This window comes from Vreelandella sulfidaeris Esulfide1 (genome assembly GCF_054072535.1).
On record NZ_CM133364.1, the window covers coordinates 1,490,632 to 1,548,052 of the forward strand.

Below are 57,421 nucleotides of genomic sequence, written 5' to 3' on the forward strand. Positions count from 1 at the left end.
GAAGCGCAGATTCGCCATCATAGATTTATACAGACTATAGATTTAAACAGACTATTGAGAGGCAGTATGGCGAACTATTCTACCAACGAATTCAAAGGCGGTTTGAAAGTAATGCTCGACGGCGATCCCTGCTCGATCGTTGAGAACGAGCTGGTCAAGCCTGGCAAGGGACAGGCATTTAACCGCGTTAAGCTGCGTAACTTGATGACTGGCCGTGTGGGTGAGCGTACCTTCAAATCCGGTGACTCGTTGGAAGGCGCCGATGTCATGGATTTGGAAATGGAATACCTCTATAACGATGGTGATATGTGGCATTTCATGAAGACGGATGGCTCCTTCGAGCAATACGCAGTGGAAAAGAAAGCCTTGGGTGATACCGAGAAATGGCTAAAGGAGCAGGTGCCTTATACCATTACGTTATGGAACGACAAGGCGATTTCCGTCACTCCGCCTAATTTCATTGAGCTGGAAGTCGTTGAAACTGACCCAGGTTTGAAAGGCGATACGGCACAAGGCGGCTCTAAGCCAGCAACGCTCTCATCCGGTGCTGTTGTGCGCGTACCGTTGTTTATCAATCAGGGCGAAGTATTGAAAATTGATACGCGCAGCGGCGAGTACGTCTCCCGCGCTTAATAGCTTTATAAGCTATTGTATAATTTAATAGCCACGCATTGTGCGTGGCTTTTATTTTGTCTAAGGAGTAGTGATGGCCATTGATTGGCAACCTTCAGCTTCTATTGAAACGCTGCGCGAACGGGCGCGATTAATGGCAAAAGTACGGGCATTTTTTGCCCAGCGTGACGTGCTGGAAGTGGAAACGCCGGTGCTGGGACAGGGGGGCAGTACGGATATCCACTTGGTGTCGCTCCACACGCTGGCGCGCACCGATAAAGGCCAGCGCAGGCTATGGCTGCAAACATCTCCCGAATATCATATGAAACGGTTGCTGGCTGCCGGTAGCGGCCCCATTTTTCAGCTCGCTCGAAGTTTTCGCGATGGTGAAATAGGGGGGCGCCATAATATCGAGTTCACCATGCTGGAGTGGTACCGGCCGCAATTTACGTTGAATAAACTGATTGAAGAGAGCACTACCCTGATTATGTCGCTGCTCCCCAGTTATCCTGGCCCTGTCGTGCAGCATCGCTATCGGGAGCTATTTCATACTCACCTAGAGATTGATCCTTTTACCTCTTCATTGGAAACGTTACGGGCGTTAGCTGCCGAGCGGACACAAATGCCTGCTCACGCCTTAGCCGGTGAAGGACGTAATACCTGTCTTGACCTGCTGATGGGCATGGTCATTGAACCTTTGCTTGGCCAGTATGAGTTAAGCGTCGTGATCGATTATCCCGCGAGCCAAGCGGCCCTGGCACAACGCCACCAAGATGGTGATGGTGAGTGGGTCGCTTCTCGCTTCGAGATATACCTGAAGGGTCTTGAACTGGCCAATGGCTACCAAGAATTAACCGATGCATCTGAACAGCGAGCTCGGTTTGCAGAAGATAATGCAGAACGTCGTCGCCTAGGCTTGCCCGAAGTCGATATTGATGAGCGCCTGCTGGCGGCACTTGAGCATGGCATGCCTGAAGGCGCTGGGGTTGCGCTGGGAATAGACCGCCTTATTCAACTGACGTTGGGGAAAGCACGCCTGCAAGACGTGCTCGCGTTTGCGACGCCGAATTGTTAGCTCGAACTGCTAACTCGAACTGCTAAATAGCGCCTAGCGACTCTCCCATGCTAACCATCTTTCCAGGGGGGATCTCGTTGAAATTAACCGGTTTGGTAAAACAGGTGACCACGGTTGACCCCAGCATAAAACGGCCCATTTCAGCGCCTTTTTCTAGCGTGATGGGTTGGCCGAACCGCATGCGCTGCGGGTTGCCCGCAAGCGGCGTTACCTGTCCTGACCAGACGGTTTCAATGGCCGCTACAATCATTGCGCCGACTAACACCATAGCCATTGGTCCGTATTCGGTATCAAAGATACACACCAAGCGCTCATTGCGGGCAAATAAACCCGGCACATAGTTAGCCGTTGCTTGGTTTACCGAGAAGAGCCGGCCCGGCACATAGATCATTTCCCTGAGCGTGCCGGTCACTGGCATATGTACGCGATGATAATCCCGCGGAGAGAGGTAAACGGTGGCGAAACTGCCACCTAGAAACTCTTCAGCAAGGGCTGTATCGCCGCCAAGTAATGTTTGTGCGGAGTAAGTGTGCCCTTTGGCCTGCACCAGTTGGCCGGCCTGTAAGCGTCCATATTGAGAGAGCGTGCCATCGGCGGGGCTTAATATGCCCTCGCCCAGGGGCCGTGCATCGGCTTTTAAAGCGCGAGTGAAAAAGTGATTGAACGTTGCATAGGCAGTAGGATCGGGCTCCAGTGCTTGGCTCATATCCACATTAAAATGTTTGATAAACGCTTTAATCAGGGTGTTTTTCACCCACGGGTTTTCGCACCGGCCAAATTTGCCGGTTAGGCGTGAAATGGCATGTTGCGGCAGAGGATGCTGAAGTAGCGAAAAAGCTTTTTGGGAAAAATTCACAGTAATGTCTTCATTTCTCAATCGGAGTGTCTTCGCGGTTGCCCCATTCGCCCCAGGAGCCCGCATAGCCACGTATATTAAAGCCAAGTGCTTTGCCAACCAGCCAGGTAAAGCTGCTGCGGTGATGGCTTTGGCAGTGTGTAGCAATTTCCATATCCGGCGTTAGGCCTAAGGCACTCAATTCGGTGATGAGTTCGGCATAATCGCGAATGCGCAGCGCTCGGTTGCGATCCATGGCGTGGAGCCAATCCATATTGACCGCACCAGGAATATGGCCCAAATGCTTGTTATTTCCGCGTACACCATCGTACTCATCTTTGGAGCGCGCATCCCATACCGCAAACTGCCTATCGTCGAGTTTCTCTTTGATTTCGTCGCAGGTAATTAGCGCTTTGGGATTGAGAATCTCAGCGTGATAGTCGCTTGGGGCAGGGGCGGTGGGTTCGCTGCTTTCTTCAAAACCCGCATCCCGCCACGCGTGAATGCCACCGTTTAAGTACGAGTAGCGCGTATGGCCGATCAGGTCTAAGGTCCACAGCAGGCGTGCCGCCCAGCCGCCACCTTCATCATCGTAAGCCACTACATGGGTGTCTCGGGTTAGACCCAGAGCACTAAACAGCCGCGACAATGCCTCAACGCTGGGAACATCGCTAGGTACTGGCCCTTCGCCGCGCATCAAATAGCGAAAGTCGAGAAAAATAGCGCCGGGCACATGCCCCTGGCGATAACTGTCACCGTTGGCAGGTACATCAATAATGAGTAGCTGTGGATTATCTAAATGCTCCTGCAGCTGTTCTGGTTCAATTATTAGCGGTAAAAGATTAGATTCGGACGATTGGCTTTCGGTGCTCATGGGTAACTCCTGTGTACGTTAGCCATCCAAGCTATCAAGAATGCGTCGATAGCTGGCAAAGCGCGCTGGATGAATCTTGCCTGCCTCGACCGCTGCGAGTAAAGCACAGCCTGGTTCATTACGGTGACGGCAGTCGCGAAAACGGCAATGACCAATATAGTCATGAAACTCAATAAAGCCGTCCGTCACTTCCTGCTCATTGAGATGAACCAGGCCAAATTCACGTATACCCGGCGAATCAATTAAGTCGCCATCGGCAACCTCAGCACGGCTCATGGTATAGAGACGTGCCGTGGTGGTGGTGTGGGTGCCTTTGCGAGAGTCTTCCGACAGCGCACCAATGCGCAGGTTTTCATCCGGTAACAGCAAATCAATCAGCGATGATTTGCCAACACCGCTTTGCCCGACAAACACTGAGGTTCGCCCTTCAAGTTGGCCGCGCAACTCATCCAGCCCTGACGTTGTCGCAATGGTGGTGCGTATCACGGGATAGCCCAAGGCACTGTAGCGCTCGAGTAGTTTACCCAGCTCGCCGCCATCTTCCGGGAGTAGATCGGTTTTGTTGAGCACCAACACCGGCGCAATGCCGGTGGCTTCGGCGGCGACCAAGTAGCGATCAATTAGATTGGCGTGGGGAGCGGGTTCCACTGCAAACACGATCAGTAGCTGGTCAATATTGGCCGCTACCGGTTTGAGTAGGCCGCGAGCGTCGGGGCGTTTAAGCACGCTATCGCGCTCTTCACGGGCCACCACTACGCCAGAGCCTTCTTGCCCTGCGCGCCATATCACTCTGTCGCCGGTGACTAGGCCGTCCAGATTGGCGCGTAAGTGACAGCGTACCGGTTCATTTTCGCTGTTGCGTACCTCTAAAGTACGCCCAAAGTGAGCAACGACGCGGCCCGGCTGTTCGGCACCGTATTCGCCCGCGGCGAGTTTCTCAGCATCCTGTACATCGCGCTTTTCAGCGCGCTGGGCACGTTCTGCCTGGACTTTCTCGACTCGCCACTGCTGCTGGCGACTTAATTTACGTTTGCTCATGGCCACCTGATGCTCGGTACAATAGGCGCTATTGTACCTATCAAAGATGCCATTGTACTTATCCTTGTACTTATCATTGTACTTATCAAAGATGCCATCGGTTATTCAAGCAGGCCTTTAGGGGCTGCTTGGCGGTGGCATTTAAGGCACACTTACATGACATTAATAGCCACTAAGGCGAAAGGATGATGGTAATGAGCAACAATATAACGGGGTCAGCAACGCCACGCAGTGATCTGCTAGTCTGGATCGATCTGGAAATGACGGGGCTGGATCCCAATAAAGAGCGCATCATTGAGGTGGCCACGCTCATTACCGATGCAGATTTGAATGTCGTGGCGGAAGGGCCTGTCATTGCGGTGAAACAACCCGATAGCCTGCTGGCACAGATGGACGATTGGAACCAGAAAACGCACGGCGAATCAGGCTTAGTGGCGCGGGTGAAAGCAAGCCAAGTGGAAACTGCCGAGGCCGAGCAGCAGACTCTGGCGTTTCTGCAGCAGTACGCGGTGGCGGGTTCGTCGCCGATGTGTGGTAACAGCATTCACCAGGATCGGCGCTTTCTAGAGCGCGAGATGCCTGCACTGCTCAATTTTTTCCACTACCGCAATCTCGATGTTTCCACCTTGAAAGAGGTAGCCAAACGCTGGAACCCAGGCGCTTTGGCGGGCTTTAATAAGCGAAATGTGCACTTGGCGATGGAGGATATTAAAGAGTCGATTGCCGAGTTGGCTCATTACCGCAATACGTTTTTGCGCGTTGATCAGCGCAGCGACGAAGAAGAGTAAAGCGATTAAGTCATATCAGTGGCAATGCGATCACCGCGCTTGAGCTGTTGTTCTTCAAGCGCCCAGGAGACGTGTTCACGCACCAATGTGCTTGGGTAGGCTCTGCGCGCCCATAGTGCGGCTTCCACGGCCTGGCTCCAGGGTGCGTTCCCGAGGCCAATAGCGATGTTGCGTAGCCAACGCTCATAGCCTATGCGCCGGATAGGGCTGCCTGCGGTTTTATCGAGAAACTCTGCCTCGCCCCAGGCAAACAGGCTTATGAGTGTGGTGCGGTCCAGATCATGGCGCGGTGCAAAATCATCTTCCTGGGTGATGCGGGTAAAGCGAGTGAAAGGGCAGACCAGTTGGCAATCGTCGCAGCCATAAATACGGTTACCCATGGCGCGACGGAGCTCAACCGGAATCGCGTCATGCAGTTCGATGGTGAGATACGAAATACATTTGCGCGAGTCGACCACTTTGTCGTCAACGATGGCGCCGGTGGGGCAGGCGGTGCGGCAAGCACTGCAACTGCCACAGTGCTCTTGCTCAAACGGCGCGTCGATAGGCAAGGGAAGGTCGGTATACAGTTCACCCAGAAAAAACAGCGAGCCCGCTTTGGGGTTAAGCAGCATGGCGTTTTTACCGAACCAGCCGAGCCCGGCTTTTTGGGCCAGGGCGCGCTCCATCACCGGCGCTGAGTCAACAAAAGCGCGATAACCAAAACGGCCGACTGCCTGTTCGATTTTTTTTGCCAGCAGAGCTAACCGTTTGCGCATTAGCTTGTGATAATCGCGTCCCAGGGCGTAGCGCGACACATAAGCGCGGCTGGGCTGGCCGAGCACCTTGGTGCTTTCCACCTCGGCGGGCAGGTAATCCATGCGCACGCTGATAATGCGTTGCGTGCCGGGCTCTAGCTCTGCAGGTCGGGTGCGCTTGGTGCCATGCTTAGCCATAAAGCCCATCTCACCGTGGTAGCCGTTTTCCAGCCATGCGTCGAGATGGGCTTCATGGGTCGATAGTTCAGTATCGGTGATACCTACCTGCTGAAAGCCCAGCTCTCGCCCCCAGGTTTTTACCAGGTCGGCAAGATGAGCAAGCTTTTCATTCGTCAATGCATCGTTGGAACGTGCAAAGGCAGTGGAATCCGGCATGGTTTTTCAAACAAGTCAGGCAAATGGATAGTTAGCCAAAGAGTCGGTCAACAGCAAGGCGTTAAGCGCGCTATGCTAACGCATTGTCAGCCATCAAAACATGTGCATCAAAACATGTGAAAGGAGAGATCGTGACGATCCCGAACACTTCCATGCTACGCCCTCTATACAAAGCCGCCCAGGTGCGCGAGCTTGACCGACGCACCATTGCCGGTGGAATCGATGGTTTTGCATTGATGCAGCGCGCCGCCTCAAGTGCCTGGCATAGCTTTCGCTCACGCTGGCCGCAAGTAAGAAGTTTAACCGTAATGTGCGGGAGTGGTAATAACGGTGGCGATGGGCATGTGTTGGCTGCATTGGCTATGCAATCGGGTCTCAAAGTACAGCGAGTAACGCTTAAACCATTGGGCGAGCTAAGCGGAGACGCGGCACGTGCAGCCGATTTAGCGACATCGGCGGGAGTTAACTGTGAAGAATGGCACGCTGGGATTGAGTTAACTGGCGAGGTCATTATCGATGCGTTGTTAGGTACTGGTTTGAAGGGTGAGGTAGAAGGACGCTTTCGGCGAGCTATCGAAATGATTAATGCCGCGCATCGACCGGTATTAGCGATTGATATTCCCTCAGGGTTGGTGGCGGATACCGGGGCCGTGCTTAGTATTGCCGTTGAGGCCGCCTGCACGGTGACTTTTATTGGCGATAAAGTTGGTCTGCACACTGGGGACGCGCCCGCTTACACCGGCGAGATTGATTTTCGCCCGCTGGGCGTCAAAGCGCAGGCATATTTCGACATCCTACCTACGGCGTGGCGGCTGGACGATTCACTTCTGGCCGATGCCTTTGCCCCGCGCCAGCGCACTAGCCATAAAGGTAATATGGGGCATGTGCTGGTCATGGGCGGCGCGCCCGGATTTGGTGGTGCAGCGCTTCTGGCCTGCCAGGCAGCCGCACGGCTTGGGGCGGGAAAAGTAAGCTTAGCAACGGCGCCTGAGCATATCACCGCTAGTCTGGTGCGCTGTCCTGAAGTGATGGCCCATGCTGTTCGCGGTGGTGCCGAGGCAGCTGAGTTACCCAATAACGCTGACGTTGTAGTCGTAGGGCCAGGCCTTGGTCAGGCTGCTTGGGGACAGGCGGTACTACAAAGTGCGATGCAGTCAGAGGCGCCGTTGGTAGTAGATGCTGATGGCTTGAATCTTTTAGCGCGTCAGTGGCCTGATGCGCGGCGTGAAAACTGGATATTGACCCCGCACCCTGGCGAAGCTGCACGGCTGTTGGGTTGCTCGGTGAAGGATATACAGGCTGATCGGCCTGCCGCTGCCCAGGCCCTGCAACGTGCACGCGGTGGCGTGGTGATTCTAAAAGGCGCAGGCAGCTTGATTGCTGGGCCTAGCGGGTTGGTCGTTTGCCCTTACGGCAACCCTGGCATGGCTAGCGGTGGTATGGGGGATGTGCTCAGCGGTATGCTGGGGGCTTTGGTTGCTCAGCGCGGTGATGTGGAGTTCAGCACTTGGCTGGCAACCATGGTGCATGCATTAGCCGCAGATCGTGCGGCAGAACAAGAAGGAGAGCGTGGCCTGCTGGCTAGCGATCTGGCATCCTATGCGCGAAAATTGATTAATCCGTGAAGGCGGCTTACATGCAGGTGCAATTAGATAATGAAGAGGCCCAAGTCGCGTTTGGCGAAGTGTTAGGGCACGTGCTGCAAGGTCGCGGGTTGGTTTACCTGGAAGGTGAGTTAGGTGCCGGTAAAACCACCTTAACACGCGGTATCCTGCGGGCTTACGGCCATCAAGGGGCGGTAAAAAGCCCCACTTATACACTCATAGAGCCTTACGAGCTGGGCTGTCAGCGACTCTATCATCTAGATTTGTACCGCCTAGCGGATCCAGAAGAACTCGAATTTATCGGTGGACGCGACGTGCTAGCCGACGATGCCCTAAGTATTGTTGAGTGGCCAAGCCGTGGGGAAGGGTGGTTGCCAGCGCCTGACCTTCGTCTGTTTTTAACGGTTGCTACTCAAGGTCGTTTGGTCTCTTTGGTGGCAGATAGTGATCAGGGCAGACATATGCTGGCACGCTTGCAGAGCAAGGTCAGTGAAGTAAGTGAGGTAGGTTCCGATCAGTTGGAGAATGGTGTGATTCAATGGAAATAAAGGGCACAGCGGTATGCGTTTATCGCTTGTTAGTTGCCAGTTTTTTTGCCCTGACGGCGGTTAGTGTTCAAGCGTCCAGTGTAGAAAGTATGCGTTTGTGGGCGGCACCGGATCATGCGCGGCTGGTATTTGATCTGTCCGCTGCTACTAATGCCAACGTGTTCTCACTGGAAAATCCAGCACGGTTGGTTATTGATTTAGATGACACGCAAATGGATACCGATCCGAGCACACTGCCATTACATGATAGTGCCATTGCCTCGGTGCGCACTGGCGCGCGGGAGGGTGGTGGCTTGCGGGTGGTGCTTGAACTAAATCGAGCAATTGAGCCGCGACATTTCACCCTAAGGCCAAATGATCAATACGGCCACCGTCTGGTTGTCGATCTTGAGTACCCGGGGGAAAGCGCTGTTGAGAATCCTATTGATCCTATTGAGGCGATGATTCGCGAACAGGAAATTCAGGTCCAGCGCGCGTCAGCTCAAGCCCAGCTACCGGGCAGCGTAGCGCCGCCTAGTAACGAAGTGCCTGCTGCCGTGCAGGAAGCCAAACCGCACCCGCGTAGAGATATCATTATTGCTGTCGATGCCGGCCACGGCGGGGAAGACCCGGGGGCGATTGGCCCTTCAGGAGCCCGGGAAAAAGATGTTGTGCTGGAAATTGCCCGTCGCCTAGCTGCTGAAGTGAACGGAACCGAAGGCTTTAAAGCCGTGCTGGTGCGGGATGGCGACTATTATATAGGGTTGCGTCAGCGTACCGCACTGGCACGTGAGCAAAAAGCCGACTTTTTTGTCTCGATACACGCCGATGCCTTTACCAGTCCACGACCTCAAGGCAGTTCGGTGTATGCGCTCTCTCAGCGGGGCGCCACCTCGGAGACCGCACAGTGGTTAGCCGATAGTGAAAACCGCTCCGACCTTATCGGCGGAGTCGATGGCAATCTCTCGTTGCGTGATAAAGACCAGGTATTGCGTGGTGTGTTGTTGGATTTGACCATGACTGCCACGCTTAATGACTCGCTCTCGATTGGTGGTCAGGTGTTGGAGCAGTTAGGCCGCATTAACCGGCTGCATAAGTCCCGGGTCGAGCAGGCTGGGTTTATGGTGTTGAAGTCGCCTGACATTCCTTCGCTATTGATTGAGGTTGGCTTTATCTCCAACCCTGACGAAGAGCGTCGGCTACGTGACCCAGTCCACCAATCAGGGCTTTCTCAGGCTATCTTCAGCGGTTTACGCGAGCATTTCGAGCGCTTCCCACCGCCGGCCAGCCTGCTTGCTTGGCAGCGTGATAATCAGCGTAGCCCCTCAGGGAATGAGTATCGTATTCAGTCAGGCGATACGTTATCGGCAATTGCCGTCCGCCATGGCGTACCGGTTAATCAGTTAAAGCAGGCCAATGATATCAATGGTGACGTGATCCGCGTTGGCCAAGTGTTGCAGATTCCCCGTTCTTGAGATTTCTTCATGAGGTGTCGTGTTGACTGATATGACCGTTACCACATCGCGTATTCATGTGCTCGACCCAAGGCTGGCCAACCAAATTGCAGCGGGCGAGGTGGTTGAGCGCCCCTCATCGGTAACCAAAGAGCTGATCGAAAACGCGATCGATGCGGGAAGTCAGCGTATTGAGGTAGATATTGAACAGGGTGGCGCACGGCTTATTAAGGTGCGCGATGATGGTATCGGCATTGGCGAAGAGGATTTGCCGCTGGCTTTGGCGCGCCATGCGACCAGTAAAATCGGCAGCCTGGAAGACTTGGAAGGCGTTAGTTCGTTAGGTTTTCGGGGCGAGGCGCTGGCCTCGATCAGTTCTGTCTCGCGGCTGGAGCTTATTTCTAACGCTGAAGAAGACCCACGCCATGGCTGGCGGGTAGTGGCAGAAGGGCGGGGGATGGAAGCCCGCGTAACGCCTGCGCCACACCCCCGTGGTACTAGCGTCGGTGTGCGCGATCTGTTTTTTAACACCCCTGCACGGCGCAAGTTTTTACGCACTGAAAAGACCGAATTTGCCCATGTAGAAGAAGCATTTCGCCGTCAGGCGCTATCCCGCTACGACATCGCCTGGGTATTGCGTCATAACCAAAAAGTGATTCACCAACTTCCTGCCGGTCACTCTGCAGCGGCACGGGAGCGTCGAATAGCCTCGCTGCTGGGCAAGAATTTTATTGAGCACGCTCGCTATATAGAGCGCGAAGCGGGTGGTTTGCGGTTGAGCGGTTGGGTCGGCCTGCCTACTCACTCGCGTTCTCAGGCCGATCAGCAGTATTTCTTTGTTAATGGACGCGTCGTGCGTGATCGTCTGGTCGCCCATGCGGTGCGTCAGGCCTACCGCGATGTGTTGTTTAACGGCCGGCATCCGGTGTTTGTGCTCTATTTGGAGCTTGATCCAGATGTGGTGGACGTTAACGTTCACCCTACCAAGCACGAAGTGCGCTTTCGTGATGGCCGCATGGTGCACGATTTCCTCTATTCGAGTCTGCACCACTGCCTGGCGTCTGCTAAGCCCGCCGAGAGTGCAGAGGAGAGCAATGCCGATTTAACCGATATGACAGGCGCATCACCGCAGGCCGTGGAGGGTGCAGGTGAACATTCAGAAACGAATGCCGAGCAGCCGCGCTGGCAACAGCAAGGGATTGCGCTAACGCATTCGCCTGCTCGCCATCCTGGTGGCGAGCTTGTACGCCGTTTTATGCAGGGCTATCAAGCGCTTCATCCCGATCACGAAGAGACGCTGTTGACGCCACAGCCTAGCGCGCCACGGGCAGAAAGTTATGAAGTGCGTGAAGCGCCGCTGACGACTATGCCGGACGCCGACCCCACCGCGCCACCGCCCCTTGGCTTTGCGCTTGGGCAGCTGCACGGTATTTATATTCTGGCCCAAAATGCCCAGGGGCTCGTGTTGGTGGATATGCACGCCGCTCATGAACGGATCGTCTATGAGCGAATGAAAACACAGCTAGCCGCTGCCAAAGGACTAGACGCTCAGCCGCTACTGGTGCCTGTCTCTATTGCCGCCAGCCGGGCAGAAGTGGCAACAGCAGAGAGCGAGCAAGAGGCGATCGCCAAGCTAGGTATTGAGTTGGATATAGCTGGGCCAGAGACGCTGCTGGTACGCCAACTGCCCGCTTTGCTTGCCCAGGCTGATCCTGAGGCGCTGGTGCGTCAGATGCTAGAAGAGCTGGCGCGCTATGGGCGTACACATCAAGTCGAGGCTAGGGTACATGAACTACTCTCTACTATGGCCTGTCATGGCAGCGTGCGTGCCAACCGTCGGCTTACTATCGACGAGATGAACGCGCTATTGCGCGACATGGAGCGCACCGAGCGCAGCGATCAATGTAATCACGGCCGCCCCACCTGGACACAAATGGGGCTAAAAGCGTTGGACCGGTTGTTCTTGCGAGGACAGTAGCTGCTTGTACAATCGTTACGTGAACAACAGCTGCGTGACCAGTCATCTAATTTTTATTCTTGATGGAGTTTTACCTGCGCATGGCTGATACCCGCCCTTGGGCAATTTTTTTGATGGGCCCAACGGCCGCCGGGAAAACTGATGCCGCGATAGCGCTACACGAGCGCCTGGGGCACGAGCTGATTAGCGTTGACTCGGCCATGGTGTACCGCAGTATGGATATTGGCAGTGCCAAGCCCAGCGCGGCGGAGCTTGCTCGCGCGCCCCATCACTTGATCGATATTCGCGATCCAGCAGAGCCCTACTCAGCGGCTGATTTTCGTGTAGATGCGCTTTCGCTTATGCGACAAATCAGCGCGGCGGGCAAAGTCCCACTGCTGGTCGGCGGTACCATGCTTTACTACAAGCGGTTGGTTGAGGGGGTAGCAAACCTGCCCTCTGCCGATCCGGCTATTCGCCAACGGCTTGAAGCACAGTGGCAAAACGAAGGTCTATTGTCGCTACATCAACGCCTGGCAGAGGTGGATGCGGTATCCGCCCAGCGTATTCATCCCAATGACCCTCAGCGGTTAATGCGGGCGCTGGAGGTGTACTATGCCAGCGGCCGACCGATGAGCGAGCTATGGGCGGAGCAGCAATCTGAAACCTTTCCCTTTCGTGTGTTGTCGATAGCCTTAGCACCCAGTGATCGCCGTCTTTTACACCAACGCATTGCGCAGCGATTTCAAGTAATGCTCGACCAGGGCTTGATAAATGAAGTCGCCGCCCTCAAAAAGCGTAATGACTTACATTTAGGCCTGCCGGCGATGAAAAGTGTTGGTTATCGCCAAGCGTGGGAGTACTTGGAAGGTGAGTATGATTACGCCACGCTGGTTGAGCGTGGTGTAATAGCAACTCGCCAACTCGCCAAGCGTCAGCTAACGTGGTTAAGAAGTTGGCCTGAGCTTGAGTGGGTTGATTCACAGTGCCCTCATGCGCTGGATAAGGTGTTGAAAATCGTGCGTGAAAGCGGTGCTTAGCGTAAGATAGTCCCTTAAGATAGTGATTTAGTAAGCATGTGTTTTCGAATGGCCGGTTGGCTCTTTTGGTAACACTAGGCCTTTCGGGCAATAAGATTGCGGCGTAGCACTAGTAGGGCACGCCATTTGATAATTAACCCCAACGACAGTTTTAGGGAGAGCAAAATGTCCAAAGGGCAGTCCCTTCAAGACCCATACTTGAACATTCTGCGCAAGGAGCGCATTCCGGTCTCAATCTTTTTGGTCAACGGCATTAAGCTGCAGGGCCAAATAGAATCATTCGACCAGTTTGTTATCTTACTGCGCAATACCGTCAGTCAGATGGTTTATAAGCACGCTATTTCCACGGTTGTGCCATCTCGCAATGTACGCCTACCTGCGCAAGACCCGGCAGAGCAGGATGCGGAGATTTAACACCGCTGGATAAGCAAGAGATTCCACGAGGTATTGATTGTTTTTCGAACGCCCTGACGCCGGTGAAACGGCAGTTCTTGTTCACGTTGATTTTCATGATGAACAAAAACGTGAAGACCCGGGTGAGTTTTTAGAGCTCGTACGCTCTGCTGGTGCAGAGCCTGCGACTCTTCTCACTGCTAGCCGACACCGCCCTGACTCGCGCACTTTTATTGGGTCAGGTAAGGTGGAAGAATTGCGGGCTTTGCTCGCGGTTCATAAAGCAGAACTGGTGATCTTCAACCACAGCTTAAGCCCCTCTCAAGAGCGTAATGTTGAGCAAGAACTTAAATGCCGGGTACTCGATCGTACCGGCCTTATTCTTGACATCTTTGCGCAACGGGCACGAACCCACGAAGGTAAGCTGCAAGTAGAGCTTGCTCAACTTGAATATATGTCAACACGCCTGGTGCGTGGCTGGACTCACCTTGAACGTCAAAAAGGCGGGATTGGGCTGCGCGGGCCAGGTGAGACGCAGCTTGAAACTGACCGCCGTCTTTTACGTGGACGAATTAAGTCGATCCATAAGCGGCTTGATAAGGTGCGTAGCCAGCGTGATCAGAACCGCCGCGCCCGTGCGCGTGCTGAAATACATAGTGTGTCGCTGGTGGGGTATACCAATGCTGGTAAATCGACGCTGTTTAATGCCTTAACCAACTCCGAGGTATATGCAGCTGACCAGCTGTTTGCGACACTCGACCCCACGCTGCGGCGGCTTGAAATTGAAGATGTTGGCCCCGTGGTAATGGCTGATACGGTGGGTTTTATTCGCCACTTGCCACACAAGCTGGTCGAAGCATTTCAAGCCACGCTTCAAGAAGCATCGGAAGCGTCGCTGTTGATACACGTCATTGACGCAGCAGACCCTGACCGCGAGTTGAATGTGGAGCAGGTAGAGCTAGTGCTCAAAGAGATCGGTGCTGATGATGTGCCGATGCTCAAGGTCATGAATAAAATTGATAAGCTCGATAGCGCACCACGCATAGAGCGTGACGGCCATGGTGTGCCAGAAGTGGTTTGGCTATCCGCCCAGCAAGGCCAGGGGCTTGAGCTACTGCATGAAGCGCTTACTGAGCGCTTAGCCAATGATGTCATCGGCTTTTCGCTGACACTCACTCCTGAGCAAGGTAAGCTGCGTGCTGGCCTGCATGAGTTGAATGCTGTTCGTGAAGAAGCCTTTGATGAGCACGGACATTCGGTTTTGGATGTGCGTTTGCCGCGACGCGATTTTAATCAGTTAATGGCTCAGTTAGGCGAACGTGCCAATACCTATTTGCCAGAAAGGCTGCAGGTAAGTGAGGAATGGTAGGCTAACCGTTACGACGATAGTGCACTGCTAGTATTCTGAGCCGTATAAAAATGGTACAAGTTTTATAGAGCAATAATATCAAACGCGGTGGTGTCGTTTAAAACAGATGTCATGGGCGTTAGCGAATACCTTAGTGGAGACGAAGTATGGCCTGGAATGAGCCTGGTGGTGGCAACCAGCACGACCCTTGGAGTAGTGGTGGCCGACGCGGTGGAAAGGATGGTGATGGAAACCGTGGAGGTAACAATGGTGGCAACAATGGCAATAAAGGGGGTAACAACCAAGGCCCTCCCGACCTGGATGAAGCGTTAAAGAAGTTCCAGGACAAGCTCAACAATATGCTGGGTGGCGGTAAAAAAGGCGGCGGCAAGAAAAGCGGGGGAGGCGGTGACAAAAATCGCAACCCCTTTGCGCTGCCGGGCCTGCTGATTATCGTTGCATTGGCAATTTGGGCCGCTATGGGCTTCTACCTAGTGGATCAATCTGAGCGTGGCGTTGTTCTACGCTTTGGTGAGTTTCAAGGTATTGTCGAACCAGGTTTGCAGTGGAACCCACCGCTGATTGATGACGTTCGTATGGTCAATGTGACGCGTGTGCGTTCATTGTCTCAAACGCAATCAATGTTGACCCGCGATGAAAATATCGTGGAAGTGGAAATTTCGGCACAATATCAGGTGGCTAATCCGCGTAACTTTGTTCTTAACGTTCGCGATCCTGCCGTTTCTATTGAAAACGCACTGGATTCGGCACTGCGCCACGTGGTCGGCGGTACAGATATGATCGATATCCTTACCTCGGGTCGTGAGATTCTGGGCAGCTCGGTTGCTAGTCGCCTGCAATCCTATCTCGACAACTATGGTGCCGGTATTCGTCTACAAACTATCAACATTGAGTCTACCTCAGCACCTGCGCCGGTCATTGACGCCTTTGATGACGTCATTCGTGCTCGTGAAGATCGTCAGCGTACCATCAACCAAGGTATCGCTTACGCCAATGCGATCATTCCTGAAGCCCAAGGTCAGGCGCAGCGGATCGTTGAGCAGGGTCAAGGTTACCGTGAGTCTGTAGTGGCTGAAGCGCAAGGTCAGGCGAACCGTTTTAATTCGCTATTGAGCGAGTACGGCAACGCCCCGGAGATTATGCGCGAGCGCATGTACCTAGACACGATGGAAGAAGTGTTTGGTAATTCGCCGAAGGTATTGCTGGATGTAAGTGAAAATGCCCCGTTGATGTACTTGCCGCTGGATCAGATGAGTGGCAGAAGCGGTAATCAAAGCGGTTCATCAGCGAACGGTAGCGCTAATAACGGTGATGAGCAGTTAGACCCAAGTGTGCTTGAGCGTTTGCGCAACACCCAGGGCAGTACTAGCTCCTCAACGAATACGACGAGTAACTCCATCCGCAGGGAGGGCCGGTAAATGATTAATAATCGATCCCTGCTGATTGTTGGTGGTCTGGCTGCCGTTGCGTGGCTAGCGAGCAACACTCTGTATGTGGTAGACGAAACTGAACGCGCCGTTAAACTGCGTTTTGGTGAAGTCATCGAAGAAAATATTCAGCCTGGTTTGCACGCGAAAGTTCCTATCGCGCAGACGATTCGTAAGTTTGATACGCGCTTGCTGACCCTGGACACCGATACCAGCCGTTATCTGACCCTTGAGCAGAAAGCGGTTATTGTCGACTCCTACGTTAAGTGGCAGGTAGTTAATCCTACGCGCTACTACGAGGCGACGGCGGGCGATGAGCTGATGGCCATTCGGTTGATCCAGCCTCGGGTTGATGAAAGCCTGCGTAATGAATTTGGCCGCTTGAACCTTCAGGAGATTATCGCTGAACGACGTGATGATCTAATGACGGGCCCCACCGAAGAGCTCGACGAGCTCATGCGTGAAGAGCTAGGGGTGGCCATTCGGGATATTCGTATTAAGCGAATCGACTTGCCGGAAGATGTCTCGGCGGCCGTTTTCGAGCGGATGCGTTCCGAACGTGAGCGTGAAGCGCGTGAATGGCGTGCTCAGGGTCAGGAAGAGGCTGAGCGTATTCGCGCTAATGCGGATCGCCGCCGTCAGGTACTGCTTGCTCAGGCCAATGAACGCTCTGAAACACTGCGTGGTGAAGGTGATGCCCAGGCCGCTGCAATCTTTTCTGAAGCGTATGGTCAGGATCAGGAGTTCTTCTCTTTCTGGCGCAGCCTAGAAGCCTATCGTGATAGCTTTGCTGACGATGGCAATCTAATGGTGTTGGAGCCGAATAGCGATTTCTTCCGCTATTTGCGTAATCCTTCGCCGGAAGGTAGTGAAAGCGAGAGTGATTAAGTTGTTTTGAGCTTGGGTGCCTCGTCTTGGTTTGCCGTCCACCAAGCGGGGTTCACCCGGCCATTAAACGTGATAGAATTTGTTAACCGGGCGTCGCCCGGTTTTTTTGTGGTCCTTTTTCTTCAAGCTTATTCTTCAAGCGCAAATTCAAGACGATCATTGTCAATGACCTTAGGTTGTTACTGATAAGCTTGTAGTTGCTTGAATTTGTTGGGCCTTCATTGTCTTGCAGGATTGTTTACATGACCATCGCTGACCGCTGGCTACTGCCCGACGGCATGGATGAGGTGCTTCCGCCTCAGGCAAGCCGCATGGAAGAGCTGCGCCGTGCGCTTCTCGATCTTTACCATTGTTGGGGCTATGACCAGGTTATGCCGCCGCCGGTGGAGTTCCTGGATTCCCTGTTAACAGGTACCGGTACGGATCTTGATCTCCAGACCTTCAAACTGACTGACCAATTAACGGGCCGCATGATGGGCGCCTCGGCGGATGTTACGCCGCAGGTGGCGCGTATGGATGCCCACTCGTTAAAGCGTCAGGGGCCTGTACGTCTGTGTTATTGCACCAACGTGCTACGGGCTAAAGCGGACCAGCATCAGGGTGGCCGTAGCCCGGTACAAGTAGGTGCTGAGTTGTTTGGTCATGCCGGGCTTGAAGCAGACAGTGAAATTATTCATTTGGCGCTGGCCAGTTTGAAAGCCTCGGGCGCTGGTGAGATCCACCTGGCGCTTGGGCATATCGGTATCTCCCGTAGCTTAGTAGAAGCAGCAGCACTCAGTGACGAACAGGAGGGTGCGCTATTTGAGGCGTTAGCGCTAAAATCCCCTACGCAACTGGCGCAACTTGTCGAAGCTAACGTCAGCGATCCGGCCTTGGCGGACATGTTATTGGCGCTGGGGGAGTTGCATGGTGGTGCTGATATTTTAAGCCAGGCGCGCGAGCGATTCGCTGGTGCGCCAGCCTCGGTCACAGCGGCACTGGATCAGTTAGACGCGCTCTATGAAGGTGTGCTGGCTCGCTTTGACGTATCGCTTTATTTTGATCTCGCTGAGCTACGCGGCTATCAGTACCATACGGGGATGATGTTTGCCGCCTATGTGCCAGGCTACGGGCATGCACTCGCTAAAGGCGGGCGTTATGACGATACAGGGCGGGCCTTTGGCCGTGCGCGCCCTGCAACCGGGTTCTCGATGGATTTGAAACAGCTGGCGTCGTTGGCGCTGGCTGCTGAAAGTCGCGGCAGTATTTGGGCACCCGCCCAGCAGGATGAGTCGCTCAACGCTGCCATTGTTGCACTGCGTGAGCAAGGGGAACGCGTGATTCAAGCGCTGCCTGGGCAGCGTACTGGGCCGGCGGAGCACGACTGTGACCGCCGTCTTGAGCTTATCGATGGCCGTTGGCAGCCAACGGCCCTGACACACGAGACGAGTGCATCATAATGGGTAAGAATGTCGTAGTGCTGGGCACCCAATGGGGTGACGAGGGCAAAGGTAAGATCGTTGATTTGCTGACTGAATCCGCATCCGCTGTGGTGCGCTTTCAGGGTGGTCACAATGCAGGTCATACGCTGGTTATCGACGGTGAAAAGACGGTTCTTCACCTCATTCCATCCGGCGTATTGCGCCCAGGCAAAACCTGCGTGATTGGCAACGGCGTGGTGCTGTCACCCGAAGCGCTGATCAAAGAAATTCGTGAGCTTGAAGCCAAAGGTGTTCCGGTACGTGAACGCCTACGCCTGTCACCGGCTTGCCCGCTGATTTTGCCTTATCACGTGCGCTTGGATCAGGCCCGTGAGAAAGCCCGTGGTGTCGCTAAAATTGGCACCACCGGGCGGGGCATCGGACCTGCCTATGAAGACAAAGTGGCTCGCCGCGGCCTGCGTTTGGGCGACATGCTGCACCGCGAGCGCTTCGCCTCTAAGCTGGGTGAAGTCCTCGACTACCACAACTTCGTATTGGTGAATTATCACGGCGAACCGGCTGTCGATTTCCAGGAAGTGCTCGATACGGCGATGCAGATGGCGGAAGAACTGCGTCCTATGGTCTGCGATACTGTCAGCATGGTGCACGACCTGCGTAAGGCAGGTGAGAACATCCTGTTTGAAGGTGCTCAAGGCTCGCTTCTGGATATCGATCATGGTACCTACCCGTATGTGACTAGCTCAAATACCACCGCGGGCGGCACCGCTACCGGCTCGGGCGTTGGTCCGCTCTATTTGGACTACGTACTGGGTATCACGAAGGCGTACACCACGCGTGTAGGGTCAGGCCCGTTCCCCACTGAGCTATTCGACGTCGATGGCCGCCACCTTGCTGAACGGGGCCATGAGTTTGGTGCCACGACTGGGCGTGCGCGTCGCTGCGGCTGGTTTGATGCCGTGGCGTTGCGTCACGCCGTACAAATCAACTCGGTATCTGGCATTTGCTTGACCAAGCTTGACGTACTGGACGGTTTGGAAAATATCCGCGTTTGTGTTGGTTATCGCAGCAAGGATGGCGACGTGCTGGATAATCCTGTGGATTCTGAAGGCTACGAAGCAGTTGAGCCGCTTTATCAGGACTTGCCAGGCTGGAAAGAGTCGACTCTGGGCGCCAAGCGAGTAGAGGATTTGCCTGCCAACGCACGTGCTTACATCAGCTTCCTTGAAGAGCAGGTGGGTACCAGTATCGATATCATCTCCACCGGCCCGGATCGTATGGAAACCATCGTACTGCGTAATCCGTTCGATAGTTAATACTCGATAGCTAATAACGGTGCAAGCTGGTCATAGATGAGTAGATGAGCAAAAGGGGCAACTTAGTTGCCCCTTTTATTTTGATGGTTCGTTTTTAAAAGTCGATGCCCCGGCGCGCCTGTAAGCCGTTATTAAAAGCGTGGCGAACTTCCTGCATCTCGGTCACTGTGTCGGCCATGGCGACCAACTCGCGGTGAGCATTGCGACCGGTAATAATTACCGTCTGCTCTAATGGGCGATTCTCTAGCGCTTGCTTAACGGTTTCAATGTCCAAGTAGCCAAACTTGATCATATACGTGATTTCATCAAGCACCACCAAATAGGTCTCGGGGTCCGCTAGCATACGCTCGGCCTCTTTCCATACTTCTTGGCAGGCATCAGTATCGGCTTGACGGTTCTGTGTGTCCCAGGTAAAGCCAGTAGCCATTATCGCCACTTCCAGATTGGCATCCTCTTCTAATCGATTGCGTTCACCACACTCCCATAGCCCTTTGATGAACTGCACCACGCCGACTTTGTAGCCGTAGCCCAGGGCGCGGGTGACCGTTCCCCACGCAGCGGTGGTTTTACCTTTACCGTTGCCGGTGTTGACGATGATTAGGCCGCGCTGTTCGTTGGCACTGGCGACTTTCTCCTCTACGCGCGCTTTAAGTTTCTCCATGGAGGCTTTGTGGCGGGTGTCGCGGTCACTCATGGTATCTCCTGGGTAAAAAAGGTTTGGCTGAACAATAGTCAATTTTATAAACCGCTAGCCTAAGCTATCCGCAGTAGGTTGAACATCACTACGGATTTACTTAAAGACAGTTTTGTATAAATATTTCCCAGCTGTTGTGAATATTTGTCTTAATAATTCACATTGAAATCCAACAAAAAAGAAGAGAATTGGCCCCTAGGGGGCTGGCTGCTCTAGAATAGATGGTCATGTATCGTCAGGAATTACACCATGCCCTCATTTGATATTGTGTCAGAGTTCGATAAGCACGAAGGTGCTAACGCCGTTGATCAAGCAAACCGAGAAGTGCAGTCACGTTTTGATTTTAAAGGCGTTGATGCCAGCTTCACGCTTGAAGGTGACAAAGTGCAGCTAGAGGCGGAAGTTGATTTCCAGCTTAAGCAAATGCTGGATGTGCTGCGTGCTCGATTAATCGCGCGAGGTATCGACGCCCGCTGTATGGATATTCAAGAGCCAGTGCTCTCCGGTGTAAAAGCGCGCCAGGAAGTTGCCTTAAAACAGGGGCTCGATCCAGCAGAGGCTAAAGATGTGGTCAAGCGCATTAAAGCCAGCAAGCTGAAAGTACAGGCGCAAATCCAGGGTGAGAAGGTGCGTGTGACGGGGAAAAAGCGTGATGATTTACAGGCCGTCATGACGCTACTGCGCGGGGAAGAGGGACCGGATTTGCCTCTTCAGTTTGATAATTTCCGCGACTAGGCGGCGACGTTGAACATTTTTATTAAATAATATTCGTTTTATACAGGAGTCACGCACTATGTCTGATCCGCAGCCGGTTTACCTAAGCGACTACCAGCCACCCGCCTACCGGGTAACCCATACCGAGCTGACGTTTGATCTTGACCCCGCCGCGACCCGTGTGAAAGCGCGACTATTGATGGAGCGTCATCCAGAGGCTGACGCAAATACGCCGCTGATATTAAACGGCGAGCACCTAAAGTTGATCGCTCTGTCGATTGACGCAACGCCGCTGGAGGAAGCCGCTTACCAAGTGGATGCTGAGGGGCTGCGTATTGATCAGGTGCCTGAGCGTTTTATGTTGGAGAGCGAGATTGAAATTGCCCCGCAGGAAAACACCGCTTTAGAGGGGTTGTACCAATCGAACGGCATGTATTGCACTCAGTGCGAAGCTGAGGGCTTTCGGCGTATCACGTTTTACCCTGACCGCCCCGACGTCATGGCGACTTTTAAGGTGACCGTGATTGGCGATCAGCAACGCGAACCGGTCTTACTGGCTAATGGTAACCCTGTCGAGCGTGGTGAGCTGGATGGCGGGCGCCATTTCGCGACCTGGGAAGACCCGCACCCTAAGCCCAGCTACCTCTTTGCTCTAGTGGCGGGCAATTTACACAGTGTGGAAGACCATTTCACTACCATGAGCGGGCGAAATATCACGCTGCAAATTTGGGTGGAAAAAGACAACCTGGATAAGACCGAGCATGCGATGGCTTCATTGAAACGAGCCATGGTGTGGGATGAACAGGCCTACGGCCGTGAGTATGATTTAGATCTATTTATGATCGTGGCCGTCAATGATTTCAATATGGGGGCGATGGAAAATAAAGGTCTCAATATTTTTAACTCTGCAGCGGTATTAACCCACCCCCAAACAGCTACTGATGCCGCTTTTCAGAACGTTGAGGGCATTGTTGCCCACGAATACTTTCACAACTGGTCCGGCAACCGCGTGACCTGTAGGGACTGGTTCCAACTTTCACTGAAAGAGGGTTTTACGGTCTTTCGTGATCAATGCTTTTCGGCGGACACTAATTCGGCGCCGGTTAAACGCATCCAAGATGTCTCTTTTTTCCGTACGGCACAGTTTGCTGAGGATGCTGGCCCCACGGCGCACCCTATTCGCCCTGACCACTTTATTGAAATTACCAACTTCTACACCCTGACGATTTATGAGAAAGGCGCGGAAGTCGTCCGCATGCTGCGTAATTTAGTGGGGGAGGAGAGTTTCCGTCGCGGTTCAGACCTCTACTTCGAGCGCTTCGATGGTCAGGCGGTGACCATCGAAGATTTCGTAAGTTGCATGGCTGAAGCCTCTGGCGAAGATTTTAGCCAGTTTATGCGCTGGTACTCTCAGGCAGGTACGCCAGAGATTGATGCCCACGGCGAATATGACTATGTGCATGCAAAATACCACCTAACGCTTCGGCAGCGCACACCAGCGACGCCAGGCCAGCCGGATAAGCTTCCGTTGCATATTCCGGTGCGCATGGGGTTGGTGGGTACAAAGTCGGGCCAAGACCTTGCGATGACGCTCAATGGTGAAAAAATAGGTAAGGACGCTGTTATCCATCTGCGTGATGAAGAGCAGACATTTGTCTTTACCGATGTCGCCGAGGCCCCCGTGCCGTCTTTGCTACGCGAGTTTTCAGCGCCCGTGAAGCTGCATTACCCTTACTCACGGGAAGATCTTGCTTTTCTATTGACGCATGATAGTGATGGTTTCAACCGCTGGGATGCCGGTCAGCGCTTGGCTCTCTTGGCGTTGGATGACCTGATTGCGGCCCACCGTAATGGCGTCGAAAAAGTAATGGACAGTCGCGTTATTGATGCCTTTAGAGTACTTCTGAGTGGCCCGATGAACGATAAGGCGGTGTTGGCTGAAATGCTAACGCTACCTTCAGAAGCCTATATAGCGGAACAGCAGCCTATTGTGGATGTTGATGCCATTCATGCAGCGCGTGAGTTTGTCCGCCAGTCGTTGGCGGTTGCCCTGCGCGATGAGTTCCTGGTTATCTATGAGGCCAATGTGACCGAGGAGCCATACGCGCCGACACCCGAGCAAATTGCCCAGCGTAGCCTGAAAAACGTAGCGCTCTCCTATCTGATGTCGATTGAAGATGAGCAAGGCCTAGCCCTATGTGAAACGCAATTTGCCGCCGATCACAATATGACCGATGTGCGCCAAGCGCTAACGTTGTTGGTACATAGTGATCGCGATGATTTGGCCTCGCCAGCATTGAAAGCCTTCGGTGAAAAGTGGGCGCATGACCCCTTGGTGATGGATCAGTGGTTTACCATTCAGGTCTCACGTCCGCAGGCAGATGTGCTTGATCGTGTAAAATACCTGATGCAGCATCCCGCGTTTTCGCTCAAAAACCCCAACAAGGTACGTGCCCTTATTGGAGCGTTTGCCCAGAACAGGGTGAATTTCCACCGATTGGACGGTCAGGGCTATCAGCTGCTGGCCGATGTGGTGATTGAGCTCAACCGACTTAACCCTGAAATTGCCGCACGACTTATCACTCCGCTCACGCGCTGGCAGCGCTTTGATGAAACCCGTCAAGCATTGATGCGGTCACAGCTCGAGCGTATTAAACAAGAGCCTCTATCTTCAAATGTGTACGAGGTGGTCGAAAAGGCACTGGCATAATGGTCAAACGCAGTTAACCAAGGAAAGGAATAACAACGGTGACAGACCTTCAGCAACACTATTTACTTATTATCAATGGAAAGTCTGCCGGTATGCCGGCATTGCGTGAAGCCGTCAGTGAACAGCGCCAAGCTGGGATGAAAATTACTGTCCGCGCTACCTGGGAAGGGGGTGATGCTGCTGATATTGCTGAGTTATCAGGCGCAATGGGCATTACCCACGTGATTGCCTGTGGGGGAGATGGCACTGTCAGCGAAGTGATGAATGGGTTGATGCGTTTGCCCCATGATCGCCGTCCAGTATTGGGGATTGTGCCGCTAGGCAGTGCTAACGACTTTGCTACCTCGGTTGGTTTGCCGCTGGAACCAGGACCTGCCTTAGCTGCCGTGAAAACATTGAGCGCTTATCCTATCGATGTTGTGCGCGTGACGGCAGGCGCGGGAAGTGAGTCTGACACCAGCTACTATATCAATATGACGACGGGTGGGTTTGGCGCGGAGGTGACATCGACCACACCGAAAACACTAAAGCGGTTATTGGGTGGCGGCGCCTATTCTTTGATGGGTGCGCTAAAGGCATGGCGTCATCGGAGTTATCGCGGCACGCTGCATTGGGATGATAAAGAGGAAAATGTATCGCTATTACTGCTTGCCCTGGGCAATGGTCGCCAGTCAGGCGGAGGGCAGGTGCTAGGGCCACGCGCTAAACTTGACGATGGTTGTCTCGATGTTCTGCTGGTTAAAGACTTTAGGTCGGTAATGGAGCTGACCAGTCTCATTAGAGAATTGCAAAGCTTCCCGTCTGATGGGCGTTTCGTACGCTACTTCACCACGACACAACTGACGTTGACCACGGAGGTGGATAATTCACCTTGGCCGCTTACGCTAGATGGCGAAGCGTGCTGTTATGACCACTTCTGCGCGGAAGTGGTGCCCCTCGCGTTGCGTGTGCTACTTCCAGATGATTGCCCGTTGCTTTCTTCGAACAGTCGGGTTTAACCGACTTTGCTCAGATTTTTTACGTTATAAAGGAGAAGAATTAAATGGCAAATCGCGTGTGGATGCCCGCACTCGCCGTTGTGGCATTACTGCTAAGTGCCTGCGGTGATTCCCAGGAAGAGCCGACCGTGACTCCAGATGATAATTCGACGGTAGCGGACGAAGAAATGGCTCGTGGTGAGGATGCAAATGAGGAGGAGGCCGCGGCTACCTCTGAAGATTCGGCTGATATGTCCAGTCCTGAAGAAGTAGAGGACGACATTGAAGCACGCCAGGCTGCTGAAGAGCTTGAGCAAGCGGACGCGCTGGATGAAGATAACGATCTACCAGCTAGTGATAATGCGGCGGCTAACGGTGAGGAAGTGGAAGCCGGAGAAGATACGCTGGCAGCCAGTCCGGACGATGTGCTCGATGAAGAAAGCGCTATGCCGGGTGAAGCGACACGCTCCGATGTGGATGAAATCATTGCTGAAACGGAGCGGCGTTTTGAAGAGGCAGAGCAACGCTTGGATGAACAGTTCCAAGAGGTAGAGCAACAGGCGCCCACCATAGAGCCGATGGAGGATGAGGATTTCTCGCCTAGCTGGGACACAGAAAGCAGTATCCCGGAGCGGACACCTTTGCAAGATGATCGTGAGGCGACCAATGTTGATGCATTGATAGAAGACACCGAGCGCCGCTTTGAAGAAGCGCAGCAGCGCCTCGAAGAGCAGTTTAAGGAGTTAGAAAATAGAGAAGCCGAGAGCGGACCGGCGATAGAGCCTGACGAAATTGAGCGTGGTGATGAAAATGCCCGTGAAGATAGCCAGGAGACTGGTTCCAGTGATGATAGGTGATCCCTAGGCGGAGTATTCTCATTTATTGACCATAAAAAAGGCCCGCATTAGCGGGCCTTTGTCCATCCGTTAGCAATTAAGCAGGACGAATGTTGGAAGCCTGAAGGCCTTTTTTACCCTGAGTCACTTCGAAGCTGACTTTTTGACCATCTTGCAGGGTCTTGAAGCCTTCAGCTTGAATTTCGGAGAAGTGGGCGAACAGATCGTCTCCGCCGTCATCCGGAGAGATGAAGCCGAAGCCTTTAGTATCGTTGAACCACTTAACTGTGCCAGTTGCCATTTTCCATTTCCTTAACGAGCTTAATAATCAAACGGGCAACTCAATTGTCCACCCGCTACAATCACTCTAGATGTAAACTCGGCTGTCGTCCAGCGACATTCCTAAGATTTTCTATTTCGTTGCGAGCAAGCATAAATGATGCAGTTCGGTTTTATAGATGCGCAGTTTGTTTCCTTTCTGGTAGCGATCACGCTGCTAACGATTAGTCCCGGTGTCGATACCTTGCTAGTTATTAGGAATACCGCCCGTGGGGGCGTTCGAGATGGTATTACCACCAGCGTGGCTATCTGCTGCGGACTATTTATTCATGCCACCATTTCTGCATTAGGTATCTCGCTTATCCTGCTGCAATCGGCCTGGGCGTTTCATATGTTTAAGCTGGTAGGGGCGGGCTATCTAATTTGGCTGGGTATCACGAGCTTATTGGCAGCGCGACGGGGACATTCGCTACCCATTAATGGGGCACTAAAAGACGCGCCTGCCGTTTCGCGCTGGCAGCCGGTCAAAGAAGGCTTTTTATCCAATGTATTGAATCCGAAAACGGTGGTGTTCTACATGGCTTTTTTGCCTCAGTTCATCGCTCCCGGCGACCCTGCTTTGCTGAAATCTCTTTGGCTGGCGAGCGTGCATTTTATCATCGCCAACATCTGGCAAGTCAGCGTGGTGTTGATGGTGGGTAGTGCAGGGAAGTGGCTCGCCAACGCACGTTTTGCGCAAACCTTAAACGCTGCCACGGGAACCGTACTGATCGTTTTTGGTATTCGGCTAGCATTAACACAGCGCCCGGTATAAACGGGCGCTGGTATTGTCGCGATTAGTGAAGGGCTTAGCGGCGGGCAAGCAGGGCCCGGTCGTAGCGTACCTGCTGCTCGTTATCGCTCAGCAGCGAAACACCTTCGCTATTGCCGCCGTTGGCTAGACTCTCAAAAATCACTCGATAGCTAAGTACGGCCTGTACGTAGTCGCGCGTTTCGCGATAAGGAATGCTTTCCACGAATAGATCAAATGCCTCCACGCCATCCCCTAGCCACTGGTCGACGCGGCCAGGCCCAGCGTTATAAGCCGCGGCAGCGGCTAGGCGATTGCCCTGATAACGTTTCAGCTTGTCACGCAAATAGGTGCTGCCCAAGCGGATATTTAGCTCTGGGTCTAGTACACCGTAGGGGCCAGGATCGCTAATGCCCAGTTCGCGGCTGACTTGGCTGGCGGTGCCGGGCATTAGCTGCATTAAGCCCCGTGCGCCTGCGGGTGAAAGGGCGTTAGGGTTGTAAGCGCTTTCGCGGCGGGTAATGGCCATCAGCAGGTATGGGTCAACGCCGGTAAGGCGACCCCAATGCTGAAAGCTATCGTGATAGGCCTGGGGGAAGCGCCAATCCAACGAATCCCACAGCTCGCCAGCAATGGTGGTCTGCACTAAGCGCGCATGCCACTGCTGTTGGGCAGCATAGTCAGCTAACGCTCTCGCCTGTTGGGGTGAACCACTTTGCACAGCGTTTAACCACTCGCTGTTGGCGAGCCCATCTTCACCAATGCGTAGCAATGCCTCAGTGCGCTGTACCGCGGGGAGCTGGGCAATGCGTTGTCGCGACGCGTCGTCAAAATGATGGCGTTCATGATTCAACTGATAGGGTTGGCCGAGCTTTTCTGCGGCCGCGAAGCCGTAAAAACTGCGATCTTGCGCAGCCTGCTGGTAGCGTGCTTCGGCGGCCGCTTGGTTGCCAAGCTGTGCATTGGCGCGGCCCAACCAATACTGCCAGCGGCTATTTTCTTGCTGGATGGTTGGCAGCTCAGCAATCCAGTGGATCACCCCGTTCCAATCCCGGTTAGCCAGCGCATGGCGGACACGAAGCTCTAAGACACGCTCGCTCTCAAGGCTCGGTAGCACGCCGTCAACCCAGCTTAGCGTGCCGGGTACATCGCGCACCAGGGCATAAAAAGCCAGCTCTTCCTCAATGGCCTGGCGGTCACTGGGCAGCAGGTTTAAACGCGACGAGAGTGTCTGCCAGGCGGCAAAGGCTGCTGGCGTGTCTTCACGGATGTAGCGCTGCATAGCGGCCCGGTAGAAGCTTGCTGTGGCAGCACATTCTGGGCCTAAGCAGGTGGGTGCCTGGGTAATTGCGCTGCTGCGTTTGCTGACGTCTTCTGCAGTGTCCAGAGCGGTTTGCCACTGGCCGTTTAACAGCCCGCCAAGATAGCTTGAAAGGCGTGTTTCTCCCGCCTGCCAAGCTAACATTTTACGCTCCCAGATAGCCGTGGCATCAATAGTGCCGTTAGCTCGCAGGCGATCAAATAGTGGGTCACAGGCGTTAGGCTGTGAGCTGCCAACCCGCCATAAGTCCAACCCTGCCTCGCTTGCCTGCTGGGGTTGAGAAGCGAACAGCGCGGTGTAGTAGTAGCACTGACGGGCCGTACCTGCAGGCTCGCCATCGGCAACCGAAAGCAAGTCGCTAAAGCGACCGGCATGGCCATAGTGGGCAATGGCCTGGCCGCGCATCCAACCGGCGAGGGGGGAATCCTCATACTGATTGATAAAGCGATGCACACTGTCAGGGGAGAGATTCGGCAACTGCGCCTTCAAACGGTGGTATTCCACGTAGCCACGCAGCGGATGGTCTTCTATCGCGGCTGCGTCAACACGCGCCCACTGCTGCTCTCTTGCTGCCGCGAGTGCATCGCGTAACTCACTATCGGTAGCACCCCACGAAAGTGCGGGTAACCCCGCCAGTAATGCCGTACATAGCACACGAGCGGTATGGCGAAATGGCAAAGCCAACATGGTGCTCTCTCTCTATCGGTGTAAGGTTATCTGGACAACCGTGGACTTCCACGTAGTTTGCTGAGCAATCGCTATACTGAACCAATAATAGTCAGCATGATCTGACCACGAACATCTTGCAGAGAATATACTTGGAGGACTTACTTACGATGGCCCCATTATCCACTTGGTGGTTTCTGCGTCGACTCAAATCCCGTGTTTGGGCGACAAAACGTATTGTGCGTGCGTTAAAACTGTTTATACCAATGACACGTGATGTGATTCGTGGCGACTTTCGGCCAGTGCCCTGGTCGGCATTCGCCATGATGGCATTAGCGCTAGGCTATTTGGTACTCCCGTTTGATCTTATACCTGATTTTCTAATGCTAATCGGCGTGGTAGATGATGTGTTGATTGTCGGCTGGTTGCTAAACCGTATCGATCAGCGCCTGGAGGGTTACCGTGCCTGGAAGTATAATGACCCCGACATAACGCCTTCTTAACCTCTGCTGTTTCTTAACTCCAGCTGCTTGAAAAAGCGCTGCTTATCCCCATATCAGGCTCACGAGACTACTTTAATGCCTCTGCTGCTTTTGGCAGGGGCACATGACCCAACGTGAACCATAATAAGGGATAAGCGCATGACTACTGCTACCCATGAGCAAGCGACTGATAAAACAGCGACCCATGAAGAAACGCTTGGCTTTCAAACGGAAGTTAAGCAGCTGTTGAATTTAATGATTCACTCTCTGTACTCCAACAGAGAGATCTTCCTTCGCGAACTTATCTCAAACGCTGCGGATGCCTGCGATAAGTTGCGCTACGCGGCACTCGATAACGATGCGCTCTATGAGGGCGATAGCGAGCTGCGTATCGAAATCGAACACGACCGGGATGCCAACACCATTACCTTGCGGGATAACGGTGTCGGTATGAACCGCGAAGATGTTATTGCCAACTTAGGCACCATCGCGCGCTCTGGTACCGCCGAGTTTCTCAAGCAGCTTTCCGGTGAGCAGCAGAAAGATGCCAAGTTGATCGGCCAGTTCGGCGTCGGTTTCTACTCGGGCTTTATTGTGGCTGATGAGATCGCGGTGCGCACGCGTAAAGCGGGCACTGACGCTGCTGAGGGCGTTGAGTGGCGCTCGAAAGGGGAAGGCGAGTTTACCGTTGCCGATATCGAGCGTGCCCAGCACGGTACTGAAATTATCTTGCACCTGAAAGAGGATGCCAAAGAGTTCGCCGATGACTATCGTCTGCAGGGTTTAGTGCGCAAGTATTCAGATCATATCGAAGTACCGGTGCGCATGCCGAAAACCGAAACGGCTAAGGACGATGAAGGCAACAGCATCGAAGGTAGTGAAGTAACGACCTGGGAAACCGTTAACGAAGCGACGGCGCTATGGTCGCGTCCCAAGAGCGAAGTTACCGACGATGAGTACAAGGCGTTCTATAAGCACGTTGCGCACGATTTTTCTGATCCGCTGACCTGGAGCCATAACAAGGTCGAAGGCAAGCTTGAGTATACCAGCTTGCTCTATGTGCCCGAGCGCGCACCGTTTGATATGTTTGACCGAGACGGCGCCAGAGGTGTGAAGCTCTACGTTCAGCGTGTCTTTATCATGGATGACGCTGAGCAATTCCTGCCGCTTTATCTGCGCTTTATCAAAGGCGTGCTGGACACCCGTGAACTGTCATTAAACGTCTCACGCGAATTGCTCCAGCAAGACCCCAATGTCGATAAAATCAAAGCAGCGCTCACCAAGCGCGGTTTGGATATGCTGAAAAAGCTGGCCAAGGATAAAGAACAGTATCAAACCTTCTGGAATACCTTTGGTAGCGTATTGAAAGAAGGCCCCGGCGAAGATCCGTCCAACCGTGAGAAAATCGCTGGCTTGTTGCGCTTTGCTTCAACCCACACCGATACGGCTACTCAGGAACATGCGCTAGCTGACTATGTCGAGCGTATGAAAGAAGGCCAGAAGAAGATTTACTACGTTGTAGCCGATAGCTTCAACGCGGCCAAAAACAGCCCGCACCTAGAGATATTCCGCAAAAAAGGCATCGAAGTACTGCTGTTGTCTGACCGCATTGATGATTGGCTGATGAGCCATCTGACCGAGTTCGACGGAAAAACCTTTGCCGATGTCGCCAAGGGCGAGTTGGATCTAGGCGACGTAGAAGACGAAGAAGAGAAGAAAGCTCAGGAGGAGACCGCTAAGGCCAAAGAGGACCTGGTCAAGCGCGTTAAAGAAGCGTTAGGTGAAGGGGTGCAGGAAGTGAAAATCACCCACCGTCTGACCGACTCTCCGGCCTGTGTGGTATTGCCCGAACATGAAATGGGCTACCAGATGCGCCGTATTATGGAAGCCGCTGGTCAGCCGCTGCCTGAGGTGAAGCCGATTCTTGAGCTGAACCCTAGCCATGCATTAGTAGCGCGCCTGGAAGGGGCTGAAGGCGATCTGTTCACCCAGCTCTCCTACATTCTGCTGGATCAAGCCATTATTGCTGAAGGTGGCCATTTGGATGATCCTGCAGCCTACGTGAAGCGCCTTAATAGTGTGTTGACTGCCTAGTTAACTGTGCAATGCTAAGGTATTGTCGCTATTGATGCCTGAGACGGCCCGCTTGGTTACTCAAGCGGGCCGTTTGTTTTGATACAGTAAGCATATACGTTCTGCAAGACTGACTAGGACTTCATCATGGCTGAGCAGCAAATTAACGTTGCGGTACTCGGAGGCGGGAGTTTCGGTACGGCATTGGCGAGTATTGCCGCCGATAATGGCGCACGCGTACGCCAGTGGATGCGTGACGAAACGCTGGTCTCGCAAATAAATAATGAACACCTTAATGGGCGCTATTTGCCTCATTATTTAATGAACCCGGCCGTGCATGCTTCATCGGATATCCAAGCCGTGCTGGCTGACGCAGAGCTGGTGCTGATCGCGATTCCTTCAAAAGCGTTTCGCAGCGTGGTGCAAGCAGCGAAAGCGTGGCTGACACCTAATCAAATACTGGTGAGCACCACCAAGGGAATTGAGCAGGAAGGCTTCTTGCTGATGAGCCAAGTGCTTGAGCAAGAAACCGGGTTTAGTCATATTGGCGTCATCGCTGGCCCCAACTTGGCGTCTGAAATTGCCGATAAGCAGCTAACCGCTACTGTGATCGCCAGCGCGGATCCATTAACGCGCACACGGGTCCAGCAGGCGCTTGGTTGTCGTTATTTTCGTGTTTATGCCAGCGATGACCGCCACGGCGTCGAGCTGGGTGGCGCGCTAAAAAATATATACGCCATTGCCGCAGGCATGGCGGCTGCGCTAGGCATGGGAGAAAATACCCGTAGTATGTTGATGACCCGCGCTTTGGCTGAAATGAGCCGCTTTGCTGTCGCCCAGGGTGCCAACCCCATGACATTTTTAGGCTTGGCAGGCGTGGGGGACTTGATTGTTACCTGCTCGTCCAATCTGTCGCGTAATTATCGAGTCGGTTATGCCATGGGGGAGGGACGTACGCTAGAAGAAGCCGTCGAATCACTCGGCCAAGTGGCGGAAGGGGTGAATACCGTTAAACTGGTATGCGCCAAGGCGAGTGAAATGGGCGTTTATATGCCGCTGGCTGAAGGGCTCAGTCATGTGTTATTTGACGGCGTACCCGCTCAAGATATGGCACGCACATTGATGATGGGTGAGCAGAGTAGCGATGTAGAATTTATTTTGCCCCGTGAAGCCGTACAGCAGGCTCATCGCGAACAAGCGCCTCACAACCAAGCTCCTCACAACCAGGCTTCTAAGGACCAAGCTTCTAAGGAAAAAGTTGCTAAGGACAACGGAGGCAGGAATGCCTAACGTGCTGTTAATGCGCCATGGCGAGGCCGCACGGGGGTATCCCGACCATGCGCGCCGACTAACACCTCAAGGCGAGCGGGAGAGTGAAAAAATGGCGCGCTGGCTGGCCGAGCGTGTGGCTGCGGGTGAGCTGCCAATGCCAACGCTCTATTCAAGCCCCTACGTACGAGCGCAGCAAACCGCGCAAGCGCTGAGTAAAGCGCTGGGTGCTCCCCTTGAGACGCTAGATTTTATCACCCCTGATGACTCACCCAGTGCTGTGAGCGACTGGTTGCTTGAACAGCCCGAGAGTGCACCGATTATGCTGGTGAGTCATATGCCGCTGATGGGCGATTTGGCGGGGTTGCTGGTCGAGGGTAGCCCTGCCCAAGGCGTTGGTTTTCCTACCGCCGCCATCGCCGAGTTTGAAGCCGACGTATGGGCAGCAGGCTGCGCACAGCTGAAGCGCTTTACTCAGCCCAGCCAGCTTTGGCTTCCATAAAGACCAAAACATAAAGGCCAAAAAAAGCGGCTGCCGAAGCAGCCGCTGATGTCTTCTATCGCCCAACACCACTGTTACAGCAGTGCATCGAGCTTCTCTTTAAGTAAGCTATTGACCTGTTGCGGGTTGGCGGTGCCACGTGATGCCTTCATTACTTGACCGACAAAGTAGCCGATCATCTTGCCGCGTTTTTCTGGCTCGGAGTCGCGGTACTGAGCGACTTGGGCGGGACTGTCGGCAATGACTTGATCAATGATCGCTTCAATGGCGCCAGTGTCGGTCATCTGCTTGAGACCTTTCGCCTCAATGATCTTGTCGGCGGAGTCACCCTGACCATTCCACAAAGCCTGGAAGACTTCCTTGGCGGCTTTACCGTTAATGGTGTCATCCAGCACGCGGCTGATCAGCTCGCCTAGCTGGCGCGCTGAAATCGGGCTGTTGGCAATGCTTAGATTTTCACGGTTAAGCGCCCCGGAAAGCTCGCCTTGAACCCAGTTGGCCGCCTGCTTGGCATCCCCGCACACGCGATGGACTGACTCAAAGAACTCGGCCATGTCACGACTGGCGGAGATAACATTGGCGTCATAAGCAGACAGCCCCAGCTCGTTTTGGAAGCGTTCTCGCTTATCAGCAGGCAGTTCGGGAAGTTGGCTGCGTAAGTGGTCCAGGTAGGCCTGGTCAAGCACTACCGGCAGCAGGTCGGGGCAGGGAAAATAGCGGTAATCGTTGGCCTCTTCCTTGGTCCGCATGCTGCGGGTTTCATCGCGCTCGGGATCAAAAAGACGTGTCTCCTGAACGACCTTGCCACCCTCTTCGATTAACTCGATTTGTCGCTCAACTTCAAACGCAATGGCACGCTCGACGAAGCGGAAAGAGTTGACGTTTTTAATTTCAGCGCGCGTACCCAATGCTTCCTGATCTTTACGGCGTACCGAAACATTGACGTCGCAGCGCATTGAGCCCTCCGCCATATTGCCATCGGAAATACCCAGATAGGTGACGATCGAGTGAATTGCTTTGAGGTAGGCGGCAGCCTCTTTGGAGCTGCGCATATCAGGTTCAGATACAATTTCCAGTAGCGGTGTGCCTGCCCGGTTAAGGTCGATGCCGGTCATGCCATGAAAATCTTCATGCAGTGACTTGCCCGCATCTTCCTCAAGGTGTGCATGGTGGATGCGGATACGCTTAGTGCTGCCATCCTCCAAGGTGATTTCAACCTCACCCGGACCCACGATAGGGTGGTACATCTGGCTCGTCTGATAGCCCTTGGGCAGGTCGGGGTAGAAGTAGTTTTTGCGGTCAAACACTGACACTTCAGCGATATCCGCATGCACTGCCAAGCCAAACTGAACGGCCATCGACACGGCCTGTTCATTGAGCACCGGCAATACACCCGGTAAGCCTAAATCGACGGCGCACGCCTGAGTGTTTGGCTCAGCGCCAAACGCCGTTGAGGCCCCGGAAAAAATCTTTGAACGCGTTGCGAGCTGAACGTGGACTTCAAGCCCAATCACGGTTTCCCATTGCATTAGGCGTACTCCTCAGCAAAGGCAGGACGTTGTAAGTGCCAGTCGGTCGCCTGCTGAAACTGGTGAGCGACATTAAGCAACTGCGCTTCGGCAAAGTGGGTACCGAGGATTTGCAGCCCCACAGGGCGGCCATTGGAAAAGCCTGCCGGGACGCTAATGCCAGGGATGCCGGCTAGGTTAACCGCTATGGTGTAGATATCCTGCAGGTACATCGATACGGGGTCTTTTTTGGCACCCAGATCAAAGGCTGGTGTGGGCGAGGCGGGGCCCATCAGTACATCCACATCTTGGAAGGCATCGAGGAAATCCTGGCGGATCAGGCGACGTACTTTTTGTGCTTTGGTGTAGTAGGCATCAAAGAAACCTTCTGACAGCGTATGAGTGCCGATCAAAATGCGACGCTTCACTTCTTCGCCGAAGCCCTCAGCCCGTGAGCGTGTATACAGGTCAATCAAGTCGCTGGGGTTTTCGCAGCGGTGGCCAAAGCGCACGCCGTCGTAGCGGGACAGGTTCGAAGAGGCTTCAGCGGGGGCAATCACGTAGTAAGCCGGAATTGCATAGGCTGTATGTGGCAAGCTGACATCGCGTACCGTCGCGCCCAGCGATTCGTAGACCTTCACTGCTTCGCGGACGGCCTTTTCGACGTCGGGGTCTAAGCCATCGCCAAAATACTCTTTAGGTAGGCCGATTTTAAGGCCCGAAAGCGGTGCATTAAGGCCTTCCACATAGTCGGGTACGCCACGGGCAACGCTGGTGGAATCGCGGCCGTCGTGGCCAGCAATGACACCCAATAGATGGGCGCAGTCTTCGGCGCTGCGTGCCATGGGACCTGCCTGGTCAAGGCTTGAAGCGTAAGCAATGATGCCAAAGCGTGACACGCGGCCATAGGTGGGCTTTAAGCCGGTGATGCCACAAAACGCCGCTGGTTGGCGAATAGAACCGCCGGTATCGGTGCCCATGGCCGCTGGCACTAAACCTGCTGCTACTGCCGCCGCACTGCCGCCGGAGCTGCCGCCAGGTACAGCCGTCAAATCCCAGGGGTTTTTGACCGGACCGTAGAAACTGTTCTCGTTGGAGGAGCCCATGGCGAACTCATCCATATTGGTTTTACCCAGGCTGATAGTGCCTGCCGCGTTCAGTTTTTCAACCACGGTGGCATTGTAAGGGGCGATAAAATTGTCCAGCATTTTCGAGCCACAGCTGGTTTTTACATCACGGGTACAAAAAATATCTTTCAAAGCCAGGGGAATGCCAGCCAGTGGGCCGGCACTGCCCGCTGCTCGTTCGCTATCCGCTTTTTCAGCTTGTTTGAGTGCCTGCTCAGCAGTCACGCTGATAAAACTGTTCAGCTTGCCGTCGGCCTTGTCAATGCGCTGTAAATAGTGAGTAGTAAGCTCGCGGCTTGAAAACTCACCACTTTTTAAAGCGGCAGCGAGTTGCGTTAATGTTTTCTCATACATGACCCAGAAGCTCCGTTCAGGGGCGAAAAAAAAAGGCATAAGTGGTGGCTTGGGTAACCTCGAATACGCGGTTATTCGACGACGCGGGGTACCAGATATAAGCCGTTTTCCACCGCCGGAGCACAGCGCTGAAACGTGTCGCGCTGATTCGTTTCGGTTACTTCATCGGCGCGCAGTCGCTGGGTCGCATCTAATGGATGGGCAAGTGGCTTAACGCCTTCTGTATCAAGCCCTTGGAGTTGATCGACCATGTCCAAAATCCGGCTTAGGTCGTCTACAAAACCGCTGGCTTGGTCATCGCTGACAGCGAGTCGGGCCAAATGCGCGGCCCGGCGCACATGAGATTCTTCAAGCGCCATGATCGAAGTTTCCTCGTAAACTTAATGGAACAATACCCGCTTTGAGCGGTATACATACCGATATCAAAAAAAACGTCTTGTGTAGCAGACGTGGAAAATAGCGTAAAAGGTACCACATATTGGCCTTAACGGGCAGTATTAGGCACGACTCGTGCTTGCTGCAAAGGGGTTGCGGTGATACCGTTTGCATCCGCATAGGGTTCCCGGTCTGCACTAGGTAACAACATCCATGTTTAAACGTTTGAGGGGGCTGTTTTCCAGCGATCTGTCGATCGACTTAGGTACAGCCAACACACTGATTTATGTACGCGGTCGCGGCATCGTGCTCGATGAACCTTCCGTGGTGGCAATTCGACAATCTGGCAATATGCGCAGCGTCGCGGCAGTCGGTACCGATGCCAAGCGAATGTTGGGTCGTACGCCTGGCAATATTACTGCGATTCGGCCGATGAAAGATGGCGTTATTGCTGATTTCACCGTCACCGAGCAGATGCTCCAGCACTTTATCCGCAAGGTTCACCAAAGCACTTTTTTAACCCCCAGCCCGCGTGTGCTGGTGTGCGTTCCTTGCATGTCAACGCAAGTAGAGCGTCGGGCGATTCGTGAGTCTGCTGAAGGTGCTGGCGCTCGCGAGGTGTTCTTGATCGAAGAACCCATGGCTGCGGCAATTGGCGCCGGCCTTCCGGTAGATGAAGCCCAAGGGTCGATGGTGGTGGATATCGGTGGTGGTACTACCGAAATCGCGATTATTTCACTCAATGGCGTGGTCTATTCCGAATCTATACGCGTGGGTGGGGACCGTTTTGATGAAGCGATCACCGCTTATGTTCGTCGCCATTACGGCAGCCTGATTGGTGAAGCCACCGCCGAGCGCATTAAAGAAGAAATTGGTTGTGCCTATCCCGGTGGCGAACTACGTGAAATTGACGTACGCGGGCGCAACCTGGCCGAAGGCATTCCAAGAAGCTTTACGCTAAACTCCCACGAAATCCTGGAAGCTTTGCAAGAAACGCTGGGTTCCATCGTGGCTGCGATCAAAAGCGCTCTTGAACAGTCTCCGCCCGAGCTGGCGTCTGACATCGCCGAGCGTGGCTTGGTGTTAACAGGGGGCGGTGCCTTATTGCGCGACTTGGATAAGCTCATTGCTGAAGAGACGGGGCTACCGGTAATTGTTGCCGAAGACCCATTGACCTGTGTTGCTCGCGGCGGTGGTAAAGCACTGGAAATGATTGATCAGCACACCTTTGAGTTGCTGTCGAGCGACTAATCGCAGCGGTTAATTGCGGGGGGATTGCCTATTAAACCGCTGTTTTCGCACGGGCCGCTGCCGGGATATCGGCTGTTTTTCTGCGTGCTGGCTGCCAGTGCTTTAATGTTTGTCGACCAGCGTTTTACGCGCATGGAACATGTGCGTGCACAAATGTCGATGGTCGTTGCTCCTATTCAATGGGTGGTTAGTGTGCCTAGCGACCTGTTGAATTGGGGGTCGCTTGCGCTCTCTGATCAACAGGCATTGGTTGATGAAAACCGCCGTCTGCGTGAACAGATTCTTACCCTCTCCCATCGTGGTCAGCGAATGGCCAATTTGACCGCTGAAAATAGCGAGCTGCGCGATTTGCTGAACGCTGCTAAACGCCGTGATATCCCCTATATCACAGCGGAGCTGCTGTCGCTCGACAACGATCCTTTTAGCCATCAAATGGTCATTAACCGTGGGCATCGAAACGGTGCCTACGTAGGTCAACCTGTCATCGATGCGTCTGGCCTGGTGGGTCAAATTACGGCTGTTTCTGCCTACTCCAGCCGCGTTCTGCTACTGGCAGATGCCAGTCACGCCTTGCCGGTTCAACTCAATCGTAACGGCCTACGTTTTATCGTACAGGGGGCCGGGCGCTACAACAGCGTGAATGTGATGCATGTGCCTGATACGGCGGATATTCGTGAGGGCGATTTGCTGACCACGTCAGGGTTGGCTGGTCGTTTTCCGCCCGGTTACCCCGTGGCGCGTGTAACCGAAGTCTTTCACGATCCCGGTAAGCCCTTTGCTCGGGTAACGGCCGAACCCATGGCACAGCTACAACGTTCTCGTCATTTCTTGCTGTTATTTCCGCCGCCACGGCAGGAAGTTGATGAGCAAGCTTGGGACGAGACATTGGATATTTCGGCAGAGGCGTTACGCTCTTTGCTGCAGCTTGCCACTCCCGAACAAGAGGTGCCCTGATGGCGCGCGCACCGGTAGTACCCATTTTAGCGATTTGGCTAAGTCTGCTATTGGCGTTATGCCTGCAAGTTATGCCGCTAGCGGATGGCTGGCAGGTGTACCGCCCGGAGTGGCTGGGTCTAATGCTGATCTACTGGAGTATGCGAACGCCCGACAGGGTCGGTGTTTTTCATGGTTTCGTGCTGGGCATTTTGATGGATTTAATTGAAGGCACCGCGCTCGGTCAGCATGCGCTCATTTACGCACTGTTAGCTTTTCTTTGTGCACTGGTGTATCCACGCTTTCGGGCTTATTCATTAGTACAGCAGTCGGCCTTGGTATTAGTGCTACTTGGCTTGGTGCAACTCGTTGCGCAATGGTTGCGAACCATTTTGGGCGATTTTTCGATTCATTTAGCCTTTTTAATACCCTCACTGATTAGTGCGCTGCTGTGGCCATGGCTGGCCACGATGTTTTTAGCATTAGAACGTCGATTGGCCACTTCATGACGGTCCCTGTCTTGTGCTTAGCCTCTGCCTCGCCGCGCCGCAGGGCTTTATTGGCATCTATTGGCGTGCCCGTAACGGTGCACCCGTGCGACATCGATGAGTCCCTCTTTGCCGATGAGGTGCCCACGGCGTATGTAAGCCGTCTGGCAATGGCCAAAGCTGAAGCTGCCGTCCCCCTAACTGACTTGCCAACGCTCGGTTCCGATACCGCAGTGGTGGTGGATGGACGTATTCTAGGTAAGCCGGTAGACGCCCAGCACGGTGCCGAAATGTTACAGCTGCTGTCTGGACGCAGCCATGAGGTGCTTACTGCCGTCGCGGTAAGTGGGCCGGAAGGCATGCTCTCCTGTTGTGTCGCTACCCAGGTGACGATGCGTGAAATTGAAACACATGAAATAGCGGCTTACTGGCGTACCGGCGAGCCTGCCGATAAGGCGGGAGGCTATGCGATACAGGGTCTGGCAGCCGTGTTTGTAAAACAGATCCAAGGCAGTCATTCGGCGGTGGTAGGACTACCGCTGTTTGAGACGACGCACTTGCTACGTCGACAGGGTGTGCCTATCTGGCAGCGCGTTTAACTGCCTAGATGAGAGTGCCGCCTGCGTCGCTGGCAAGGAATACGTCAACCAACAAGGAATTTTGCATGAGCGGTGAAGTTCTCATCAATTTAACGCCAATGGAAACCCGCGTAGCGCTGGTTGAAAATGGCGTTTTGCAAGAGGCACTGATCGAACGTTCCCGTCGGCGTGGTATCGTGGGCAATATCTACAAAGGCAAAGTAGTCCGTGTACTGCCTGGAATGCAGGCTGCCTTTGTTGATATTGGCTTAGAGCGGGCGGCGTTTATTCATGCCCATGAAGTAATGCCTCCCGGCACGCCCCCAGATGAGCAGCAAACCATTGGGCAGTTGCTTCACGAAGGGCAGGCGCTAGTGGTGCAAGCCACCAAAGACCCGATTGGTAGTAAAGGGGCGCGCTTAACTACCCATCTGTCGATTCCTTCTCGTTATTTGGTCTATATGCCGGACTCCCCGCACCATGGCGTATCGCAACGTATCGAGGATGAGCGTGAGCGGGAGCGTTTAAAAGCACTTCTGGATAGCAGTGTGGCAGAGCAAACGCTGGAAGTGACGGGTGGCTTTATTGTCCGTACCGCTGCCGAAGGGGTGGGCGATGAAGAGCTCAAAGGCGATATGCACTTTTTGCTACGGCTATGGCGCAAAGTGAGCGAGCGTAAAGTAACCGCAACGCCACAAACTGTCATTTATGATGATTTACCGCTATTTATGCGTACCCTACGCGATGTCATGCGCGATGATATCGAAAAAATACGCATTGATTCGCGAGAGAATTTCGTCAAGTTGGTGGAGTTTGCTGAAGAGTTTATGCCCGATGCGGTTGAGCGTATTGAGTACTATCCCGGTGAGCGCCCTATCTTCGATCTTTACAGTGTCGAAGACGAGATCCAAAAAGCGCTGGGGCGTAAAGTACAGCTGAAATCGGGTGGCTACTTGGTGATTGATCCCACCGAGGCGATGACAACTATTGATGTTAATACCGGTGGTTATGTCGGCCACCGTAATCTTGAAGAGACCATTTTCAAGACCAATCTTGAAGCGGCCACCGCCATTGCCCGCCAGCTCCGGTTGCGTAATCTGGGTGGCATTATCATTATCGACTTTATCGATATGGTTGATGTTGAGCATCAGCGCCAAGTATTGCGTGTCCTTGAAAAAGCCTTAGAGCGCGATCATGCTAAAACCAAGTGTACGGGCGTCACCGAGCTTGGTCTTGTTCAGCTTACGCGTAAACGCACCCGGGAGAGTTTGGAGCAGACACTCTGCGAAGCCTGTCCTACCTGCAGCGGTCGCGGAACGCTTAAAACCCCAGAAACTGTCTGCTATGAAATCTTTCGCGAGATTCTGCGCGAAGAGCGTGCTTACAGTGCTGAAACCTACATGGTGCTAGCCTCGCAACCGGTCGTTGATCGTTTATTGGATGAGGAGTCAGCGGCGGTGGCAGACCTGGAAACCTTTATCAATAAAACCATTCGTTTCCAGGTTGAGCAGCACTACTCCCAAGAGCAATACGATATCGTACTGATGTAATCATGCAGACTCGTTCGCTGGTGCGTTGGAGTTTATTGATTGCAGCCTGGCTACTGGGCAGCACCGCTGTGCTGCTGCTTCTACTCCGCTTGGCCATTAGTCAATCCGACGCGCTAACCCCGCGCATTGAAGCGCTGCTTGAAGCACGTATTGGCGTGCCGGTGACTATTGAGCATTTATCGCTCTCGCTCGCCCGTAATGATCTGTTATTACGGCTCGATGGCCTGCATGCAGAAACGCCCGATGGCCAAGCGCTGTTTTCTTTGCAGCATGCGGGGCTGCGTTTGGATACCTGGGCGTCGCTTGCCAATTGGGCCCCCATTTTCAGCGATGCCCGGATAAGCGGTACCGAATTCCACCTTTATCAAGGTGAGGGTGCCGCTTGGCAGTGGCCTAAGCCTGCCGAGTTGCCACTATTGATGGAGGCTGAGCCGGATGTCGATCTGGCTACTATCGATGACTGGGCAGGTCTCGTTCTGCGTCAACGTCTATGGGTGGATGATACACGCGTGGTTCTGCATGGCCGACACGACACAGTGATGCTGCATGCGCAAACCCTGCTCTTGACTGGCGATGAGCGACGCACCCGGCTGGAAGGCGCCATCAATATTGCTGAATCTCTCCAGCAAGCCCGCAAGGTGGCCCTTCCCGCCGCTGAAATGAAGGTTGAAATGCAGCCTGGCCAACGGGGCTTTAGCGATTTTTCGGCAGCGTTTCAATTGGATATTCAGCTTGATCAGCTAGTCGTCTTGGGGGATATGTTTCGGCCCGATCATGCAGCCTATTTAGAACAGGCCGGGGGCAGTGCGCGGCTGTGGGGTCGTTGGCGTGCCGGGCGGCTTGAAGAGGCCCGCGTCGCCGTCGACGTACCACAGTTAACGCTTCGCCATAATGTACAGTACGCAGTATTAAGAGACATTGAAGCCAATGGCCTGTGGCAACGCGACGGTGAAGGAGGTGAGGCATGGCTAAGCGGCGATGCGGAAAGCGTCGAGTGGGCCCAGCCCCCCGGCGGCAGCGTGGGACCGGCCCTACCACGCCACTGGCACGCCACGCATCAGCCTGGGGAGTGGGAAGTACGTACCAGTGCCTTTGAGCTCGCCTCACTGACCGCTTGGCGTGACTATGTATTGCTCCCCGAGTCCGTCACGCGAGTATTGCAAACCCTCGCTCCTCGGGGGCAAGTCGAGGGGTTGCATGTGGGGCAGCAGGAGGGTCGCTGGGGTGTGGACGCGGCGCTAACGAATGTAGAAGTCTCGCCGTGGCAGCATGCACCGGGTGGTGGCCCATTGGACGCCTGGGTGCAAGCGCGTGACTTTCGCGGCCGTGTACTGTTTAGCAGTCACGGCGACAGTACGCTCTACTTCCCCGAATTTTTTGCTGACCCTATGCAACTCCGACGTGCCGAAGGGGAAGTGGAGTGGGTGTATGACGGGCCCAACACGATGGTAAGCGGTAAGCGGCTCAGCGTTGACTGGGATGGTGCCCAGGTGGTGGGAGGCTTCGGTTTAATAACAGGCAATCAGCGCGGCCATTTTGGTTTAGACCTGGATTTTAGTGAAGTGGATGCGTTAGAGCGCCCGCTGGCCCAGTGGTTGCCGCTTAGCGTAATGGATGATGACCTTCGGGACTGGTTGCTCGATGATATTGGTGGCTACGTCACCGAGGGATCGCTGCAGTTAAGCCAGCCGCTAGGAAATGATGTCACCACTGAAGATTTTACCGCCACACTTGAGTTGGCGATTACTCAAGGGCATTTACCGATTGCACCTGGCTGGCCGAGCCTTGATGATGTTAAAGGCCGCCTCATATGGCAAGACAGAGTATTAGAAGCTGAAATAGAGCATGCCCAGAGCCATGGCGTCACTGCTTCAGAGGGTGAGTTGGTGATGGAAAATGACACGCTTAATCTTTCAGGCCAATTACAAGCTGATGGGACAGCATTAACGGCATTTCTGCAGACGATGCCTGATATAGACCTTTCTCAATTAAGCGATTTGAGCGTGACCGGTGACGTTAACGGCGATATTGCGCTGTCGCTACCATTGGACATCCCCGAAGCACTGCAATTGGAAATTAATGCGCTTCCAAGATTTTCCGAAGTCGTTTACCAACCGTTGGATTTACCCCTTCAAGCGGTTGAGGGAGATCTTGCATGGCTCCAGAACGGCGAGAGCCGCGGGCTCGTCGGCGAAGCCAGTGGCCAATTGCTAGGTGGGGAAATAGCGGCAGATTTCAATACCCAGCGCGACGCAATAGCGTTGCAGGGTAATCTTGCTACCTCCGAGCTTTTTGAACTGGCGGGAGTGAGTGGCCGCCAGGGGCGGCTACCGCTTGAAGGGCAGCTGCAGTGGCAGGGCAACATCAGCCTATTGCCGACGCCCACCCTGCGAATGGATAGTCGCCTAATGGGCATCACCAGTCGCTTGCCTGACCCTTTTACCAAGACTGCCCAGCAGCCATGGCCTTTGACCGTTACTGCTGATATTGATAGTGGACGCATCGAAAGTCGTTTGGCAGATATTGCTTCTGCACGCATTCAGCAGCGCAATGGCTCAATGGCCGGGTCGCTATACTTAGGCAGTAAAGCAGAGAGCGCACATGCCTGGCCTAATCAGCCTGGAATTACCATCAATGCCAATATACCGCAGCTTGACCCGCTAGCGTGGCAGCAGGCGATCACACCGTTAATGGTAGACGAGGCGCCTACATCATCTAGCGAGGGTACTCAAACGCCGTTAACGTTTTCATTAACAACACCATGCGTGGTTTACCAGGAGGAGTGTTTAGGGAGTTTTAGCGCGAATGGTGGCGTTAACGGTGGCTTTGTTGATATGGGGTTGAGCGGTAATCTTGTCACTGGGCGTTTACAGTATAATGCACAATCACCGCAGCCCTTAGACATGGCCATTGAAGCATTGTCACTTGATCGCTTATTGGCGTTAGCGAACGTACAACATGCTAGTGATGCACCTACCCCAGACTCCTGGCTAAAAGCGGTTGAAACCCAGCGCGAGGCGCCTGCCGCAATTCCAGATTGGCTGGCTGATGTGCCCAATGGGCGCTTGCGGTTAGCCGAAATTGCTATGGGGCCACGTCGCTTTGGCCCTTTAACGGCCTACTGGAAAACTGATGATGAGCGGTTTTCGCTCACGCCCGTTGGCTTAACTCTGGGTCAGCTTTCCGCTCGCGGCGAGCTACACTGGGAGGGAGATGCTGCCTCCAGCCATACCTGGGCGGACATTTCTATCCAAGGCGGTGATATAGGGACAGCCCTTGAGCGCCTTGATCAGCCTGTGGCCATGCGCAGCCGCAGCACTGATGTGGTTGCCTCTCTGGATTGGCCGGGGGCACCCTGGCAACTGGCGCTAAGACATGCCGATGGCTATATCAGTACGGATATCCGCGACGGCAGCTTTGTTACACTGGAGTCCGCACCGGCGCGTCTCATCGGCTTACTCAATTTTGATAATATTTTGCGCCGTTTGCGCTTGGATTTTTCTGACGTTACCGGCCGAGGTACAGCGTTTGATCGTGTCAAAGGTACGGCTGATGTCACCGGTGGGCTGCTCACGCTACGTGGCCCATTGCAAATTGATGCCCCGGCCACCACTCTAACGCTTACTGGCAATGCCAATCTGGCGACACGTGAACTTGACCAGCGACTTGGCGTCACACTGCCAGTGACGCAAAGTTTACCGATCGCGGCCATTGCCGTTGGTGCGCCCATCGTGGGCGGCGCGCTGTTCCTCGCTGATCAGTTGTTTGGCGACGCCTTAGATCGCGCCACGACACTCCATTATCGCGTGCGAGGTCCTTGGACTTCGCCGCAGGTTACTTTAGAAGGCCCCCAATGACCGCATATAAAAGTGATGTAGATACGGCTGCAGCCATCCTCTTGACGCCTGGAGGGCTGGATTTGGATGCCCTGGAAACAGGGTTGGACTACGCCATGGGCGCGGGCATTGACTACGCCGATCTCTATTTTCAGCGCACCTGGCAAGAGGGGTGGGTACTGGAAGATAGCGAGGTGAAAGAAGCGAGTTACAATATTGATGGTGGTGTCGGCGTGCGCTCATTGGCGGGCGAAAAAACCGGCTTTGCCTACTCAAACCAAATTACCGCCGATGCATTAATGGATACCGGTCGTACGGCGGCGGGCATCGTGCGCAGTGGCAAACGTCTGCCTGGGCAGTTGGTTCAGCCTGTGACAGCCATGTCGCGCTATGCCGGTATAGATCCGTTAGCGGGGCTAAGTGCTGAAGATAAAGTTGCCATGTTGAAACAGGCTGATCGAGTGGCGCGTGCCGCTGATCCGAGTATCAGCCAGGTGAGCGCCTCGCTCTCGGGTACCTATGAGGTGGTATTGGTCCGGGCCAGTGATGGCACGTTGGCTGCCGATATTCGCCCACTGGTGCGCTTCAATGTCAGTGTCATTGCGGTTAAAAACGGTCGCCGTGAGCGCGGCAGTGCGGGAGGCGGCGGTCGATACTCCATGGCGAAGCTGCGCGATGACCAAGTGGCGGAACTGTACGCTAAAGAGGCGGTTCGTCAGGCGCTGGTCAATCTTGAAGCCATTGATGCCCCCGCTGGGCAAATGCCTGTGGTACTGGCATCAGGTTGGCCGGGAATTTTACTCCATGAAGCGGTGGGGCACGGCCTTGAGGGTGATTTCAATCGCAAGGGTAGTTCCGCTTTTGCCGGGAAGATGGGTAAACGCGTCGCGGCCAAGGGTGTCACGATTGTGGACGATGCCACCATAGCGGATAGTCGTGGAGCAATGAGCGTGGATGACGAGGGTACACCGGGTCAATACACACCGCTCATTGAAGACGGTATTTTAACCGGGTATATGCAGGACAAGCTCAACGCGCGGCTAATGGGGATGGCACCCACTGGGAATGCGAGACGTGAGTCCTTTGCCCATCTACCGATGCCGCGTATGACCAATACCGTGATGCTCGCCGGCCAAGATGAGCCCAGTGATATTATCAAAAGCGTTAAACGAGGCATCTATGCGGTGAGTTTCGGTGGCGGTCAGGTGGATATCACCTCAGGTAAATTCGTGTTCTCCGCCAGTGAAGCCTACCTGATTGAAGACGGCAAAGTGACAGCGCCGGTAAAAGGGGCAACGTTAATTGGTAATGGCCCGGAAGCGATGCAGCGGGTCTCTATGATTGGTCATGATATGGCGTTGGATACCGGTATCGGCGTATGTGGCAAAGAGGGGCAGGGGGTACCAGTAGGTGTCGGCCAGCCCACGTTGAAATTGGATGAGCTGACCGTCGGTGGAACCCAGTCTTAAGTTCGTTCTTAAGGAGGCTGTTTTTAACGAGCCGCCTTTAAAGAGCTGCCTTTAAAGAGCTAAGGTTTCTCGCAGGTGTTTGAAGAGCTTGCGCGAGCTTGTGGGTGGTTTGCCCTGCTCGCGCTCACGCTGTGCATTGCGAATCAATTGACGCAGCGTCTGGCGGTCCGCATTCGGGTACTCGGCCATAAACTGGTCGACCGCCGCATCGCCTTCGTCAATTAAGCGATCACGCCATTTTTCGAGGCGGTGAAACGCGTGGTCGCGCTGCTCCTGCTCTTGGTCAATTGCGTCGAACACGCCTTGAATAGCGGTGAGATCCTCTTTACGGATTAATTTGCCGACGTACTGCATATGCCGACGGCGGCCTTCGTGAGAGCGAATACGAGAGGTTTCTTCGATAGCACGCAGCATATCATCAGAAAGGGGGAAACGGGCGCGCTCTGCCGGTCGCATGGCGATTAAGGTTTCCCCAAGTGCCTGTAAGGCATGCATTTCGCGTTTGAGTTGCGACTTGCTTGGGCGTTCTTCCTGCTCTTCTGGTTCATTAGTACTTGGGACGGTATCGGGACGTTGCTTACGCATAGTGTGACTCATAGACAAGATTCGTTGCGGCATTATACCAGCTGCGAGAACAACATTGATTCGCCGAAGACATTCTGTTGAAAGACAGTCGGTGGAAAAGGAGGTTATATGGCACAGGCATTTGATGCATCCGCGCAGCAGGCGTTATTGACCGCGCGGGCCGAAGAGGCGCTAGCGCTGGCAAAGCGCATGGGCGCAGATGCTGCTGAAGTAGGCGCAAGCGTTGACCAGGGTATAGGTGTCAGTGTGCGCCTGGGTGAAGTTGAAACGGTAGAGTTATCGCGCGACCAGGGTATTGCCGTTACGCTTTACGTTGGTCAGCGTAAAGGCAGCGCTTCATCGACTGATGCCAGCAGTGCCTCGATTCAGGCAGCGGTAGAGAAAGCGTTGGCGATCGCCCGCTATACCGGTGAAGACCCGGCCGCTGGGCTGGCCGATGCATCGCTCATGGCGTCTGAGCTGCCCGATCTAAAAGTGCACTACCCATGGTCACTCACAACGGATGAGGCAATCGAGCTGGCACTTTCCTGCGAGCAGGCGGGGCGCGATGTAGAAGGCATCTCTCAGTCGGATGGTGCGTCACTCTCCAGCGGCGAAGGGGTACGCGTTTACGCCAATAGTCACGGTTTTTTAGGCACCCAAAAAGGCAGCAGTCATTCACTTTCATGTATGCTGATTGCCCAGGATGCGAGCGGTATGCAGCGCGACTACGATTATACGTCTGCGCGCGATCCGAAGGCGCTACGTGACCCGGCCGAGGTCGGTCGCGAAGCTGCGGTGCGTACGCTGCGAAGACTCGGCGCTAAACGCCCACCAACAGGCACCTTTCCAGTGCTGTTTGACCCGTCGTTGGCCAGCGGTCTGATTGGCCATCTGCTCGGTGGGTTAGCCGGTGGCGCGCTTTACCGTCAGGCCTCGTTTTTGTGCGACCGGCTCGGCACGCCGCTGTTTCCCGATTGGTTTAGCCTTGAAGAAAGACCAATGGAAGTAGGCGCTACAGCGAGTTCGCCGTTTGATGGTGAGGGCGTGCAAACTCGAAATAATCGCTTTATCGATCAGGGCCGCATAGCCAGTTATATGCTCTCTTCGTACAGCGCTCGAAGGTTAGGTATGCAAACCACGGGCAATGCTGGTGGGGCGCGTAACGTGCGTTTAGCGACACCGCTGCAATCCCGTGAAAGTCTATTGCAAGAAATGGGGCGGGGTATTTGGGTAACCGAGTTGATGGGGCAGGGCGTTAACGGTGTTACCGGTGATTATTCCCGTGGGGCAGCAGGTTTTTGGGTCGAAAACGGCAAAGTACAGTACCCGGTCGAAGAGTTTACGATTGCCGGAAAACTGGAGCGGATGTTTGCTGGGTTAGTGGGTATTGGTGATGATACCGATACCCGTGGCAGCGTACACACGGGAAGCTGGTTAATAGATGCAATGACGGTGGCTGGTGACTAACAAGTAAAAGCGGGCGGTTACTGATCTTCTTCAAAACGGGCTTCGAACAGCGCTTGAATAGCATCAAGCGCCTGTTCGGCGTCGTCCCCTTCTGCATTGACCTTTAGCTCAGTTCCGCAAGGGGCAGCTAGCATTAGCAATGACATAATATTAGCGGCGTCGGCCACCTGATGTTGCTTGTAGACCCGTATTTTTGCCGTGAAATGTTGGCCGCATTTAACCAGTTTAGTGGCTGCGCGTGCATGTAAACCGCGTTGGTTTGTGAGTGTGAGTATTCTTTCTGGCACCCTGGTTCCTTTTCGCCGAGTGGTGTCATTATGGGTAGAGGCACTTAAGAGGTTTCTTGTCGCTCGTCGCTGTAATCATTGCTGGCTAAAGGTACGGTTGGCTGACCTCCCAACGTATATTGCAGCCCTAGTTCGCGATGACGTAATTGAATCTCGCCTATGCTGTGTGCCAGTCTCTCAGCTAATTGTTCGACCATATAGACCGAACGGTGTTGGCCACCCGTGCAGCCAATAGCGATAGTCATGTAGCTGCGTTGGCTATTCTTATAAGCAGGTAGCCAACGTTCAAGCCATGCCTGAATATCGTCTCTCATGGCATCAACAATCGGGTAGCTGCTTAAAAAAGCCGCAATATTAGCGTCGCGTCCAGTGAATTGACGTAGCGTGGGATCCCAGTAAGGATTAGGCAAACAGCGCACGTCGAATACCAGATCGGCGTCTAACGGTACACCCCGTTTGTAACCGAAAGATTCAAGTGTCAGTGTCAACTTATCGCGCCGTTGGTGCGCTACTTGGTCGGTAATGCGTCGACGTAAATCGTGTACCGATAAGCGTGATGTATCGATGAGTAAGTCGGCTAGATCACGAATATCGTGCAGTGTTTCTTCTTCTTTATTAATCGCCTCTTCCAACGTCATTTCACTATCGCGCGTCAGCGGATGGCGCCGTCGCGTAGCGGAGTAACGTTCAAGCAGTATACGCGCATCGGTCGTCAGGTAGATGACTTGAAAATCAATCTTACGCTGGCATAGCTCCTCTAACAGCGAGGGCAGACGCTCCAGTGCACCGGGTAGGTTGCGAGCATCGATGCTGACCGCCAAGTGGGTGCGGCCTCCCTGGTGGCGTAGTTCGTCAACCAACGACCCCAGCAGCATGGCGGGAAGATTATCAATGGCGTAATAGCCAAGATCCTCGAGCGCTTGTAAGGCAATAGATTTACCTGACCCTGAGCGGCCGCTAATAATCACCAGTTGCATAGAGTCTCTCTTTGCTTTGATCAAGCTGCGTTGAGGGTGGTAAGCGGAAACAGTTGTTTGAACTGCTCAAAAACAGGTTTGTACGGCCCTCAGGTTGCTGATTGCTCACGAATCTTGCCAGTAATCAGCTCAAGTAGCTCACGCTGGCTGCCTGCTTTACGCAACTGCTGACGTGTGTCCGCATCATTCATAATGGTCGCCACCTGGCCTAGCAGAGAAAGGTGCGTATCATCGGCTTCTTCCGGCACTAGCAGTACAAACACCAGATCTACCGGGTCGCCGTCGATAGCATCAAAATCAATCGCTTCTGCCAGTTTTAAAAACCCTGCGATAGGGGCAGAGCAGTGTGGGCTGCGCGCGTGGGGAATAGCCACACCGTTACCAATACCTGTACTGCCTAAGCGCTCTCGACCGATTAAACGGCTAAACACTTCTTGACTGTCCAGGCTGGGAATATTTTGGGCAATAAAGGTGCTGAAAAACTCCAGCACCCTTTTTTTGCTGCCCCCGGGTACGTCGAAGAGGACACGTTCCGGGGGGAGTATGGTTTCCAACGTCATTGAATTAACGCACACCTGCGCCTTGGGCGCGGGCTTGTGCTTTTTCCTTATGTTTAACGAGTTGACGGTCAATTTTGTCCGCTAGTGCGTCAATAGCGGCGTACATATCACTGTCTATGGCTTCGGCATGTAAGTCAGCGCCTGCAGCATGCAGTGTACAGGCGGCATGCTGGCGCTCCTTCTCTACTGATAGGGTGACTTGCACCGTGGTTATATTGTCGTAATGGCGCTCTACACGTTCAAGCTTTTCGTTGACATAGTCACGCAAGGCGTCGGTCAGTTCTACGTGATGACCAGTGATATTAACTTGCATTGACGTACTCCTTATCCATCGGACTGTACTTCGATTGTAACCCTTTTTGCCGCGTTGCAAAGCCCTTGTCGAGAGTTTCCCTGAGAGGGTGACGAGTGCTAGCGCAAACGGCGCCGTTCACTGGAGGAGGGAATGCCCATCGCTTCGCGGTATTTGGCCACCGTGCGACGTGCCACCTGGATGCCCCCCTCATCTAAGAGCGTGACTAAGCGGCTATCCGAAAGCGGCTTGCCAGGCGGCTCTTCTTGGATCAGTTTCTTGAGCCGTGCGCGGATAGCCGTACTGGAGTGGCTATCGCCATCCTGCCCACTTACCTGGCTCGAGAAAAAATATTTGAGCTCAAAAACGCCCCGCGGTGTATGGATATATTTCTGAGTAGTTACCCGTGAAATAGTCGACTCGTGCATTTCCACGGCTTCGGCGATATCGGCGAGTATTAAAGGTTTCATCGCTTCTTCGCCATGCTCTAAAAAGCCAATTTGTCGGGTGATAATTTCACGGCCAACACGTAGCAGCGTATCGTTGCGGCTTGAAAGACTCTTAATCAGCCAGCGAGCTTCCTGAAGATGCTCTTTAAGAAACTGGTTGTCCTGACTTTTGTCTGCACGCTTTATCAAGCTGGCATAGTCAGGTTGTATCCGCAGCCGTGGCAGCGCCTCGGGGTTGAGTTCTAAATGCCAGCCTTCATGGTCATGGCGTACGACGAGATCCGGCGTTACGTAGCTGTCGTCGGTATCGCCATAGGCGCTGCCTGGGCGTGGATCAAGACTGCGTATTAGCAAAATGACATCCGCCAACTGATCATCATCAAGCCCCAGTCGGCGTTTTAGCAAGCGCATGTCATCTTTGCCCAACGCTTCAAGAAACTGTCGCACTAAGCGGCGGGCGGGGACCAGTAGCGGGGTATCATCAGGAAGGGCCGCTAGCTGCAGCATTAGGCATTCACGCAGGTCGCGGGCAAAGATACCCGTTGGCTCAAACTGCTGGAGCTTGAGCAAGATGGTTTCTACCTCGCGCTGGCTAAGTCCGTCAATGCCTTGAGCGCGAAGCCCTTCACGGATGTCATTGAGCGGTTGGGTTAAATAGCCGTTAGCGTCTAGCGCATCGATTAAGCTCTCCGCAACCTGCTGTTCACGCTCGCCAAAATCGGTCATCGCCAGTTGCCATAGCAAGTGCCCATGAAGGCTCTGGCCGGCAGCCTGACGCTCAAAGTCGGGCCCTTCACTACTGCTGGCGCCGTGACTTCCGATATCCTGGTAGGTATCTGACCAATCGCTATCTACTGATAATTCGGTGGGAATACTCTCGGACCACTCTTCTTCTTTAGGCTCGCTGACGGCCTGTTCGCTAAATTCATCTTCCTGTTCCAACAGGGGGTTGGCGTCTAAGGCCTGCTGAATTTCTTGACGAAGGTCCAGCGTTGATAGCTGTAACAGGGCGATGGCCTGCTGCAGCTGAGGTGTCATGGTCAGCTGTGTGCCGATACGCAGTTGTAGAGAAGCTTTCATGACCATCTGAGAACCACTCGTTATTCAGAATCCTCCACCCTAGTGCGAGTGAGGACCAGGTGCAAGTGCAATAAGCATGCCATTGGTGGTAAAGTCATTGTAGAGCACTATTTATAGGCCAAAAATAAGCGTCAGAATTAAGAAAAGCCTTACAGACGAAAGTCAGCACCCAAATAAACGTCTCTCACCTTCTGGTTTGTGAGAATGGCATCTGGAGAGCCGCTAGCGATGATTTGACCATCACCCACGATATAGGCGATATCACAAATATCGAGCGTTTCACGCACATTGTGATCAGTAATTAGCACACCAATATGGCGCTGCTTTAGCGCACGGATGATGGTTTTTATCTCGCCTACCGAAATGGGGTCTACGCCAGCAAAAGGTTCATCAAGCAAAATAAAGGCAGGCTCTGTCGCTAGTGAGCGTGCGATTTCCACGCGCCTTCTTTCCCCGCCCGATAGGCTCATGCCTAAATTGTCGCGAATATGCGTGATATGAAAGTCTTCCAGCAAAGCCTCTAAGCGCTGTTCCCGATCGCTGCGGTTAAGCTCTTTGCGGGTTTCGAGTATCGCCATAATATTATCGGCAACCGATAATTTACGGAAAATAGATGCCTCTTGGGGAAGGTAACCAATTCCCGCCGCTGCGCGCTCATGCATGGGAGCGCGCGTTAAGTCCACATCGTCGATGCCTACCTCGCCAGCATCGGATTTCACCAGCCCCACAATCATATAAAACGAGGTGGTTTTGCCCGCCCCGTTGGGGCCGAGCAAGCCCACAACGCTACCTTGGGAAATTTCTATATTGATGTCTTTAACCACTCGGCGCCGCTTGTAGCTTTTTGCCAAATGGTGAGCATAAAGGGTTTTAATCGGTGCGGTATCTGCTGTTGCCACGGCTTGGCTCCTACTGTTCCGGCTGAAGAGTCATGCGTATGCGCTGGGACTCGCTGCCATCAACGTCAGAGCGCGCTTGAATCACCTCACGGTCAATAAAATACTCAAGGCGACCGCCTCTAAAAGTATCCTCTTGCTGAATGAGCTCGGCTTGGTCGATCAACTCTACACGGCGCTCGGCGACGTGATAGATAATACGCCTCGCCCAGCCTTCGGTAGGGCCATCTTGCCCTTCAGCTTGATGGCGTAAATAGGCGCGCTCACCGGTGGCCGTCGCCAGGGCAAGCTCGCCTGCCTCATTGCGTTCAATTTCTACCCGCTCGCCACGTAATTGCATTTCGCCTTGACGAATTTCTACATCTCCCGTGTAAACGGCGGTGCCTGCCCGCTGATCAAGGTCTAAGCGGTCTGCTTCCACTTCTACCGGGGCCTGTTGTGAAGAAGTGCCCGTTTGGGCCAGTGCCGATAGCGGTAGCGAAAGCGCAAAAAAGCTAGTGTAGAAAACGGCTGTATAAATGATAGCTTTCATGGTGATTCCTATTAGCGTTGCGTGGCCGGAGGATGTATACCGCGCACATTATCAGTTAAGCGAACCTGGCTATCGTTAAGCCACGCGTCCATACGTGAAGCCGTCATCTGCTGGGGCGGTTGCTGCAACACTACCGGTGTTTCACTCCACGCGTGCTGGTTTAATCCATCATAATGCAATAGCTCGGTATCTAACTGCCAACCTTCGTCTGGAGCGATCAGGTTAGCCGAGCCTGACAGTAACAAGGCTTGGGTAGAGGAGTTGAGCATGCCGACATCGGCGCTGGCTAACCACTGGCGATTCTCACTGTCATACAATATTGCTTTGGGCGCTTCTGTCCAGGTCTCGCTTCGCTGGGGAGTATGAATGAGGCGTGGTGTTTCTAACGACTGCATAATGCTGCCACTATCACCAAATAACGTAATTTCAGCGTTTTCGAGTACGTGGCCCGGCTCCTGCGCCTGCGCTTCAGGATCGATGGTAATGTCTTGAGGTCCACGTGGGTCAAGCCAAACCAGCAGTACGCCCAAAGAGAGCACTAATCCGGTTAGCCAGACGCGCATTTTAAGCCGTTTAAACATTTACTTAAGACCGTGCAGATAGGTGTCGAGCACCGCGCCCCAGTGCCCCTGAGCTTCAAGCAATGTATCGCAAATTTCGCGTGCAGCGCCGTGGCCCCCTAGCCGCTCAGTAATCCAATCGGCATGAGTGTGCATATAATCCGGCGCGTTAGGAACGGTAATGCCGACGCCACAACGTTTAATAGCCGCTAGGTCAGGGAGGTCGTCACCACAATAGGCCACCTGTTCCAGCTCTATATCAAGTCGCTGGCAAAGCTCGCGCAAGGTAGAGAGCTTGTCTTCGCTGCCTTGATGGACATGGTCGATGCCAAGTGCTGCGGCGCGTTGGCTAACCATAGATGAATCGCGTCCCGTAATCAGCGCAACGTGAATGCCTACACGTTTGAGCAGTTTCAGCCCATGGCCATCCTGGGTATGGAACGCTTTGATTTCGATGCCGTCGGCCTGAAAATACAGGCGGCCATCGGTGAGTACGCCGTCAACATCCAGTGCTAGTAAGCGCACACGGCGGAGCCGATCAATTAGCGCAGCAGGTAGGGTCATAGAGCCTCCATTTCATTAAATTCGTAAAGCGGGTCGGTAACGCTATTCAAGTAATGCTAATGCGTTAAATAACGCCGCTGGCGAGCAGGTCATGCATATGTAAAGCCCCGATAGGGCGCTGTTGGTCATCAACGACGGCTAGCGCTGTAATCCGGCTTTCTTCCATTATACGTACTGCTTCGGCTGCTAAAATGTCGGGGCCAATGCGTTTGCCCGGTCGAGTCATGACATCATCAACGAGGACATCATGCAGGTTATGAAACTGATCCAGCGTGCGTCTAAGATCACCGTCTGTATAGACTCCGGCTAGGCGTCCCTCGCTATCGACCACGCAGGTGAAGCCTAACCCTTGCCGGGTGATTTCTAATAACGCGTCGCGCAGCGGGCTTCCCAGTGGAACCTGAGGTAGGCGCGCCCCATCGTGCATCAGGTCTCTGACACGCAGCAATAAGCGCTTTCCCAAACTGCCGCCTGGATGAGAAAGGGCAAAATCTTCAGCGGTAAAACCACGCGCTTCCAAAAGCGCGACAGCTAAAGCGTCGCCCAGGGCGAGCGCCGCTGTAGTGGAGCTGGTGGGTGCCAGATCGAGTGGGCATGCCTCACGCTCAACACCACTGTTCAGATGCGCATCGGCGTGCTTAGCAAGTGTGGAATGGGGGCGCCCCGTCATGCTGACAAGCGGTGTGCCCAGACGCTTAAGCAGCGGTAAGAGTGCAGTGACCTCGGCGGTTTCACCGGAGTTAGATAACGCCAGTACGACATCTGCGCGGGTGATCATGCCCAAATCGCCATGGCTGGCTTCGCCGGGGTGAACAAAAAAAGCTGGCGTGCCAGTACTGGCTAGCGTCGCCGCTAGCTTGCCAGCAATATGTCCCGACTTACCCATGCCGGTCACTACCACGCGTCCTTGGCAGGCGAGGATTAACTCGCAGGCACGGTCAAAGCTCTCATCTAGCTTAGCCTGCAGGCCGCCAATAGCTGCCTGCTCAATTTGCAGCGTACGCAGTGCGCTTTCGCGAAGTAGGCTGGGCGGAGCGATAGGCTGGCGCATAGCGTTTTCTCTTAACAATTGAAAATATACACAGTCGTCACCGCCAATAATAACACCTCGATACCCCTTATAGGCAGTAGTTGAGTTCGTTAGCCCTGAGTGCGTAGGGCGTTTAGGGCATAGATATTCAAGCCACAGGTACTCAAGACATAGCCACTCAAGATATAAAGTGATGAATCCACAGAACGATGACGCGGCTGAGTTAATAATGGACTCATCATTAAGAGGGCTTAATCGCTCAATATTGATAAGTAGCGTTATAGTACAATGTTCGATAATGTTATAGAAACGCTGTTTTTTAACTGTGATAGTGGCAACTAGGGTATGATAGCTACCCTTGTTTCGCCGCGTTAAGAGTCAACTGATCCATGATAGATGCTCCTTTTATAGAAGTTATAGATCTTCACTTCTCTCGTGGCGATCACGAAATTTTCCGTGGCGTAAATATGACCATTCCGCGCGGAAAAGTAACCGCCATCATGGGTCCAAGCGGTACCGGTAAGACAACGCTGCTTAAACTGATCGGCGGACAACTGACGCCAGAGCGTGGGCGTATATTGATCGATGGCCAGGATGTGCACCGGCTATCCCGAAAAGCGCTGTTTACGCTACGCAAACGCATGGGGATGCTATTTCAAAGTGGCGCACTGTTTTCCGATTTAGACGTATTTGAAAATGTTGCTTTTCCACTACGTGTGCACACTGATTTGCCCGATACGATGGTGCGCGACCTAGTGCTGCTAAAATTGCAGGCGGTTGGGCTGCGCGGGGCGCGGCACTTAACGCCCGCAGAGCTATCTGGAGGCATGGCGCGGCGGGTCGCTTTGGCCCGTGCCGTCGCGCTGGACCCAGAGTTGATTTTGTATGACGAGCCGTTTGTCGGCCAGGATCCCATTTCAATGGGCGTGCTGGTGCAGCTAATAAAACGCCTTAATCAGGCGCTGCAGCTGACCTCTGTGGTGGTGTCTCATGACATAAAAGAGACCTTGAGTATTGCGGATTACCTCTACTTGATTGCTGACGGTCAAGTCGTCGCCCATGGTACGCCGCAGACATTAGACACCAATCAAGACCCTCGAGTTTCCCAGTTTATTCACGGTGAGCCCGATGGGCCGGTGCCATTTCACTATCCCGCCGAGGCGTTTTACCGCGATATTTTGGGCGGGCCACCGATGACAAAGACAGGCTAATTGCTTCAATGCAGGGTAAATACAGGGCAGGGACAAATGCAGTCAAAATTTTCTAACGGCACCGCGCGCATTACCCGACTGGGGCGTCGAGGGTGCGATTTACTGGAAGCGTTAGGCCGCGCAGGGGTGTTTCTCTTCCAATCTGCTATCGGCGTGCCATCTCGCGAAGGTTGGCGGTTATGGTTACATCAAATGCACTTTGTCGGTGTGCTTTCCCTCGCCATAGTGCTGGTGTCTGGGCTGTTTATCGGTATGGTGCTGGCGCTTCAGGGTTATACCATTCTGGTCGATTTCGGCGCTGAGCAGGCGCTTGGGCAAATGGTGGCGCTGTCGCTGTTGCGCGAACTGGCGCCGGTCGTGGCCGCGCTGCTGTTTGCTGGCCGTGCGGGCTCGGCATTGACCGCTGAAATCGGCCTGAT

54 protein-coding genes (1 of these 54 cut by a window edge) are annotated in these 57,421 nt (G+C 53.9%); 33 read left to right on the forward strand and 21 right to left on the reverse strand.

Annotated elements, in window-relative coordinates; translation table 11 throughout:
- Positions 1–66: 66 nt before the first annotated feature.
- Together efp and epmA are read left to right on the forward strand one after the other, a co-directional pair.
- Positions 67–633: an elongation factor P gene (gene efp, locus ACW44H_RS06830; RefSeq protein ID WP_113268226.1), complete on the forward strand. Its 567-nt coding sequence runs from the start codon at positions 67–69 to the stop codon at positions 631–633.
- Positions 634–706: 73 nt separating this feature from the next.
- A complete protein-coding gene (gene epmA, locus ACW44H_RS06835) occupies positions 707–1,687 on the forward strand; it encodes an EF-P lysine aminoacylase EpmA (protein WP_457507981.1) in 981 nt (326 codons plus the stop codon).
- 22 nt (positions 1,688–1,709) lie between these two features.
- Here the strand turns inward: epmA and asd are convergent, their stop codons facing one another.
- From asd to rsgA, 3 genes are read right to left on the reverse strand one after another with little or no spacing between them, the layout of a single operon-like run.
- Positions 1,710–2,543, reverse strand: coding sequence for an archaetidylserine decarboxylase (asd, locus tag ACW44H_RS06840; RefSeq protein ID WP_457507983.1), 834 nt, complete (start codon positions 2,541–2,543; stop codon positions 1,710–1,712).
- 10 nt (positions 2,544–2,553) lie between these two features.
- A complete protein-coding gene (locus tag ACW44H_RS06845) occupies positions 2,554–3,396 on the reverse strand; it encodes a sulfurtransferase (RefSeq protein ID WP_457507985.1) in 843 nt (280 codons plus the stop codon).
- An 18-nt stretch (positions 3,397–3,414) separates the two neighbouring features.
- Positions 3,415–4,434 (reverse strand): small ribosomal subunit biogenesis GTPase RsgA, encoded by a 1,020-nt coding sequence (gene rsgA, locus ACW44H_RS06850; RefSeq protein ID WP_457507987.1) that lies wholly within the window; start codon positions 4,432–4,434, stop codon positions 3,415–3,417.
- A gap of 194 nt (positions 4,435–4,628) precedes the next feature.
- Here rsgA and orn point away from each other — a divergent pair, with 194 nt between their 5' ends.
- Positions 4,629–5,222, forward strand: a complete 594-nt coding sequence (gene orn / locus ACW44H_RS06855; protein ID WP_457507989.1) for an oligoribonuclease — start codon at positions 4,629–4,631, stop codon at positions 5,220–5,222.
- Positions 5,223–5,227: 5 nt separating this feature from the next.
- Here orn and queG read toward each other — a convergent pair whose 3' ends face one another.
- Complete coding sequence (queG, locus tag ACW44H_RS06860; protein ID WP_457507991.1) at positions 5,228–6,355, reverse strand: tRNA epoxyqueuosine(34) reductase QueG; 1,128 nt, start codon at positions 6,353–6,355, stop codon at positions 5,228–5,230.
- A gap of 152 nt (positions 6,356–6,507) precedes the next feature.
- Here queG and ACW44H_RS06865 point away from each other — a divergent pair, with 152 nt between their 5' ends.
- The 11 genes from ACW44H_RS06865 to ACW44H_RS06915 all read left to right on the forward strand — a co-directional run bounded on the left by ACW44H_RS06865 (position 6,508) and on the right by ACW44H_RS06915 (position 19,748).
- Complete coding sequence (locus ACW44H_RS06865; RefSeq protein WP_457508957.1) at positions 6,508–7,980, forward strand: NAD(P)H-hydrate dehydratase; 1,473 nt, start codon at positions 6,508–6,510, stop codon at positions 7,978–7,980.
- An 11-nt stretch (positions 7,981–7,991) separates the two neighbouring features.
- The gene (gene tsaE, locus ACW44H_RS06870) at positions 7,992–8,507 is read left to right on the forward strand and encodes a tRNA (adenosine(37)-N6)-threonylcarbamoyltransferase complex ATPase subunit type 1 TsaE (RefSeq protein ID WP_113268221.1); all 516 of its coding nucleotides are present in this window, start codon (positions 7,992–7,994) and stop codon (positions 8,505–8,507) included.
- The gene (locus ACW44H_RS06875; RefSeq protein ID WP_113268220.1) at positions 8,498–9,961 is read left to right on the forward strand and encodes an N-acetylmuramoyl-L-alanine amidase; all 1,464 of its coding nucleotides are present in this window, start codon (positions 8,498–8,500) and stop codon (positions 9,959–9,961) included. Before tsaE ends, ACW44H_RS06875 begins: the two co-directional genes overlap by 10 nt.
- A 31-nt stretch (positions 9,962–9,992) precedes the next feature.
- Positions 9,993–11,918, forward strand: a complete 1,926-nt coding sequence (gene mutL / locus ACW44H_RS06880) for a DNA mismatch repair endonuclease MutL (RefSeq protein ID WP_457508959.1) — start codon at positions 9,993–9,995, stop codon at positions 11,916–11,918.
- A gap of 80 nt (positions 11,919–11,998) precedes the next feature.
- Positions 11,999–12,937 (forward strand): tRNA (adenosine(37)-N6)-dimethylallyltransferase MiaA, encoded by a 939-nt coding sequence (gene miaA / locus ACW44H_RS06885; RefSeq protein ID WP_457507993.1) that lies wholly within the window; start codon positions 11,999–12,001, stop codon positions 12,935–12,937.
- A gap of 165 nt (positions 12,938–13,102) precedes the next feature.
- A complete protein-coding gene (gene hfq / locus ACW44H_RS06890; protein ID WP_007114649.1) occupies positions 13,103–13,351 on the forward strand; it encodes an RNA chaperone Hfq in 249 nt (82 codons plus the stop codon).
- A 37-nt stretch (positions 13,352–13,388) separates the two neighbouring features.
- Positions 13,389–14,699, forward strand: a complete 1,311-nt coding sequence (hflX, locus tag ACW44H_RS06895; protein ID WP_113268218.1) for a ribosome rescue GTPase HflX — start codon at positions 13,389–13,391, stop codon at positions 14,697–14,699.
- 146 nt (positions 14,700–14,845) lie between these two features.
- On the forward strand, positions 14,846–16,117 hold the full coding sequence (hflK, locus tag ACW44H_RS06900; protein WP_457507995.1) for an FtsH protease activity modulator HflK: 1,272 nt from the start codon (positions 14,846–14,848) through the stop codon (positions 16,115–16,117).
- On the forward strand, positions 16,118–17,014 hold the full coding sequence (gene hflC / locus ACW44H_RS06905) for a protease modulator HflC (RefSeq protein ID WP_113268216.1): 897 nt from the start codon (positions 16,118–16,120) through the stop codon (positions 17,012–17,014).
- Between the two features lie 242 nt (positions 17,015–17,256).
- Entirely contained in the window at positions 17,257–18,453 is a 1,197-nt protein-coding gene (locus tag ACW44H_RS06910; protein WP_457507997.1) for an ATP phosphoribosyltransferase regulatory subunit, read from the forward strand.
- Entirely contained in the window at positions 18,453–19,748 is a 1,296-nt protein-coding gene (locus ACW44H_RS06915; protein ID WP_113268214.1) for an adenylosuccinate synthase, read from the forward strand. The genes ACW44H_RS06910 and ACW44H_RS06915 overlap by 1 nt, the downstream gene beginning before the upstream one ends.
- A gap of 94 nt (positions 19,749–19,842) precedes the next feature.
- Here the strand turns inward: ACW44H_RS06915 and cobO are convergent, their stop codons facing one another.
- A complete protein-coding gene (gene cobO, locus ACW44H_RS06920) occupies positions 19,843–20,442 on the reverse strand; it encodes a cob(I)yrinic acid a,c-diamide adenosyltransferase (RefSeq protein ID WP_457507999.1) in 600 nt (199 codons plus the stop codon).
- 249 nt (positions 20,443–20,691) lie between these two features.
- Between cobO and ACW44H_RS06925 the strand changes: the two genes are divergently transcribed.
- The 4 genes from ACW44H_RS06925 to ACW44H_RS06940 are packed head-to-tail and all read left to right on the forward strand — an operon-like array spanning position 20,692 to position 25,700.
- Positions 20,692–21,177: a YajQ family cyclic di-GMP-binding protein gene (locus ACW44H_RS06925; protein ID WP_113268212.1), complete on the forward strand. Its 486-nt coding sequence runs from the start codon at positions 20,692–20,694 to the stop codon at positions 21,175–21,177.
- Between the two features lie 58 nt (positions 21,178–21,235).
- Positions 21,236–23,866, forward strand: a complete 2,631-nt coding sequence (gene pepN, locus ACW44H_RS06930; RefSeq protein WP_457508001.1) for an aminopeptidase N — start codon at positions 21,236–21,238, stop codon at positions 23,864–23,866.
- A gap of 38 nt (positions 23,867–23,904) precedes the next feature.
- A complete protein-coding gene (yegS, locus tag ACW44H_RS06935; protein ID WP_457508002.1) occupies positions 23,905–24,864 on the forward strand; it encodes a lipid kinase YegS in 960 nt (319 codons plus the stop codon).
- 44 nt (positions 24,865–24,908) lie between these two features.
- On the forward strand, positions 24,909–25,700 hold the full coding sequence (locus ACW44H_RS06940; RefSeq protein WP_113268209.1) for a hypothetical protein: 792 nt from the start codon (positions 24,909–24,911) through the stop codon (positions 25,698–25,700).
- A 76-nt stretch (positions 25,701–25,776) separates the two neighbouring features.
- On the opposite strand, the gene ACW44H_RS06945 is transcribed toward ACW44H_RS06940, so the two are convergent.
- Positions 25,777–25,980, reverse strand: a complete 204-nt coding sequence (locus ACW44H_RS06945) for a cold-shock protein (protein WP_007114660.1) — start codon at positions 25,978–25,980, stop codon at positions 25,777–25,779.
- Between the two features lie 135 nt (positions 25,981–26,115).
- On the opposite strand from ACW44H_RS06945, the gene ACW44H_RS06950 reads away from it, so the two are divergent.
- Entirely contained in the window at positions 26,116–26,772 is a 657-nt protein-coding gene (locus ACW44H_RS06950; protein WP_457508005.1) for a LysE family translocator, read from the forward strand.
- A gap of 34 nt (positions 26,773–26,806) precedes the next feature.
- On the opposite strand, the gene ACW44H_RS06955 is transcribed toward ACW44H_RS06950, so the two are convergent.
- Positions 26,807–28,756: a transglycosylase SLT domain-containing protein gene (locus tag ACW44H_RS06955; protein ID WP_457508007.1), complete on the reverse strand. Its 1,950-nt coding sequence runs from the start codon at positions 28,754–28,756 to the stop codon at positions 26,807–26,809.
- A 149-nt stretch (positions 28,757–28,905) separates the two neighbouring features.
- On the opposite strand from ACW44H_RS06955, the gene ACW44H_RS06960 reads away from it, so the two are divergent.
- The 4 genes from ACW44H_RS06960 to sixA all read left to right on the forward strand — a co-directional run bounded on the left by ACW44H_RS06960 (position 28,906) and on the right by sixA (position 33,061).
- Positions 28,906–29,238 carry a YkvA family protein gene (locus ACW44H_RS06960; RefSeq protein WP_113268206.1) on the forward strand — a complete coding sequence of 111 codons (333 nt, stop codon included), beginning with the start codon at positions 28,906–28,908 and terminating at the stop codon, positions 29,236–29,238.
- A 138-nt stretch (positions 29,239–29,376) separates the two neighbouring features.
- Complete coding sequence (gene htpG, locus ACW44H_RS06965; RefSeq protein ID WP_457508009.1) at positions 29,377–31,311, forward strand: molecular chaperone HtpG; 1,935 nt, start codon at positions 29,377–29,379, stop codon at positions 31,309–31,311.
- Between the two features lie 126 nt (positions 31,312–31,437).
- Entirely contained in the window at positions 31,438–32,580 is a 1,143-nt protein-coding gene (locus ACW44H_RS06970) for an NAD(P)H-dependent glycerol-3-phosphate dehydrogenase (RefSeq protein WP_457508011.1), read from the forward strand.
- A complete protein-coding gene (gene sixA, locus ACW44H_RS06975) occupies positions 32,573–33,061 on the forward strand; it encodes a phosphohistidine phosphatase SixA (RefSeq protein ID WP_457508013.1) in 489 nt (162 codons plus the stop codon). The genes ACW44H_RS06970 and sixA overlap by 8 nt, the downstream gene beginning before the upstream one ends.
- A 74-nt stretch (positions 33,062–33,135) precedes the next feature.
- Here sixA and gatB read toward each other — a convergent pair whose 3' ends face one another.
- The 3 genes from gatB to gatC form a co-directional block, all read right to left on the reverse strand.
- A complete protein-coding gene (gene gatB / locus ACW44H_RS06980; RefSeq protein WP_457508015.1) occupies positions 33,136–34,590 on the reverse strand; it encodes an Asp-tRNA(Asn)/Glu-tRNA(Gln) amidotransferase subunit GatB in 1,455 nt (484 codons plus the stop codon).
- On the reverse strand, positions 34,590–36,050 hold the full coding sequence (gatA, locus tag ACW44H_RS06985) for an Asp-tRNA(Asn)/Glu-tRNA(Gln) amidotransferase subunit GatA (RefSeq protein WP_113268202.1): 1,461 nt from the start codon (positions 36,048–36,050) through the stop codon (positions 34,590–34,592). Before gatA ends, gatB begins: the two co-directional genes overlap by 1 nt.
- Positions 36,051–36,121: 71 nt before the next feature.
- Positions 36,122–36,409 carry an Asp-tRNA(Asn)/Glu-tRNA(Gln) amidotransferase subunit GatC gene (gatC, locus tag ACW44H_RS06990; RefSeq protein ID WP_113268201.1) on the reverse strand — a complete coding sequence of 96 codons (288 nt, stop codon included), beginning with the start codon at positions 36,407–36,409 and terminating at the stop codon, positions 36,122–36,124.
- A gap of 229 nt (positions 36,410–36,638) precedes the next feature.
- On the opposite strand from gatC, the gene ACW44H_RS06995 reads away from it, so the two are divergent.
- From ACW44H_RS06995 to tldD, 7 genes are all read left to right on the forward strand, one after another.
- Positions 36,639–37,676, forward strand: coding sequence for a rod shape-determining protein (locus ACW44H_RS06995; RefSeq protein ID WP_008958638.1), 1,038 nt, complete (start codon positions 36,639–36,641; stop codon positions 37,674–37,676).
- A 24-nt stretch (positions 37,677–37,700) separates the two neighbouring features.
- On the forward strand, positions 37,701–38,630 hold the full coding sequence (gene mreC, locus ACW44H_RS07000) for a rod shape-determining protein MreC (protein ID WP_457508017.1): 930 nt from the start codon (positions 37,701–37,703) through the stop codon (positions 38,628–38,630).
- Positions 38,630–39,118: a rod shape-determining protein MreD gene (gene mreD / locus ACW44H_RS07005; protein ID WP_457508019.1), complete on the forward strand. Its 489-nt coding sequence runs from the start codon at positions 38,630–38,632 to the stop codon at positions 39,116–39,118. Before mreC ends, mreD begins: the two co-directional genes overlap by 1 nt.
- Positions 39,115–39,696, forward strand: coding sequence for a Maf family protein (locus tag ACW44H_RS07010; protein ID WP_113268198.1), 582 nt, complete (start codon positions 39,115–39,117; stop codon positions 39,694–39,696). Before mreD ends, ACW44H_RS07010 begins: the two co-directional genes overlap by 4 nt.
- 65 nt (positions 39,697–39,761) lie before the next feature.
- A complete protein-coding gene (rng, locus tag ACW44H_RS07015) occupies positions 39,762–41,225 on the forward strand; it encodes a ribonuclease G (protein WP_457508021.1) in 1,464 nt (487 codons plus the stop codon).
- A gap of 2 nt (positions 41,226–41,227) precedes the next feature.
- Positions 41,228–45,082 carry a YhdP family phospholipid transporter gene (locus tag ACW44H_RS07020; RefSeq protein ID WP_457508023.1) on the forward strand — a complete coding sequence of 1,285 codons (3,855 nt, stop codon included), beginning with the start codon at positions 41,228–41,230 and terminating at the stop codon, positions 45,080–45,082.
- Positions 45,079–46,530, forward strand: coding sequence for a metalloprotease TldD (gene tldD, locus ACW44H_RS07025; protein ID WP_457508025.1), 1,452 nt, complete (start codon positions 45,079–45,081; stop codon positions 46,528–46,530). The genes ACW44H_RS07020 and tldD overlap by 4 nt, the downstream gene beginning before the upstream one ends.
- 51 nt (positions 46,531–46,581) lie before the next feature.
- Here tldD and yjgA read toward each other — a convergent pair whose 3' ends face one another.
- A complete protein-coding gene (gene yjgA, locus ACW44H_RS07030; RefSeq protein WP_113268194.1) occupies positions 46,582–47,115 on the reverse strand; it encodes a ribosome biogenesis factor YjgA in 534 nt (177 codons plus the stop codon).
- Between the two features lie 108 nt (positions 47,116–47,223).
- On the opposite strand from yjgA, the gene pmbA reads away from it, so the two are divergent.
- Positions 47,224–48,564 (forward strand): metalloprotease PmbA, encoded by a 1,341-nt coding sequence (gene pmbA, locus ACW44H_RS07035; protein ID WP_457508027.1) that lies wholly within the window; start codon positions 47,224–47,226, stop codon positions 48,562–48,564.
- A gap of 17 nt (positions 48,565–48,581) precedes the next feature.
- On the opposite strand, the gene ACW44H_RS07040 is transcribed toward pmbA, so the two are convergent.
- The 10 genes from ACW44H_RS07040 to ACW44H_RS07085 form a co-directional block, all read right to left on the reverse strand.
- A complete protein-coding gene (locus ACW44H_RS07040; protein WP_113268192.1) occupies positions 48,582–48,851 on the reverse strand; it encodes an HPr family phosphocarrier protein in 270 nt (89 codons plus the stop codon).
- A gap of 44 nt (positions 48,852–48,895) precedes the next feature.
- On the reverse strand, positions 48,896–49,828 hold the full coding sequence (rapZ, locus tag ACW44H_RS07045; RefSeq protein ID WP_457508029.1) for an RNase adapter RapZ: 933 nt from the start codon (positions 49,826–49,828) through the stop codon (positions 48,896–48,898).
- A gap of 89 nt (positions 49,829–49,917) precedes the next feature.
- Entirely contained in the window at positions 49,918–50,388 is a 471-nt protein-coding gene (locus tag ACW44H_RS07050) for a PTS sugar transporter subunit IIA (protein ID WP_113268191.1), read from the reverse strand.
- 4 nt (positions 50,389–50,392) lie between these two features.
- Positions 50,393–50,701 (reverse strand): ribosome hibernation-promoting factor, HPF/YfiA family, encoded by a 309-nt coding sequence (hpf, locus tag ACW44H_RS07055; protein ID WP_113268190.1) that lies wholly within the window; start codon positions 50,699–50,701, stop codon positions 50,393–50,395.
- Between the two features lie 98 nt (positions 50,702–50,799).
- Complete coding sequence (locus ACW44H_RS07060) at positions 50,800–52,215, reverse strand: RNA polymerase factor sigma-54 (RefSeq protein WP_457508032.1); 1,416 nt, start codon at positions 52,213–52,215, stop codon at positions 50,800–50,802.
- A gap of 143 nt (positions 52,216–52,358) precedes the next feature.
- The gene (gene lptB / locus ACW44H_RS07065; protein WP_113268188.1) at positions 52,359–53,108 is read right to left on the reverse strand and encodes an LPS export ABC transporter ATP-binding protein; all 750 of its coding nucleotides are present in this window, start codon (positions 53,106–53,108) and stop codon (positions 52,359–52,361) included.
- 10 nt (positions 53,109–53,118) lie between these two features.
- A complete protein-coding gene (gene lptA, locus ACW44H_RS07070; protein ID WP_457508034.1) occupies positions 53,119–53,637 on the reverse strand; it encodes a lipopolysaccharide transport periplasmic protein LptA in 519 nt (172 codons plus the stop codon).
- A gap of 11 nt (positions 53,638–53,648) precedes the next feature.
- The gene (gene lptC / locus ACW44H_RS07075) at positions 53,649–54,218 is read right to left on the reverse strand and encodes an LPS export ABC transporter periplasmic protein LptC (protein ID WP_457508036.1); all 570 of its coding nucleotides are present in this window, start codon (positions 54,216–54,218) and stop codon (positions 53,649–53,651) included.
- Positions 54,219–54,761 (reverse strand): KdsC family phosphatase, encoded by a 543-nt coding sequence (locus ACW44H_RS07080; RefSeq protein ID WP_457508038.1) that lies wholly within the window; start codon positions 54,759–54,761, stop codon positions 54,219–54,221. It lies immediately after the preceding gene.
- A gap of 64 nt (positions 54,762–54,825) precedes the next feature.
- Positions 54,826–55,812 carry a KpsF/GutQ family sugar-phosphate isomerase gene (locus tag ACW44H_RS07085; protein ID WP_457508040.1) on the reverse strand — a complete coding sequence of 329 codons (987 nt, stop codon included), beginning with the start codon at positions 55,810–55,812 and terminating at the stop codon, positions 54,826–54,828.
- 368 nt (positions 55,813–56,180) lie between these two features.
- Between ACW44H_RS07085 and ACW44H_RS07090 the strand changes: the two genes are divergently transcribed.
- Both ACW44H_RS07090 and mlaE read left to right on the forward strand, forming a co-directional pair.
- Complete coding sequence (locus tag ACW44H_RS07090) at positions 56,181–57,002, forward strand: ABC transporter ATP-binding protein (protein WP_113268183.1); 822 nt, start codon at positions 56,181–56,183, stop codon at positions 57,000–57,002.
- 36 nt (positions 57,003–57,038) lie between these two features.
- Positions 57,039–57,421: the beginning of a lipid asymmetry maintenance ABC transporter permease subunit MlaE gene (gene mlaE / locus ACW44H_RS07095; RefSeq protein ID WP_113268182.1), read on the forward strand. It continues 418 nt past the right edge of the window; only the first 383 of its 801 coding nucleotides appear in the window; it begins with the start codon at positions 57,039–57,041; its stop codon lies off the right edge, out of view.

Coding starts and splice junctions, on each gene's coding strand:
- efp (WP_113268226.1), top strand. CDS start 67: ATGGCGAACTATTCTACCAACGAATTCAAAGGCGGTTTGAAAGTAATG.
- epmA (WP_457507981.1), top strand. CDS start 707: ATGGCCATTGATTGGCAACCTTCAGCTTCTATTGAAACGCTGCGCGAA.
- ACW44H_RS06845 (WP_457507985.1), bottom strand. CDS start 3,396: ATGAGCACCGAAAGCCAATCGTCCGAATCTAATCTTTTACCGCTAATA.
- rsgA (WP_457507987.1), bottom strand. CDS start 4,434: ATGAGCAAACGTAAATTAAGTCGCCAGCAGCAGTGGCGAGTCGAGAAA.
- orn (WP_457507989.1), top strand. CDS start 4,629: ATGAGCAACAATATAACGGGGTCAGCAACGCCACGCAGTGATCTGCTA.
- queG (WP_457507991.1), bottom strand. CDS start 6,355: ATGCCGGATTCCACTGCCTTTGCACGTTCCAACGATGCATTGACGAAT.
- ACW44H_RS06865 (WP_457508957.1), top strand. CDS start 6,508: ATGCTACGCCCTCTATACAAAGCCGCCCAGGTGCGCGAGCTTGACCGA.
- tsaE (WP_113268221.1), top strand. CDS start 7,992: ATGCAGGTGCAATTAGATAATGAAGAGGCCCAAGTCGCGTTTGGCGAA.
- ACW44H_RS06875 (WP_113268220.1), top strand. CDS start 8,498: ATGGAAATAAAGGGCACAGCGGTATGCGTTTATCGCTTGTTAGTTGCC.
- mutL (WP_457508959.1), top strand. CDS start 9,993: ATGACCGTTACCACATCGCGTATTCATGTGCTCGACCCAAGGCTGGCC.
- miaA (WP_457507993.1), top strand. CDS start 11,999: ATGGCTGATACCCGCCCTTGGGCAATTTTTTTGATGGGCCCAACGGCC.
- hfq (WP_007114649.1), top strand. CDS start 13,103: ATGTCCAAAGGGCAGTCCCTTCAAGACCCATACTTGAACATTCTGCGC.
- hflK (WP_457507995.1), top strand. CDS start 14,846: ATGGCCTGGAATGAGCCTGGTGGTGGCAACCAGCACGACCCTTGGAGT.
- hflC (WP_113268216.1), top strand. CDS start 16,118: ATGATTAATAATCGATCCCTGCTGATTGTTGGTGGTCTGGCTGCCGTT.
- ACW44H_RS06910 (WP_457507997.1), top strand. CDS start 17,257: ATGACCATCGCTGACCGCTGGCTACTGCCCGACGGCATGGATGAGGTG.
- ACW44H_RS06915 (WP_113268214.1), top strand. CDS start 18,453: ATGGGTAAGAATGTCGTAGTGCTGGGCACCCAATGGGGTGACGAGGGC.
- cobO (WP_457507999.1), bottom strand. CDS start 20,442: ATGAGTGACCGCGACACCCGCCACAAAGCCTCCATGGAGAAACTTAAA.
- ACW44H_RS06925 (WP_113268212.1), top strand. CDS start 20,692: ATGCCCTCATTTGATATTGTGTCAGAGTTCGATAAGCACGAAGGTGCT.
- pepN (WP_457508001.1), top strand. CDS start 21,236: ATGTCTGATCCGCAGCCGGTTTACCTAAGCGACTACCAGCCACCCGCC.
- ACW44H_RS06940 (WP_113268209.1), top strand. CDS start 24,909: ATGGCAAATCGCGTGTGGATGCCCGCACTCGCCGTTGTGGCATTACTG.
- ACW44H_RS06945 (WP_007114660.1), bottom strand. CDS start 25,980: ATGGCAACTGGCACAGTTAAGTGGTTCAACGATACTAAAGGCTTCGGC.
- ACW44H_RS06950 (WP_457508005.1), top strand. CDS start 26,116: ATGATGCAGTTCGGTTTTATAGATGCGCAGTTTGTTTCCTTTCTGGTA.
- ACW44H_RS06955 (WP_457508007.1), bottom strand. CDS start 28,756: ATGTTGGCTTTGCCATTTCGCCATACCGCTCGTGTGCTATGTACGGCA.
- ACW44H_RS06960 (WP_113268206.1), top strand. CDS start 28,906: ATGGCCCCATTATCCACTTGGTGGTTTCTGCGTCGACTCAAATCCCGT.
- htpG (WP_457508009.1), top strand. CDS start 29,377: ATGACTACTGCTACCCATGAGCAAGCGACTGATAAAACAGCGACCCAT.
- ACW44H_RS06970 (WP_457508011.1), top strand. CDS start 31,438: ATGGCTGAGCAGCAAATTAACGTTGCGGTACTCGGAGGCGGGAGTTTC.
- sixA (WP_457508013.1), top strand. CDS start 32,573: ATGCCTAACGTGCTGTTAATGCGCCATGGCGAGGCCGCACGGGGGTAT.
- gatB (WP_457508015.1), bottom strand. CDS start 34,590: ATGCAATGGGAAACCGTGATTGGGCTTGAAGTCCACGTTCAGCTCGCA.
- gatA (WP_113268202.1), bottom strand. CDS start 36,050: ATGTATGAGAAAACATTAACGCAACTCGCTGCCGCTTTAAAAAGTGGT.
- gatC (WP_113268201.1), bottom strand. CDS start 36,409: ATGGCGCTTGAAGAATCTCATGTGCGCCGGGCCGCGCATTTGGCCCGA.
- ACW44H_RS06995 (WP_008958638.1), top strand. CDS start 36,639: ATGTTTAAACGTTTGAGGGGGCTGTTTTCCAGCGATCTGTCGATCGAC.
- mreD (WP_457508019.1), top strand. CDS start 38,630: ATGGCGCGCGCACCGGTAGTACCCATTTTAGCGATTTGGCTAAGTCTG.
- ACW44H_RS07010 (WP_113268198.1), top strand. CDS start 39,115: ATGACGGTCCCTGTCTTGTGCTTAGCCTCTGCCTCGCCGCGCCGCAGG.
- rng (WP_457508021.1), top strand. CDS start 39,762: ATGAGCGGTGAAGTTCTCATCAATTTAACGCCAATGGAAACCCGCGTA.
- ACW44H_RS07020 (WP_457508023.1), top strand. CDS start 41,228: ATGCAGACTCGTTCGCTGGTGCGTTGGAGTTTATTGATTGCAGCCTGG.
- tldD (WP_457508025.1), top strand. CDS start 45,079: ATGACCGCATATAAAAGTGATGTAGATACGGCTGCAGCCATCCTCTTG.
- yjgA (WP_113268194.1), bottom strand. CDS start 47,115: ATGCGTAAGCAACGTCCCGATACCGTCCCAAGTACTAATGAACCAGAA.
- pmbA (WP_457508027.1), top strand. CDS start 47,224: ATGGCACAGGCATTTGATGCATCCGCGCAGCAGGCGTTATTGACCGCG.
- rapZ (WP_457508029.1), bottom strand. CDS start 49,828: ATGCAACTGGTGATTATTAGCGGCCGCTCAGGGTCAGGTAAATCTATT.
- ACW44H_RS07050 (WP_113268191.1), bottom strand. CDS start 50,388: ATGACGTTGGAAACCATACTCCCCCCGGAACGTGTCCTCTTCGACGTA.
- hpf (WP_113268190.1), bottom strand. CDS start 50,701: ATGCAAGTTAATATCACTGGTCATCACGTAGAACTGACCGACGCCTTG.
- ACW44H_RS07060 (WP_457508032.1), bottom strand. CDS start 52,215: ATGGTCATGAAAGCTTCTCTACAACTGCGTATCGGCACACAGCTGACC.
- lptA (WP_457508034.1), bottom strand. CDS start 53,637: ATGAAAGCTATCATTTATACAGCCGTTTTCTACACTAGCTTTTTTGCG.
- lptC (WP_457508036.1), bottom strand. CDS start 54,218: ATGTTTAAACGGCTTAAAATGCGCGTCTGGCTAACCGGATTAGTGCTC.
- ACW44H_RS07080 (WP_457508038.1), bottom strand. CDS start 54,761: ATGACCCTACCTGCTGCGCTAATTGATCGGCTCCGCCGTGTGCGCTTA.
- ACW44H_RS07085 (WP_457508040.1), bottom strand. CDS start 55,812: ATGCGCCAGCCTATCGCTCCGCCCAGCCTACTTCGCGAAAGCGCACTG.
- ACW44H_RS07090 (WP_113268183.1), top strand. CDS start 56,181: ATGATAGATGCTCCTTTTATAGAAGTTATAGATCTTCACTTCTCTCGT.